Consider the following 56,789-nt stretch of genomic DNA (forward strand, 5'->3'; position numbering starts at 1 on the left):
TCAGAATGGTCAGAAGATCACGGAGTGGGTCACTTTTGATCCGCCGTTCGTGAGCCAGTTTTCAGGCGTCGCCGACACGCGGATCACGTCCACGAGGCTCGACATCTCTTCCAGCGACGCCGCCTTCGCAGAGATCGCCACCTTCCACGTACCGATCAGCATGCGCAGAATCCGGGCCCTTGAGAAGCGGTCGGCGACAGCCGCCTCGCTCACCTGCCTCAGGGCGGCTACGGCTTCCATCAGGTACGCCCGCTCACTCGTCCACTCGTACTGCGCACGGAGCGCCTGTACGTGGTTGACGAGGATGCCCAGGTATCCCGGATCGGATGGAGAAACGGAGGCGAGGCCACGACGCGACAGTTCCAAGCAATCCTCAAGAGCCCGGATGTCGTCGGTCAGAAAATAACACTCCATCAGGGCGTTGACGACGGTTGCCAGACAGTTGGGATAGCCGGGGTGACCCGGCGGCGTGACATCGAGCGCGGCGCGGGCCATGCTGACGGCGTCTTCGACAAGGGTGACGTCGCCGGTCAGTTTCAGCAGGCTGACCAGGGCAACTGAGAGGTTCTGGCAATACAGGCCAAAGTGCACGTGCTGGGACGGTGTGACGGCGACCGCATGCCGCGCCGCCTCGATCGCCCGGCCAAGGCCGGCCGCGTTGGTCGTCGACTCGAACCGCCTTCTCAACGCCTCGCCGAGCATGGAGTAGGCCATCCCCGGGTCGGGAACTTCGCCGGAACTCTGCCGGGCAGCTGCTCGCGCGTGGAGCTCGATCGCTTCGGTGATGTCGGCGGTCCGTGCGGTTACGTCAAAGCGCTGCATGAGGGCTGTTGCGAGATTACCCGCGCGAACCGACCAGTTGGCGTCCTCGGCTGAAGTCTGCTCCAAGGCATCTCGTCCGTAGCGGATGGCATTGTCGAGGTGGCGAATGTCCTGGGAGATTGTGTGGGCGACGCGCAGGGCCACCGACAGCCGTGCCAAGAACCTGGAGTGGATTTCTACGCGAGTATGGGCGATCGAGACCGCACTTAAGCTGAGGCTGATGGCCTCCTCGATGGTCTCCAGCGCACCCTGCGCCTCCGCTTTCGTGCGCAGGCAGTTCGACAGATGGTCGGCCAGTTCCGGCCAGTCCCCTTCAGGGCTCTTCGCCAGCGCATGGCGCGCAGCTTCAATGGCCTGCTCAAGCTCCTCAGACTGTCTGGAGTGCTGATACAGCCGGTAGTGGTGGAAAGACAGAACCTGATATCCGGCGACCAGTTCGTGCAGCCACAGGTCTCGGCTGGGATCCTCAGGTTCGACAGTTGATGCCGCGCCTGTGAGCAGTTTGATCGCTAAGTGGAGATCATCCACATCGCCAGACCCCTGATACTCGTCGATCTTCCTGCAGCCGTGGACGAGGGCGTGCTCAGGCGAAGCTGCGATGAAATCTGCCAAGATTTCGTCCGGGACGAGCGCGGGATCGTACTGGTAGGCCACGAACAAGGAAGCCCATGCTTCCACCCATGCGGCTTCTTTCCGCTCTTCAGGAAGCGCGCCGGACCTTAGGAGCTGTACCCACCCGAAGGCGGTGACCGCTTCGATGTCCAGTTCGTTGAGGCTGTCGGCCTGGAGATGCTCGAGCTGGTCAAGCCTCGCGGCGTCGGCCAGGGCGTTCAGCGCAAGATCGGTCTCAGGAGCGAACAGCATTCGGACGAAGTGCTCCGTCGACTCTTGCTCCGCTTTGTCGTGAAGCAGGTGGTGGCGCTCAATGAGCAGTGCTGCAAGCGCCAGCGCCTCATTCCGCCCCATTACTCGGCGCTCGCACCTGGTGGTTCTTCCCTCGTCGCGTCGATGCTCCGCGTGGGTGGGCCGTCGGTCGGCACGATCATCCAGGCGCGGCGAGCGTAGTCCTTCTTAACTAACAGCCAAGCATCGCCGTCGGTGGGAAGCTTGAGGCCGAGGATGGCCACAGCCTCGCGGTCCGTGAGGTCAGCGGGAAGTTGAAAGATGACGCGGCGTACGTCGTCCACCAGCGCTACCTGACCGTCTTCCAGCAAGTGCTCCTCGGCAGCTTGGGCTTCCTTCGACGGCAGGCTTCTGCGTACCCACGCGTAGAGGTCCTCACCCAGCTGCGTAGCCATCCCTTGGAGCATCGGAAGAAGCAAGGACCCTGACAGGAGCGCGAGAAGGGCTTCCCCTATCGAGCGGGTGGGCCCCACCGCATCTGGTGGCTGTGCAGCGGAATCCTGTGACATGTCGCTATGTTGCTCGCCTGCGTCCCCTGCAGGAAGGGGGGCGTAGAGGATACGGGCCTGCGTCCAGGCTGGCCCAAGGCGTTGTGGCCGGAGGTCCTGATCGTCGTGATGCAGGGAGGGCGGCCGGTGCGCTCCTTCCAGTTGCCGCACGGTCAGTTGCTGCCTGATCAGGATGCCGTTGCCCTCAGCGGTCTTGTCGCTCATGGCCTTACGGGTGACGGCCAGTTGGCGGCGCGCGGCGCCAGCCATCACGACAGCCCCTATACGCGGGGTCCTGGCTGTAGCTGTTTGACCAGGTGGAAGACCTCCCGAGCAGCGTAGCGTTTGAGGCAACGGACGATTTCGCGCCAGGTCTTGCCCTCTTTGATCCGGCGCTCGTGTAGTCCTGCGTACGCGGGTCGACCCGCAGGCGGGTGAACACGATCCGGTGGAGCGCGGCGTTGGCCTGCCGGTCGCCGCCGCAGTTGAGGCGACGGTACTGCCGACGTCCCGAGGAACGCTCGACGGGACTGACCCCGCACAAAGCAGCGAAGGACGCCTCACTGTCCAGGCGTTCCGGGTTGTCCTCCACCGTGATCAGCAAGGCGACGGCCGTGTCCGGGCCGACCCCCACCACGTCCAGCAGCTGCGGAGCATGACATTTCACGAGGCGGGCCAGGCGCACGTCCACCTCCCGGATCTGCTCGGAGAGCTGGCCGATCCGGTGAGCCAGCAGACCCAGCGTGACGCGAGTGGCCTGCAGCACCGACTCCTCACCGCCCTCTTCCTGGCTGCTCGCGTCGGCGAACCGCGCACAGGTCCGGAAGAGTTCGGCATTGCCCAGGTGGGCCAGCTCTTCCCGTAGGGCTGGCTCGGCAGTGATGAGGACGGCCTTGAGCTGATTGATGGCCTGGGTACGGGCTTTGACGGCCGACACCTTCGTGGGCTTGTACATTCTCGCGACCTGCACCGGCCCGTCACCCGCTTTCGCCCGGGCGCGTGCCCGCCCGCTCAACACGGCTCGCGCCGCGTTCTGCGCATCAAGCGGATCCGACTTGCCACGCCGACGACGATCTGCCCGATCCATCCAATTCACGTCCAACACGTCCACACCCTGGGCCAGCAGATAGCGCGACAGGGCCGCCCCGTAGGAACCGGTCCCCTCCACCCCGGCCCGCCTCACCACACCCGACTTCCTGGCCCACTTCAGCAGATCCCGGTACCCGGCTGCGGTGGCCGGGAACTCGTCGGTGGCCAGCACTGCCCCGGTCGCGGAGAGCACCGCAGCCACGTGGGCATCCCTGTGCGTGTCCACTCCCAGCACCACCTCTCCCGCAGGACGGCGACTACGGGACTGCGGGGCGAGTGACGTACTGGGCTCGGTCGAAGTGGACATGCCCGTTCTCCCTTCCGATCCGATGACGTGTCGCGTTGCCGGTACCGGGCCGCGTCGGGCGGTCAGAATCTCGAGGACGTCACAACAATCGACAGGCCCCTATCGGTACACACCCCGCCAGCCCGGCACCGACAACGCACCATCCCCGGCCAACAGCCGACACTGCGAGATTCAGACGCTCGGGTCAGAGATGTCATGAGTCAGACCCCAGACCTGGGACAGCACCCACTGATCCTCCCGCCCGTCACAGCATCCCCGCCCAGAAACAGGGAGCATGCACAGTCCCAGCTCTTGGGGCATCGTGGATCTGACACCGGCCGATCGTTATGCGGCACAGAGGCTGGCATCTTGGTTCAGGTTGCTTCACGAGCAGTGCGGCCTCGCACTCACCTGGGCGCCATAGGGCAGGGGCCAACACTCGGGCATTCGGGCCGATTCGCAGCAGGCGGCCGACCAGCAACGCTGCTCGCGGCGGGCATTCCAGGCGCTCGCAAACGCCGCATCGGTGTAAGCGGACCTCGCCGCTGGCGAACGCTGAGGCCCCCTGCCAGCACCTGGCCGGCGGGGGGCTTCAGTGACCCTCACGTGTCACATTGCTGTCACCAACACCGACGACGCACATGGACCACAAAGGCCACACCCGCGTAAACGGCGTCGATCTGGACCACGTGGACGCCAAAAGACGGTTCCGCCTACCTGTGCCAGGTGGTGCCCAGCGACGGACCGAGGATGAGGACCGGGGCGTCTTCCGGGCCGTCGAAGCGGTATTGCAGGGTGTTCGTCACGCTCTCACTCACGCCCTGCACGCTCTCACATCCCACCCTTTCTCACGCGCTTGGGTCGGAACCCCGTGCAACCCGTCCCATGTTGTGGCGGCTCCGCGAAGATCCTCTGCGCCAGGCTTCACGTACCACTTCCTGCCCGGCGGGATCCCCGGCGGCCCGAGCCCTGATCGGCCGAAATGCCGTCTGTTCACGGGTGGGCGGCGCCCATAGGCTCTGCGACCTTCGCGTAGTGGGGGGTCTCGTGAACGGTCTCCGAGCGGTCATCGTCTGTCTTGTGATCGCCTGCGCCTCGGTGGTGTCGCCGGCTGTTGCTGTGACGCCGAGCTGGTCGGCGCTGCCGGTGCCGGCGGCGGCTCCGCCGGTGACCGTGTCCGATCTCGCCGCGCGCGGGCCTGGAGAGGCGTGGGCGAGCGGGTACGAGCACGCCACCGACGGACTGCGGCCGATGCTGTACCGGTGGGACGGCACTGCGTGGAGCCGGGACGCGACCTTCCCCGGCGCCGGTGAGCCGGGTTGGCTCGGCAGGGTGCAGTTCGTCGGCGAGGAGATGTGGATCTTCCACAACCGCGCCGGAGCTGGGGAGATCCTGCGCCGGTCGGCCGGTGGGTGGAGCTCCGTCCCGTTGCCGCAGACCCTGTGGACCTACCAGGACTTCACCGCGGTGCCGGGTGCCGCGTGGGTGGTCGGTGAGGACGACACCGGGCTGAAGGTGTTGCGCTACGACGGTTCCGGCTGGACCACGCAGGCCACCCCGGACGGTGTGCTGTACCTGATGGGGATCACCGCCCGTACGGCCACCGACGCCTGGGCCTGGGCCGACACCAGCACCGGGACCACCGTCCTGCGCTGGGACGGCGCGGTGTGGCGGGACGCGCGGGTGCCGCTGCCGCCGGACAGCAACGTGCACACGATGATGCTCGAACCGTCCGGCAGGGTCACGATCGGCGGCAGCCAGTACACCGACGGCGTCGCCCGCACCTACCTGATGACCTTCAACGGCCGCGCCTGGCGCACCACTTACCCGCCGCTGGGTGACACCTACACCGAGGCCATGGAGCGCGGCCCGGACGGCGCGCTGTGGCTGCCGGTGCGCAGCGACCGCGCCTTCCAGTCGAAGTACGCGCAGGTGGACGGCCGCCGCACCACCTTCTCCTACGGTCCGGAGCGCAGAGACGCGATCGACGTCAAACCGCGTGCCCTGGCGAGGGCCGGGTCCTCGCTGCTGTCCTTCGGGACCGTTGAGATCTACGGCTCGAAACCGAACCTGATGAGCGAGCGGCTGGGAGGCTGACCATGGCACGCAGACTTCTCGTCGCGGCCCTCGCTGTCGCCATGACCGTCATCTCCGTCATGACCTCGGCCGCCGCGGAGACCGGGTCCTGGCAGCACGTTCCGGTCCCGGCACAGGTACGCCCCCAGGCCGGGCTGAACGAGGCCGTGGCGTTCGGCCCTGACCGGGCGTGGGCGGTGGGTGCCGACGCCGTCGGCCGCGAGGCGCCGGGCTTCCCGCTGGCGCTGCGCTGGGACGGAACCGCGTGGCAGCGCCAGGCTCTGCCCGGGGCCGGCCGGCAGGGAGAGCTGCTGTCCATCGCCGCGGCGTCACCGACCGCCCTCTGGGCCGTCGGCCGCGACTCGGCGGGCGGCGCCCGTCTGCTCCGCTCCGACGGCACCGCCTGGTCCGAGAGCCGGCCGCCGCGCGGAGTCGTACTGACCAAAGTCGTCGCCGGCGGGGGCGAGACCTGGCTGATCGGCTCGCGGGACGGCGCGCAGGCCTTGCTGCGCTGGGACGGGCGCGGCTGGCGTGATCTTCCGGTGCCGCCGGGATCCGTGTACGGCCTGCACATCCTGGCGGCCGACGACGTCTGGGCGGCGGGCGCCACCGACTCGGGTGCGGCCGTGTCGCACTGGGACGGACAGGCGTGGCAGCAGACGATCGTGTACGGGTTCCCGCGGTCGGCGGTGGGCAGTGTGCTGGCGGTCTCGCCGACGCAGGTGTGGGCGGGCGGCACGGCCGGGTTCGTCGGCGGCCCGGTGGGGCGGCCGATTCCGCCGCTGCTGGTCCGCTTCGACGGGCAGGCGTGGAACCGGGTGACCGTGCCCACCGACTTCGGCTCGATCAGCTCACTGGCGCCCGATACGTCCGGCGCGCTGGCCTGGGTCGCGGTGGCGCGCTCGCAGAAGTGGGGCCCGCCGGGCAGCTATCCGCCGTTCGTCCCCGGCCCGGACTTCCTTGCCTGGAACGGAGAGACGTTCGCCGAGTACAGCGAACCGGCGGTGGCCGGCGAGGGTGACTCCTCGGTGCTGCGGCTGGCACCGGTGCCGGGCACGGAGACGGTGTGGTCGGTGGGCCGCGCCGACGGTCCCGAGGGCACCTTCGCCCCGCGGATCCTGCGGTTCGGCTGAGGCCTCCGGCTGAGACGGAGGGTGAGGACCGGGCCGCCGTCGCGGTCGCCGCCTCATGGTTCGACGGGGCCGCCCAGACCGGTCAGCGCGCCGACCGGGTCCAGGTCCGGGGTGCCGCGGGGCCACCAGTCGTCGTGGCCCGGCTCCGACTCGTAGGCGTACCAGAGGCCGTCGCGGCCGAGGCGGAGCTGGACATGGCCGCGGGGGTGGGTGAGGCGGTTGCGCCAGGGGCGGAAGGCGGGGAGGTCGGCGGCGAGGAGGAGCGGGCGGGCGCGGTCGAAGCGGCCGGCCGGCGGGTCCCAGGCCTCTTCCAGTACGGCGAGTCCCGCCGCGCCGCCCTGGCGCCACGCGGCGACCGCCCGGGCCAGTTCGGCGGGCGTGCGCTCGGCCGCGGAGGCGAGCGAGGAGTACAGGGCACGGGTGCCCGCGGTGAGGCCGGAACCGGGGCGGGCCGCGGCGATCCTCACGGCGTCCTGCCACAGCGTCAGCTCCGCGAGCGGGTCGCGTCCGGTGCCGAGCAGCGCGTGCGCCCGGGCGGCAGCGTCGGTGGCCAGCTGGTCCAGCGCGAACGGGTCCGGGCCGCCCGGCGCCGCCGGATACACCGGGGGCTGCTCGGGGTACGGTGGCACGGGCAACGGCGAGGGGAGGGGCGGGAGTTCGCGGGGCGCGAGAGCCTTGCTCGCCCGTACGCCCGGCAGCGGCGCGGGCTCCCGGTCCTGCGCGGCACGGGCCGCCCTCGCGGCGCTGAGGCGGGACAGCGCGTCGAGCAGCTCGCGCTCACCGCGGCCACGCAGCAGGAGCAGGACGAAGGGGTCGGCGTCGAGCAGACGTGCCGTCTGATAGCAGAGCGCGGCCGCGTGCTTGCACGGGTGCCCCGAGTCCGGGCAGCTGCAACGGGGGTCCAGATCCCGCGGCCCGGGCAGCAACGGCACTCCGCACTCGGCGAGGGAGTGCGGCATCTCCTTGTCGAGCAGCGCGGCGATGTGCCCGGGCCGCTCGGCGGCGACGTCCAGGAACCGGTTCCATTCGGCGTCGTCGAGCGTCCGCAAGCGCACCTGCACGCGATACGGCCGAGGCCGGCTGCCCTTCACATACGCGAGGACCAGCCCGGGCGTGACGGTGATGGCGTCCACATGCCCCTGCTCGGCGTACCCACGCCCCCGCGCGAGCCGCTTGCCGTCGAGCGCCCCTTCTTCCAGGGCCGACACCCAGGCGTTGCCCCACCAGGTCTCGGCGAACCCGGCGTCGCCGGACGGCCGGGGCGGGAAGGCGGGGAACGTACGCCGGAGGTCGCCGTCCCGGGAGGGGGCGGCCATGGTGCGGGGGCGGCTGGGGGTTGCCTGGGTGTCCGGGCCACCGAAAGCGCCGAAGGGCGGGGCGCCGGGCGCGGACGTCGCACGATGGACGGGCGTCGCGTCGACAGCGAACGAAGGGGAATCGTCGTCGTCGGCCGGGCTGTCCGCCCTCCCCCGGCCGCTTCTTGGGACCGAGCCGCCGCCACGCGGTGCCGGCCGGCCCCCGTCCGGGACTGCCGTTCGATCCTCGCGGCTCTCTGTCAGCGGAGCGTCGTCGTCACGGTCCTGGAGGACGCCCGCGGCGGAGCGGGTCTCGGTGGGCTCCTCCTGCGGCGACTCCGCCTCGGCGGGCAGCCGGAAGGCGTCCGCGAGCAGCTCCCGCAGGGCCCGCGCCCGGGCCGCGGGCACGTCACTCCGGGTTGGGTGCGGGGGGCGGTGGGCAGTATGCGCGGGCCCTGCAACCGGGTTGGCCGGGTCCGGCTCGGTCCGGCGCCTGTCGCGGCGCGCGGCACGCAGCGCCTCCCGCGCGACGTCCGCGGGGCGCGCCGCGGGTTGGTCGGCAGGGCTCGCCCCATGGGCCGGTGCGGGTGTGCCCGCCCCGGCAGACGTATCGGTGTGCTGCGTGGCGGCACGCCGCAGTGCCGCGCGCGCCGCGTCGGCCGGGTGGGTCTCCTGCTTCTCGGCCGACGCGTCGGGCCCCCCCGCGCCCTCCGCCGGCTTCGCTCCCGTCCCCTCAGGCGCTTCGGCTCGCTGTGTCGATCGCTCCCGCGCCGCCCGCAACGCGCGTCGGGCCTCCTCCGACGGACGCGGTGTCATGACGTCCTCCGCAGGGAGACCAGGTCGGACAGTTCGCGGTCCGTCAGTTCCGTGAGGGCCGATTCGCCGGAGCCCAGGATCGCGTCGGCCAGCGCCCGCTTGGACTCCAGCATCTGCGCGATACGGTCCTCGATCGTGCCCTCCGTGATGAGGCGGTGGACCTGGACCGGCTGGGTCTGGCCGATGCGGTAGGCGCGGTCGGTGGCCTGTTCCTCCACGGCCGGGTTCCACCAGCGGTCGAAGTGGACGACATGACCGGCCCGGGTGAGGTTCAGGCCGGTGCCGGCCGCCTTCAGGGAGAGCACCAGGACCGGGGTCTCGCCCGCCTGGAAGCGGTCCACCATGCGCTCGCGCTCGGGGATGGGGGTGCCGCCGTGGAGGAGGTCCACGGGGACCGCGCGGGAGGCGAGGTGGGAGGTGATCAGACGGGCCATCCCCACGTACTGGGTGAAGACGAGCGCCGAGCCGTCCTCCGACAGCAGCGTGTCCAGGAGTTCGTCCAGCAGCGCCAGCTTGCCCGAGCGGGTCACCAGGGCTTCGGCCGCTGCGGGTTCCTTCAGGTACAGCGCAGGGTGGTCGCAGATCTGCTTGAGCGCCGAGAGCAGCTTCAGGACCAGGCCCCTGCGCGCCATGCCCTCCGCCGTCTCGATGGCGAGCATCGACTCCCGCACCACCGCCTCGTACAGCGCGGCCTGTTCGCGGGTGAGCGGCACCGGGTGGTCGGTCTCCGTCTTGGGCGGCAGTTCCGGGACGATCCCGGGGTCGGACTTCTTGCGGCGCAGAAGGAAGGGCCGCACCAGTCGCGCCAGCCGCTCGACGGCCTCCTCGTCCTCGCCGTTCTCCACGGCACGCGCGTGCCGGGCGCGGAAGGACTTCAGGGGGCCGAGCAGTCCCGGGGTCGTCCAGTCCAGCAGCGCCCACAGCTCGGAGAGGTTGTTCTCGACCGGTGTGCCGGTCAGCGCCACGCGCGCCGGCGTCCCGATCGTGCGCAGCGCCTTCGCGGTGGCCGAGTACGGGTTCTTCACGTGCTGTGCCTCGTCCGCGACGACCATGCCCCAGGCCTGCTGGGCGAGGACGGGCGCCGCCGACCGCATGGTGCCGTACGTGGTGAGGACGAAGCCCCCGGCCAGGTCGTCCAGGGTGCGGTCGGGGCCGTGGAAGCGGCGGACGGGGACGCCGGGCGCGAAGCGGGTGATCTCGCGCTGCCAGTTGCCGAGCAGGGAGGCCGGGCAGACCACGAGGGTCGGTTCGCTGCGGGCCCGCTTCAGGTGCAGGGCGATGAGGGTGATGGTCTTGCCGAGTCCCATGTCGTCGGCGAGACAGCCGCCGAGGCCGAGGGAGGTCATGAGGTCGAGCCAGGCCAGGCCCCGGAGTTGGTAGTCGCGCAGGGTGGCGTCCAGGCCCGGGGGCGGCGCGGCGGGGCGGACGCCCGCCGTCAGCCGGTCGCGCAGGGCGGCGAGGGCGCCGACGGGCACCGCCTCCACCGATTCGCCGTCGACCTCCGCCGTGCCGGTGAGGGCGGCGGACAGCGCGTCGACCGGGTCGAGCAGGCCCAGTTCCCGCTTACGGGCCTTGCGCACCAGGGCCGGGTCCACCAGCACCCAGTGGTCGCGCAGCCGGACGACCGGGCGGTGCGCCTCGGCGAGCGCGTCCATCTCGGCCTCGCTGAGCGGTTCCCCGCCGAGCGCCAACTGCCAGCGGAACTGGAGCAGTTCCTCGCTCTCGAAGAAGCCGGTGCCGTCGGTCGCCGAGCCCGGCGCGGGTCGTACCACCGCGGCGGCGGTGAGGTCCTGGGCGAGGTCCCGGGGCCAGTGCACCCCGACGCCCGCCGCCGCGAGCCGGGTCGCCGCCACGCCCAGCAGATCGCCCAACTCCTCGTCGGACAGGGCCAGTACGTCGGGCACGTCCTGCTCGGCGAGCCGGTCCAGGGGCGGCCAGACACGGGCCGCGCGGCGCACCGCGAGGGCCGCGTCGACCCGCGCGCGGGGGCCGAAGGCCGTGTCCGCCTCACCCGCCCACAGCGCGGCCGCGTCGGCGACCAGGGTGGGGTCGGCGAGGCTGTGCACCTGGACGACCGCGGCGCCCGCGCTGCGCACGCCCTCCTCGGCGTCGAACAGCTCATGCGCCGCCAGGTCAAGGCGCAGCGAGATCCTGACGCCCGCGTCCATCCCGGCGGCGACCTCGGCCGCCCAGTCGTGGGCCTCGGGCAGACGCTGCGGCCGGCGGTCCGCGAAGGGCTTCCCGGAGGCGTACGGAGCGGCCGGGGTGCGGGGCAGGGTGTCCGCGACCGCGTCCAGGAAGGACCGCATCAACGCTTCCGGCTCGGGCAGCCGGAGCGGTCCCGGGCCGGGCAGCGGGACCGCGTGGCCTTCGTACGGCAGGGCGGCGGCGATGGCCCGCAGGTGCGCGATGTCGTCCGGTTCGAGGGGTCCGGCCCGCCAGGCGTCGTGGCCCGTCGGCGTCAGTCCGGGCAGGAGCCGGCCGCGCGCGGTGAGCCGGAGCGCGTGCTGGGCGGCGGCGCCCCAGGCGGCGGTGGCGGGGTGGGCGGCGGGGTCGCGCCGGGCGCGCACGAGGACGGGCAGCGCGGTGTCGAGCGGGAGGGTGAGCGCGGGGGCGGGCCTGCGGCGGACTCCGGAGCCGTGCCGCCGTACCACCGTCAGCTCGGTGGGTTCCGGGCCCACGGGCAGGGGGCCTTCCTCGGGGTCCCAGAAGGCGATCCGGCCCTCGCGCGGGAGGGCCGCGGGCAGGAAGACGGCGGCGAGGCGCACGGGGACCGCCTCCGCCGTACGGAGACCGTCTGCTTCAGCCGTATGACTCATACTCCCTGCCACCTCCCGTCCCTTGAGTCGGACCAGTCGTCTTCGACTCTACGGGCGGGGTCTGACAACCGGCTCCGCCGACCGGCCCGGGCGGGGCCGGGCCGGCTAGGGGGTGTTTTGAAAGTCCTGTGCGGTGCCCGCGGTGTTCGGTGCGTGCCCTCGGCGTGCCGGACGAAGGCCCTCGTACTGGACGTACTTGGGTCTTTGGCCGGTGCGGCGAGGGTGCGTGCCGGGCGCCGTGGGTGCTGTGCGGGACTTTCAAAACACCCCCTAGGAGCGTGTGCCGCTCATCGGCCCCACAGGCGCTGACCGGGCGACCACGGCCGATCCCGCCGATCACGACCTCCCGGCAGTTGCCCGTTACTGAGACACGCTCCTAGGGAACCGTGCGGGAGACGATGTAGATCATGGGGTACGTCGGGTTCGCCGTGTTCACCACGATGTACTGCGTGGGCGCCGGGTTCTTCTGCTCGCGGACGAGCCCGAAGTAGGGGCCGGGCCGGGAGCCCTCGCCCGCGAACCTCCAGCCGCTGACCTTCTGGTCGCGGGCGCCGATCGTGATGTCGTCCCGCTTCAGGCCGGCCCGGCTCAGCCCGAGCTCGGCGAGGAAGGCGTCCAGACCGGCCTGCGTGGTCTGGAACTGGACGTAGAGCCGGCTGGTGCGCCAGTTGTTCGTCTCGTAGTACGCGACCTGGTTCGCCGGGTGCGGGACCGGCACCTGGTAGAGGCGGCTCTGGACCTTGGACGGCCAGCCCTCGGTGAGCCCCGTCGCCGAGTACTTGGCCTCCTTGTCCTTGCCGCTGTCCCGGCTCTGGTTGGCGGAGATCACCAGATAGCCGGCCGGGACGCCGATGAGCAGCCCGATGATGAGCAGGGTGAGCGCCCTGCGGCGGACCTTGTGGCGCCGGTCCTCGGCGGGCCGGGACGGCTCGTCCGCCGGGTCGGACTGACGGGGCAGATCAGGGGTCACGCGGGCCCCTGCGACGCGCGGCGGGACGACACATACCGCTCGTAGCGCTCATGGCGCTCCACCCGGCGCCGGTTGGCGCGCCGGAAGCGGCGGGCGACCAGGCGGGCGAGGTCGGCGGCGCCGACCATGCCGGCCTCGGGGCCGAGCTGGGCGCGCGCGATCCGGGCCTCGGGGCGGTAGCCGCGGCCGGTCAGATGACGCTTGAAGGCGTCCCGCGCGGGGCCGATCAGCAGGTCGTCGGCGGCCGAGACACCGCCGCCGATGACGAAGCAGGACGGGTCGAGGGCCGCCGCCAGGTTGGCGATGCCGACGCCGAGCCACTGGCCGATGTCCTGGAGCAGCTCGATGCACATGGCGTCGCCCTCGCGGGCCAGCTCGGTGATCATCGGGCCGGTGATGTCGGCGATGTTGCCCTTGACGTGCTCGATGATCCCGTACGCCACCGGGGAGTCGGCCGCGGCCAGTTCACGTGCCTCGCGCACCAGCGCGTTGCCGGAGCTGTACTGCTCCCAGCAGCCGCGGTTGCCGCACGGGCAGCGGTGGCCGCCGGGCACTACCTGCATATGGCCGAACTCACCGGCCACACCGAACTTGCCGCGCTTGACCTGTCCGTCCTCCAGGATCGCGCCGCCGATTCCGGTGCCCAGCGTGATCATCACGAGGTGGTCCTCGCCGCGGCCCGCGCCGAAGCGCCACTCCGCCCAGGCGGCGGTGTTGGCGTCGTTGTCGACCAGCACCGGCACGGCGAGCCGCCCGGCGAGACGGTCCCTGAGCGGCTCGTTGCGCCAGGACAGGTGCGGGGCGAACAGGACGCGGTTGCGGTCGGCGTCGACCCAGCCGGCCGCGCCGATGCCGACGGCGTGCACGTCGTGCCGGTCGGACAGGTCCAGCACCAGCTCGACGATGGTGTCCTCGACGACCCTGGGGCTCTTGGACTTGTCCGGGGTCTCCGCGCGGAGCTTCTCCAGGATGTTGCCGTCGGCGTCCACGACGCCGGCCATCACCTTGGTGCCGCCGATGTCGATGCCGACTGTCGGCACCCGGGGCGCCGTCAGATGGGAGCGGCGTTCACGGGTGCCCACCGTGCGGAGCGCGGGTGCGCGGCGGGAGCCGATGGGGGCGTTGAAGGTGCCGTAGGTGCTCATCGCGGTTGATTCTGCCTCACCGTCGGTGTGGGTGCCGTAGGGGAAACAATGGGGTGGTTCAGGTCGTACGCCGTCTCCATGGTGTATGTCGTTGCTCGCGCGGTTCCCCGCGCCCCTCAGCGGCGTTCCAGTTCATGGCGTAGATCATCGAGGTCGTTTCCGCCTGCCATCTGCCTGGTCAGCTCGTCCAGGGTGATCTCGTGCCGCTCGTGGTTGCCGACCATCGTGCCCCTCTTCAGCAGCACGAAGCGGTCGCCGACCATATACGCGTGGTGCGGGTTGTGTGTGATGAACACAACGCCCAGGCCCTCTTCCCGGGCCGTGGCCACGAGCTTCAGGACCTCGCCGGACTGCTTCACGCCGAGCGCCGCCGTCGGTTCGTCCAGGACCAGGACCCGCGCGCCGAAGTGCACGGCCCGCGCGATGGCCACGCACTGGCGTTCACCGCCGGAGAGGGTGCCGATGGGCTGGTCGACGTCCCGGAGGTCGATTCCCATGGTGCGCAGCTCCGCCCACGTGGCGCGGCGCATGTAGTCGACGTCCAGGCGCTTGAAGGGGCCCACGCCCTTGCGGGGTTCGGAGCCGAGGAAGAAGTTCCGCCAGACCGGCATCAGCGGGACGACGGCCAGGTCCTGGTAGACCGTGGCGATACCGCGGTCCAGGGCCTCGCGCGGGGAGGAGAGCTTCGTCTCCTCGCCGTCCAGGCGCAGGGTGCCGCCGTCGTGCTGGTGCAGCCCCGAGATGATCTTGATCAGGGTGGACTTGCCCGCGCCGTTGTCGCCGAGGACGCAGGTGATCTCGCCCTCGTCGACCTCCAGGGAGACGCCTTCGAGGGCGCGGATGTTGCCGTAGTGCTTGCTGACGTCCGCCAGCTCGACGAGTGTCACTCGGTGGCCTCCGCGCGCTTGCGGACCCAGGCGTTGAGCAGGGTCGCGAGGAGCAGCATCGCTCCGAGGAAGAACTTGAACCAGTCGGGGTTCCACTCGGCGTAGACGATGCCCTTGCTGGTCATGCCGAAGATGAACGCGCCGACCGCCGATCCGACCGCGCTGCCGTAGCCGCCGGTGATCAGACAGCCGCCGATGACGGCCCCGATGATGTAGATCAGCTCGTTGCCGACGCCCTCGCCGGACTGGACGACGTCGTACGAGAAGAGCAGGTGCTGGCCGGAGATCCAGGCGCCGAGGGCGACGCCCATGTAGAGGCCGATCTTGGTCTTGGCGACCGGGACACCGACCGCGCGGGCCGCGTCCTGGTTGCCGCCGACCGCGAAGATCCAGTTGCCGGCGCGGGTGCGCAGCAGGATCCAGGACGCGAGGGCGACCAGGCCCAGCCACCACAGGATCGTGATCTTGAAGTCGACGCCGCCGATGGTCAGCGTCGAGGCGAAGACGTCACGCGCGCTCTCGAAGCCCTCCATGTCGGCGATCGACTTGGTGGAGACCGTGCCGTCGATCAGCTTGGTGAAGCCGAGGTTCATGCCGGTCAGCATCAGGAAGGTGCCGAGCGTGATGATGAAGCTCGGCAGCCTGGTGCGGGTGAGCATGATGCCGTTGAAGGCGCCGATGGCCAGGGTGACCAGGAGCGAGACCCCTACGCCGACCCAGGTGTCGGCGGTCATCTGGTAGCTGAACATCGAGGACACGAGGGCCGACGAGGTCACCATGACGCCCGCCGACAGGTCGAACTCGCCGCCGATCATCAGCAGGGCGACGGGGACCGCCATGATGCCGATCGTCGAGGAGGCGTACAGGACCGTGCTCAGGCTGGCGGCGCGCAGGAAGCCGTCGGCGACGAGCGCGAAGAAGACGAAGACGGCGATCGCGCCGACGACCGAGCCGAGTTCGGGGCGGCTCAGCAGCTTGCGGAGGGGGGACGTTTCGAGGAGTCGCTCGTCCACCGTGGTCGCGCTCATCGGGTGCCCCGCTCGGTGTACTCCTCCAGCGCGGCGGCCTGGTCCTTGGTGATGATCTGCGGACCGGTGAGCACCGGCTTGCCGCCGCCGAGGACGTCGTCGTTGTACTTGTACAGCCACAGCAGGTCCACGGCCTCGTAGCCCTGGAGGTAGGGCTGCTGGTCCACGGCGAAGCCGAGCGTGCCGTCCTTGAGCGAGGCCGCCACCTTGGCGTTGAGGTCGAAGGTGTCGATCTCGGCGTCGCTGCCGGCGCCCTGCTTGGCCTTGACGGCGGTGTCGGCGTACGGGGCGCCGAGCGTGACGACCGAGTCGATGGAGCTGTCGGCCTGGAGCTTGGCCTCGATGGCGGACTGCACGTCCGGCATGCTCGTGCCGTTGACGTACAGGTCCTGGACGGTGCCGTCGAAGGTCTTCTTCACGCCGTCGCAGCGCTGTTCGTGCCCGACGTTGCCCTGCTCGTGCAGCACACACACGGTCTTCTTGCGGCCGCGCTTGTTCAGCTCCTCGCCGACGGCCTCGCCGGCGATGGTCTCGTCCTGGCCGATGTGGGTGAGCGCGCCGAAAGCCTTGGACACCTCCGAGCCGGAGTTCACGGTGATCACCGGGATGCCGGCCTTGCGGGCGCGGGCCACGGCCGCCTTCATGGCGTCCGGCTTGGCGAGGGTGACGATGATCCCGTCGACCTGCTTGTCCACGGCGGCGTCGACGAGCTGCGCCTGCTGCTGGGCCTCGTCGTCGTGGGAGTACAGGAAGTTGATGTTGTCCTTGACGGCGGCCTGCTTGGCGCCGTTCTGGACGATGTCCCAGAAGGTGTCGCCATCACCGGAGTGGGTGATCATCGCGAAGGTCCAGCGGGGGGTGTTCACCGCCGCCTTGCCCTGGGCCGCCGCGGCCTTGCGGGCGTCCTCGGCGCGTTTGCCGCCGGTGCTGCTGCAGCCGGCCGTCGACAAGGCGGTCGCACAGAGTGCCCCCGCCAACGCGATCCCTGTCCAGGTCCGAAACCGTGCCACGAGGACGTGCCCTTCTTGCTGTGTTCAGTGGTGCGCGTGGGCCCGGTGACCTCGGTGATCTCACCAGACCCAAACGCCCCAGTATCGAACACAGGCATCGTGCGCAGCGTGACCGGGGAGGCACGAGTCGGTCGCATTGTCCGGACATTGCGACGAACCTGCGCCCCGGGAGCAGGGCGGTTACGGCCTTACGAGGAGCTGGAACTCGAAGGAGTAGCGGCTCGGCCGGTAGATGTGGTCGCCGAACTCGACCGCGCGGCCGGTGTCGTCGAAGGTGGTGCGCTGCATGGTGAGCAGCGGCGCGCCCTCGTCCTCGGTGAGCCGCTCGGCCTCGGCGGCGGTGGCGGAGCGGGCGCCGATGGACTGGCGGGCGCTGTGCAGGGTGATACCGGCGGCGCGCATCAGCCGGTAGAGGCCGGTGGCCTCCAACTGGGCGGTGTCCAGGTCGAGCAGCCCGCCGGGCAGGTGGTTGCACAGATACGCCATCGGCTCGCCGTGCGCGAGGCGCAGCCGCTCCACGCGGTGGACGTCGCTGCCCTCGGTGACGCCGAGCGCGGCCGCCACTTCGGCGGAGGCCGGGACAACGGTGTTGACCAGGACCTTGGTGGCGGGGCGCTGGCCCGCGGCCTCCAGGTCGTCGTAGAGGCTGCTGAGCTCCAGGGGACGCTTGACCTGGCTGTGCACGACCTGGGTGCCGACCCCGCGGCGGCGGACCAGCAGGCCCTTGTCGACGAGCGACTGGATGGCCTGGCGGACGGTGGGCCGGGAGAGGCCGAGCCGTGCGGCGAGTTCGATCTCGTTGCCCAGCAGGCTGCCGGGGGTGAGCGCGCCGTGCTCGATCGCGGCCTCCAGCTGCTGGGACAGCTGGAAGTACAACGGCACCGGGCTGCTCCGGTCCACACTGAGGTCGAGCGACACGGTCGGGTCCACTTCTGGTTTCGGCACGGGGCGAGCGTAGCTCCGCGGCCGGTTGACGGGAAGTCGTGTAGTTCGATTGTCCGGACATACGCATTGACAGGGTGCCGGATGCGACCGCACTTTGTTCCCATGCGCATCGGAGTCATCGGTACAGGTCGGATCGGCACCATCCATGCGAACACACTGAGCCGGCACCGGGAGGTCGGTTCGCTGATCCTCACGGACGCCGATCCCGCGCGGGCCGCGGAGCTGGCTCTGCGGCTGGGCGAGACGGCGGCTCCGGGAGTGGACGAGATCTTCAAGTGGGGCGTGGACGCCGTGGTGATCACCACGGCCACATCCGCGCACGCCGAGCTGATCGGACGGGCGGCGCGCTCGGGGCTCCCGGTGTTCTGCGAGAAGCCCATCGCGCTGGATCTGCCCGGCACGCTCCAGGCGATCGGCGAGGTCGAGACCGCCGGGACGATCCTTCAGATGGGTTTCCAGCGCCGCTTCGACGCGGGGTACGCCGGGGCCCGGGAGGCGTTGCGCGCGGGGCGACTCGGACGGCTGCACACCGTACGGGCGCTGACCAGCGACCAGGCGGCGCCGCCCGCCGACTATCTGCCGCTGTCCGGCGGGCTGTACCGGGACACGCTGATCCATGACTTCGACGCGCTGCGCTGGGTGACCGGGCGCGAGGTGGCCGATGTGTACGCGGCCGGGTCCGACGCCGGTGGCGCGATGTTCCGTGCCGCGGGGGACGTGGACACGGCGGCGGTGGTTCTCACGCTGGACGACGGCACGCTGGCGACGGCCACGGCGACGCGGCTGAACGGCGCGGGCTACGACGTGCGCATGGAGCTGGCCGGGGAGCGGGACACCATCGTGGTCGGCCTCGACGACCGGACCCCGATCGCGTCCACCGAGCCGAGCGGACCACCGGCCGCGGACAAGCCCTGGCCCGGCTTCCTGGAACGCTTCGGCCCCGCCTACGAGGCCGAGCTCGCGGCGTTCGTCGAGGTGGTGCGGGGTGAGCGGGCCAACCCCTGCGACGGCCACGAGGCCCTGCAGGCGCTGCGGGTGGCCGAGGCGTGCGAACTGTCCAGGCGCGAGCGAAGACCGGTACGGCTGGCGGAGATCCCGGGCGGGCCCGAGACGGCCGTGGTCTGACACCTACCAGCGCACCGGCAGGCCGCGCATGCCCCGCATCAGCATGCCCGGGAGCCATGCGCCGGGCGGACCGTCGAGGGCGAGGCCGGGGGCTCGCTCCACGAGCGTGCGTATCACCGTACGCGCTTCCAGGCGGGCCAGCGGGGCGCCCAGGCAGAAGTGGATGCCGTGGCCGAAGGCCACATGGCCGCGGTTGTCGCGGCGGATGTCGAAGCGGCCCGGGTCGGGGTAGCGGTCCGCGTCCCGGTCCGCCGCGGTGAGGCAGATCATCACCGGCTCGCCCGCCTCGATCCGGGCGCCGCCCATCTCCAGGGGCTCGGCGGCGTAGCGGAAGGTGGCGTTCTCCACCGGGCCCTCGTAGCGCAGCATCTCCTCGACCGCGCCGTCGATCAGGGTCATGTCCGCCCGCAGCGCGGCGAGTTGCTCGGGATGGGTGAGCAGGGCATGGACACCGCTGGTGATGAGGTTGACCGTGGTCTCGTGGCCCGCGATCGTGCTCGTCGGCGTGGAAGGTGGTGAGCAGGACCACCTGCGGGGCGTCGGGGCGGCCGCGCAGGCGTTCCGTGGCGGTGAGGCCGTCCACCGAGGGCATCCGGATGTCCATCAGGACGACGTCCGGGCGGGTGCGCTCGACGAGTTCCCCGACCTCGGCGCCGTCGGAGGCCTCGCCGACGATCTCGATGTCGTCCGCGCCGCCCATCATCAGGGACAGACCGGCCCGGACCAGCGGGTCGTCGTCGACGAGGAGCAGTCTGATCGCTGTCATGGAGCTTACGTAATCATGATTGCCGGGGCGGGATGCGCACCGTGCGGCTAGATTGCCCGGCGGACCGTCCACCGAGGGGGAATTGCGTGCGTTACCGGCTTCTGGGCCGTACCGGCCTGCGGGTGTCCGAGCTGTTCCTCGGGGCCATGACCTTCGGTGAACAGGACGGGGCGGGTGTGCCCCCGGCGGAGTGCGCACGCATCCTCGACGCGTACGCCGACGCCGGCGGCAATGTGATCGACACCGCCGTCAACTACCGTGACGGACTGAGCGAGACGATCGTCGGTGAGCTGCTCAAGGGGCGCCGCGACCGTTTCGTGCTGTCCACCAAGTACACCTGCTCGCGCGACGGCGAGGACCCGAACGCCGCCGGCAACCACCGCAAGAACCTGACGCTGTCGCTGGAGACCAGCCTGCGTCGGCTCGGCACCGACTACATCGACGTGTACTGGGTGCACATCTGGGACCGCAACACGCCGGTCGAGGAGACGATGCGCGCCCTCGACGACGCCGTCAGCTCCGGCAAGGTGCTCTACCTCGGCATCTCGGACGCGCCGGCCTGGCTGGTCGCGCGCGCCAACACCCTGGCGGAGCTGCGGGGTTGGACGGAGTTCGCCGCGCTCCAGGTGCCGTACAGCCTGCTGAACCGGGACATCGAGCGGGAACTGCTGCCGATGGCCGAGGCGTTCGGGATGTCGGTGGCGGCGTGGAGCCCGTTGCAGGGCGGGATCCTGTCCGGCAAGTACACGCGTCCCGGCGGGGTCGGCGGGGACGAGCCCGCGCGGCTGGACGCGGGCTCCGTCGGCGAGCGGGAGCACACCGTGGCGCGGGCCGTGCAGTCGGCGGCGGACGAACTCGGCGTGTCCCCCTCGCAGGTCGCCCTCGCCTGGACCATGGCCCGCTCCGACGCCGTGCACCCGATCGTCGGCGCGCGGCGCGTCGAACAGCTCGTCGACAACCTCGGGGCGGCCGAACTCACCCTGCCCGCCGAGGTGGTGGCGAGGCTGGAGGAGACGACCGGCTTCCGGCTGGGCTTCCCGGCCGAGTTCATCGACGGGACCTCGCGGTGGGTCTACGGGGCGGCGGGACAGCGCGTGGTGCCCCGCCGCGTGCGCTGAGGTCTCAGGCCCGCAGGACGACGCCGTGGCGGGTGCGCAGCCGGTGCAGTTCCCAGCGGACCACCGCGGTCACCGAGGCCGGTCCGGCGAGCACGGCGAGGATCTGGACGAGGGGCGGCCCTGGCGGCAGCCCGCCCGTCACCAGGCTGATCAGGGAGAACTCCCAGACCAGGACGCCGGTGAGCAGCGCCGGGAGCGCCGCGTGCACACCCGCCGAGTTGAACCCGGTACGGACGGCGGGGCCGGTGGCGAACCCGATGAAGAACAGCAGCCAGAAGAAGGGCAGGACCAGCGTCAACTGCATCCAGGGGAAGCCCTGTTCGAGATCCGCGGAGGTGCGGTCCTCCACCCGGACGATCGCTACCAGACACAGCGGTACGGCGGTGATGGCGCCGATGTAGAACAGCGCCGACCGCCCGGCCGCGCGCAGCCGGGGCCGCATCTCGGCCTTCGTCCGGGGCGAGGCCATGCGGAACAGGAACGCGATCACCACGGGCGCGCTCAGAAGCAGCAGCGGCGGGGTGATGGCCAGCCGCATCATGTACTGCTCCTGCGCCTCGCTGACGTCCTCCGGCTTGCCGTACATGACCAGCAGCAGGACCGACATGGCGGCCGCCGTCCAGGTTCGCGCCCGCTGCACGCGCGCCACGTCCGGGTCCTCGATACGACGGTGTCCGCGCGGCGGGAACAGCCGGTGCGCCTGGCTGCGGGCGGAGCGGGCGAAGACGTAGCCGGCCATCAGCGGCACGGTCACGAACCAGGCGCAGGGCAACACGATCAACGCCCAGGCACAGCCGTGGATCCGGGGCCGCCCGGCCCGCAACAGCACCCGCAGCGGCGGCCATTCGGCGGCCCCCAGGCCCCTCAGCGCGCCCCACAGTGTCGTGGGCTGCTGCGGTTGCGGAACGTAGGGGTGCGGGCCCGGGTAGGGGTGGGGCGGCGGACAGCCGCCGTACGGGGGCGGGGGCTGCGGCGGGACGTACGGTCCCGGATGCGGGGGCGGCGGGTACGGTCCGCCGTGCGGCGGCCAGGACGGCGGCGGCGATGGTGGCGGCTGATACGGATTGTCGGGTCCCCCGAAACTCACGCTGCTGATGTCCTTCCCGTTCGCATGGGGCTGCGGGCCGCATGGTCGGCCCATCCACTCACACAAGTCAACTCGCTTCACCGCGGCAGGACATGGCCATCGGCACGACACGCCCGGACCACGCCCGGGGAACGCCCTGTCAGCGCCCCGCCGATGCTGGCAAGATCACCCCATGCGGACCGTGTACGCCCTGTTCGTGGGCATCGACGACTACCAGGGCCGCGCTCGCCTGCGCGGCTGCGTCAACGACGTGCGGGAGGCGGAGAGCTGGCTGCGCCGACAGGGTGGCGGTCCCGCTCCCGTGATCCGGACCCTGCACGACGGACAGGCCTCCAGGGCGGCCGTGCTGACGGGCATCCGCGACCATCTCGGGCACAGCGGGCCGGACGACACCGCGCTGTTCTGGTTCAGCGGACACGGCAGCGAGCACCGCACCGACGATCCCCGCGAGGCGACCGGCTGGGCGCAGGCGCTGGTGTGCCACGACAGCCTGGAGACGGGCGGCCGGCCGCTGCTCCAGGACACCGAACTCGGGGCGCTGCTCGACGACATCGCGGCGCGCGGCACCCATGTCGTCGCGGTCCTCGACTGCTGCCATGCGGGCGGGGCGACCCGGGAGTCGGTTCCTGCGCCGGCCGGTGCGCGCAGCCGGGGAGTGGACTGGCAGCCGTGGTGGCCCACGTCGGTCGCCCCGCGCGAGACCGGCGGCGCGGACGGCCCCGACCCCGCCCGGCACGTGCTGCTCGCCGCCTGCCGTCCTCGCGAGCGCGCACACGAGAACGCCATCGAGGGCCGGATCCGCGGCTACTTCAGCCACGCGCTGCTGGGCGCGCTGGACCGGCTGGGCCCCATGGCCGCGTACGGCGCTGTGCACGCGCTGACGGAGGAACGGGTGCACAGGATGACCCCGTTCCAGCATCCCGAGCTGCGCGGCCCGGAGAAGGGCCGGTTCCTGTCCGGCGACACGGTGACGACCGAGCCCTTCCTGCTCCGGCACACCGCGTCCGGCTGGGAGATCGACTGCGGTCAGGTGCACGGTCTGCGGGCCCCCGGAGCGGAATTCACGCTGGTCGGCGGAGTAGCGTCGCGCAAGGTCGTCGTACGGCACGTAGGTCCCGAATCCTGCCTGGTGGAGCCGGATGAATGGCAACCAACCCCCGAGGACCGGCACTTGGCGCACCCGGTGACACCGTCGGCGCTCGCGTTCACGCCCGCCGCCGTGACCCTCACCGGCGACCCCGACGCCGTCCTTCTGCTCTCGGCGGCCATGGCCCAGGTGCCGGTGCTCGCGCACGGCGGGGACGGGCTGCCCCTGCGCGTCGCCGTCATGGGCGGATGGGCGCGGGTGACGGGCGGGGCCGGGCATCCGGTGCCCGATCTGCCGCTGCGGTCACAGGCGGACGCGGACCGGGTCATCGACTGCCTTGCGCACCTGGCCCGTTGGCATCACATCCTGGACCTGCGCAATCCCGACACCTGGCTGTCCTCCCTGGTCCGGGTCACCGTCGAGGGGACGCCGGTGGGCCGGGTGGCGTACTCCGCGGACGGCGAGATCATCTGCTCGTACACCATGGGCGGCCGGGAGCCGCAGGTGAAGATCCGGATCGACAACCTGTCCGGCCGCCACCTCTGGTGTGTTCTGCTCGACCTGACCGATCGCCATGCCTGCTCCCCTCACCTGTACGAGGGCGACTTCATCGCGCCCGGCAGGGCGGGGTCGGCCCGGCACGGGGAGCCCGTGTGGCTGCGGCTGCCGCCGGGGCGGGACGTCGTGCGGGGCGCCTTCGCCCGGGACTGGCTGAAGGTGATCGTCGCCGAGAACGAGCTGAACCTCGCACCGTTCCGGCTGTCCGCCTGGCCGCCCGACGCCCCCGAGGAAGGGGACCGCGAGCACATGAAGCAGGCCGACAGCCCGCTGCTGCGCCTCACCTCACCCACCCACGGGCGCGACGCGGGCGGCCCGCCGCACGACGTGGGCCGCTGGGGCACGGCCCAGGTCGTGGTCCGTACGCAGGTGCCCTGACCCCGGTCACCAGCCCAGGTGGGTGAAGCCGGCCCACGCGGTCAGGTCACCGCCGCTGATCCGTCCGACGCGGGCCCGGAGGTGGGCCGGCATCCCGGGCGGAGGCTGCCGTCGGTCGTTCAGCATCCACAACTGCGCACTGCGCAGGGCCGGTCCGGGCGGCAGACGGTCGTGGCTCATGAAGTGGTGGGTCATGTACATCAGCAGGGACGTCGCCTCGTCGGGCACCGGCCACAGGGAGCCGATCACCGAGCGGGCGCCCGCCACCAGGAACGCCGTGGACAGGCTGTACGCCTCGTCGTAGCCGCGTCCCGACACATTGGTGCGGCAGGCGGCGAGGACCACCACTTCCAGCTCCGGGAAGCGGCTGACCCCCTCGGTCAGCTGCTCGGCCGCCAACTGCCCGCCGGACAGGGCGAGATAGGAGCTGTGCCGCTCACCCTGGCGCACCACCCCGTGGCAGGCCAGATGCAGCAGTCCGCCGCGCTGCCGCCGCAGCCAGTCGGTGACGGCGGCGGGCGTCGCGGTGCCGGGGCCGAGGAGGTCGCCGTGCGGGTGGAAGGCGCGGCGGATGGCCTCGGCCTCCTCACCGGCGTGGTGGAGGTCGCGGGTGGGGTTGCCGACGACCAGGGCCTGCCGGGTGCCGGCGGCGGGCCGTGCGGCGACCTCGCAGAGCAGACGGGCCGAGGGAAGGTAGGAGATGTCCGCCTCGTGGCAGGCGTGGCGGCGGCCCCGCCCGGGCAGCCGGGCCGCGTGCCAGGGCACGGCGCCGAGTTCCGCCATGGGCACCAGGACGACGGAGGGCACCCGGCCGTAGCCGCGCGGCAGGTGTTTCAGGAGCGGCTCCATCACCGCCGTACCGGCCCAGTCGCACAGCCGCTCCAGCGCGGCCCGGCTGACGTCGGCCGGGGGCGGTGGGGCGGAGCCGGGGTCGGTGGGCGGGCCGCCCGCGTCGCGGCCGGGGGTACCGGTGGCGCGGTAGGACGCCAGCTCGGGGGCCTCGACGAGGAGCCGGGGCAGGGGCAGCGCGCGGATCGGGCCCTCGGCGGGGACGATGAGCGCCTGGCCCTCGTCCGCGCGCCGGCCGAAGACCACGCGGTCCGTCATGCTCGGCTGTTCCGCGTTGCCGGGGACGAGATAGACCAGGGCCGTGGCACCGATGGCGCGCAGGGCGGCGCCGATCTCCTCGGGGGACGGCGCCCCGAGCAGTCGCTGCCGCAGCGGGGAGGCGGCCAGGGCCTCCAGGGCGCGGCGGCGCAGCCGGCTGGACGGTCCGGAGACGGGGATCTGCGGCGCGAACGTCAGGCCGGCGTCCGGTTCCGGTACGGCCATGGCGCCGGCCCGCCGCCATTCGTCCGCGAGGTCGTCCCGGCCCAGCGCGGACAGCAGGTCCGGCACCGTGGTCGCCACGGTCGCCGCGTGCAGGGCGAGTCCCCGTCCGGCGTCCAGGGCGCGGACCGCGTCGGCGTGGGCGCCGTCGGCGATGCACCAGCGGGCCACGTCGATGGCGTTCTCGCCCGCGCGCCGGGCGGTCTCGGCGGCGTGGGCGGTACCGGACTGGAGGATGCCCTGCCAGGCCGCCGCCCGCAGGGAGTCGAGCCCGAGGCGCCGGGACTCCTCGTGGTGGCGGCGCTTGGCCTGCCGGTCGCGCGGATGCAGCAGATCGCCCCGGAACCGGTACGCCATGGCGAGGGACATGCCGGTGTTCCCCCACGTCGGGTGCTCCGGCCCGCCGGACAGCCGCAGTGCGTGCCGCAGCCAGGAGATGCCCTGGTCGAGGTGGTGGGGGCAGTCGCGGCGGGGGGCGATCGACATCATGCCGAGCATGCAGTGGGCCATGCCGAGGGTTCCGGCGTTGCGCAGCCACCGTTCGTCGTCCGGCTCCAGCAGGTCCATGGCCTCCTCCAGGAGACCGAGCGCCTCGATGCTCTCGCGGTGGTTCCTGGCGAACAGCGCGCGTGCCGTCCGTGCGAGCCCCACGTCGCTGAGCCGGTCGGCGCGCGCGTTCCGCGGCAGCACCTCGACCTGCCGTCGCACCTCGTCCAGGGGGGTCGCGGCCGGGAAGTCGTCCGCGGTGAGGTCGCCGCCGGTGCGGCGCGCCCGGAGAATCGACAGATTGCTGCGGGCGGCGTCGAGGTAGGACTCCAGGTTGGGCCGGTCCATCTGGTCGGGCGACATGCGCGCCAGGGCGGACTCCATCTCCCGGACCTGTAGGGCCAGTTCCGTCTCGTCCTCCCGCCGCGTGGCCTGGTGGGCGCGGTACCCGGCCAGTTGCGCGGCCATGGCCAGGCGCTGCTGCTCGTTGAACGCGGGCGAGTCGGCGTGCCGGGCCAGGTCCTCGACGGCGGAGTCGAAGTCGTCCTCACCGCCGCCCAGTTGGGCCAGATGGAGGCGTACTCCGGCGTGGGACACCTCGACCGCGTCGCGCTCGGGGCTGCCGACGGGCAGCAGGGAGCGGGCCTCCTCCAGACGGACGAGCGCCGCCTCCAGCTCGGCGGGCTCACCGAGTTGCTGCAAGGCGTGGATCCCGCTGGCGCCCAGGATGCCGGCCTGCCAGGACTGCTCCTGCGGCCCGTACCGCCGTGCCTCGCGCAGGAGTTCCTCACGCCGTCCCTCGTCGGCGACGGGCTGGTCGAACAGCAGGTGGGGCAGCACGCTGAGGATCTGTCCCGCGCGTGTCCCGGACATCACGGTGCCCCGGGGCAGGGCCTTCCAGTCCTGGTACAGCATGTCGTAGGCCTCGCGCCCGTTCGCGCAGCCCAGGTGGTCGAGGACGAGGGTGGTGAGCCGGGCCATGTCCTGCCCGTCGTTCATCCCCTGGCGTGCGCCGAGTTGGATCTCGTAGAGGAGCACATGCAGGTCGTAGGTCTTCTGCGGCATGTCACCAGTCCCGTTCCGGCCGCCGCGGCGCGGCCTGTGTCCTGTAGGGCGCGAGTACGCCGTTGAGCCAGCGCTCGCCCTCGTCCGTCCCGAAGTCCACGGAGGGCGTGCCCGTGGTTTCGAGCACCGGTGCCCCGCCCCGGTCGTCGAAGAGGACGGCGACCCGGTCGGCGGGTTCGCGTTTCGAGGGCCAGACGAACCCCTGTGCCCAGGGTTTCGTGCGGCGGCGGATCCAGTGCCCCCAGTCGCGGGTCTGCGGATAGTCCGCGCCCTCGGTGTGCACCAGCCAGGTGTCCTGCGCGACCGCCGCGAGGTCGGCCCCGGACATCAGGGACAGGACCTCGATGTCGGCGGCCAGCCGCAGGAAGGACAGGCTGCGCCGCTCGAACGCGACGCGGGGCAGCAGCCGCGGACTTCCGTCACTGTCGAAGGGCAGCGAGCGCAGCAGCACCTCGCTCACGGCCGCGCCCACGCCGAAGCCGACGTAGAGGTAGCCGTACGGGTCGTGGGGGGTGCTGTCGAACCGGCCGCCGTAGTAGAAGGGGTGCGAGGGGCGGGTGTTGTACGCCGTCGGGGCGCGGTGCGTGGAGTGGACGCGGTAGACGGGTGTACCGGCGCGCAGGAGCGCGCGGGTGGGTTCGCCCGGCAGGGTCTCGGGGGGCGGGTACTTGCCCATCGGCTACTCCCCTCCCCCGTCGGCCACGGCCGCCAAGGCCCGTGCGGCTCCCAGCAGTTCGGCGTCCCGGCCGCGGCCCAGCAGGTCGGCCGGGGTGCCGTCCCACCATGTGGTGCGGGACAGCCACCAGTCGGCCGAGCCCCAGGGGTCGGTCTGCGCGCACAGCACGGAGTTGACCTCGGGCACGATCCTCCAGGGCAGGGTGCCGGCCTCGAACTGGAACAGCGGCAGCCGTCTGCGGCCGTCCTCGCCGGACAGCGCGATCAGCAGCGGGTCGGCGTGCGGCCACCACTCCAACGCGGGCTGTGCGAGCAGGCGTTCACGTACGGGGCCGAGGACGGGTCCCACCATCGGGTTGCCGTCGAGCACGAGCATGCACAGGTCGACGGCGGCGTAGCCCTCGTGGAGGGCAGCGGCGGGCGGGCCCGCGTACCGTCCCGGGTCGCCGTCCTGACGCAACCGGGCACCCTCCGCGGCCGGGAGCGCGTCGAGCACGGTCCGGGCCGCCCGCTCGGCAGCCGGTTCCCGGTCGAGGCCCGCGGCCCGCAACTCGGCGAGCGCCTCGCCGAGGGCCTGCCGAGCGTCGTCGCCGAGCAGCCGGGACAGTCTGCCGAAGTCGGCCGCGAACGCGGCGAGCACCATGAAGGGGTTCACCCGCATCGGGGACCTTTCTCCTCGCTGACTTGTAACTCCCCTGGCTCAGGGCGGTGTTGGGTCGCCCGGAGCACGTCCGCGATCAGTTCGGCGAGCAGGGGTCTGCGGACGACCAGGTGCAGTTCGCGGTCCCGCACCGAGTCGGCGGACAGCGCCGACCACAGGGCGCTCACGCTGCTCCCCGGGGGCAGCCCGCCGCGCCCCGCACCGAGCAGGGGGAAGCAGATCGAGCGCAACGGCGGGGCCAGGGCGTCGCGTTCCTCGTCCATCAGGGCCAGCGCCCGAGCCGCCGCGCCGGCGACGTCCTGCGGGGTGACGTCGTAGTCGTTGGTGCCGGGCCGGGGGACGGTGACGGCCGCGTGGTAGATACGGCGGACACCGCGCGCTGCGAGGGCGCCAGGACCGGTGGGCGCGACGGTGCCGGGGAGGACCGGGCGCCCCGACACGTCGTTCTCCCGGCGCCACCGGACCAGTTCCTCGTGCACCGGGTCGGCGGTCACATCGCCCCGCGCGTCACGCACGGCACCGGCCCGGCGCAGCGCGGCCGGCACGGAGGCCTTGAACATCCCGGGCAGGGCGAGGTGGGTGTTGGTGGGCGAGACGATCACATCCACGTTCCGGAGGAGTTCGACGGGGTGCACATGGAGCGTGACGGCGACGGGTCCGACGCGCAGCGTGCGGTGCTGCAAGTGCGGTGCGAGGAGGGCGGGTCCGGCACCCTGGGTGCGTCGCGCTCCGGTGCCGGCGAGCCAGCAGACCTGCTCGGCGACCTGGGCGAGGACCATCTCCTCCTGGCTCTTGCGGAACCGTTCGACGCTGACGCTGTAGGCGCGTGCCGCGAGTTTGCGCCGGTCCGCCGCCGGACGGTCACGCATTCCGGGGGCGAGGCCGAGCGTGAACTCGGCCGCCGTCCGGAGGCAGCCCCCGCCGAGCCGGGTCACGGCGGTGCGGAGCAGGTTCTCGACCTCGACGGGCCAGGCGTCGGCGACCGAGCCGGAGTGCGGGGCCGCCGCGCGCCGCAGCAGCGGGAGGTCCAGGTCACGGATCCGGACCAGGCCCTCCACCCGGACCATCTTCACCTCCCTGAGGACCGACGCGACCTCGAACTCCGCAGCACCAGGGGACATGATGCCCATGATCGTGGGCGCGCCGCACCGGCCACAAGTGCCGTACGGTGCGCGCGCCTGCCCACGCCAGCGGGCGGGGAGGCGGCCGGGGCGGGAGTTGACAGGGCGTCACTCGGTCGGGAACAGGGCGCAGTTGGGGCGGCACCGCCTCAGACGGCCCGTCTCACCCGCCCGTCTCACCCCCAGGGCAGCCGGGCCCGTACCTCGAAGCCGCCGTCCGCCGTCGGCCCGTGTTCCAGGTGGCCGCCCGCGAGGGTCGCCCGTTCCGTCAGCCCGATCAGTCCCTGCCCGGAGCCCGGCACATGCGGTACGTCGTGCTCAGGCGCCGGGTTGTGTACGCGGATGTCGAGGCCCTCGCCCGGTCCCCCGGTGACCGTGAGGGTGACCTCGGTGCCGGGGGCGTGCTTGCGGGCGTTGGTCAGGCCCTCCTGGGCGATGCGGTACGCGGTGCGGCCCACGGAGGCGGGGACGGCGGCGGGGTCGGTGACGCGGTTGTCGAGGGCGACCTTCATCCCGGCCTCGCGGGACTCGGCGACGAGCGCCTCCAGCCCGCCGAGGGTCGGCTGGGGCCGGCTGGAGTCGTCGCGCTCCCCCGCCCGCAGTACGCCGATGATCTCCCGCAGGTCCTGGAGGGCCTCGTGCGCGCTCTCCCGGATGACCCCGGCGGCCCGCGCGATCTCCTCCTGGGGTGCGTCGGGCCGGAACTCCAGAGCGCCCGCGTGCACGCTCAGCAGGGTCAGCCGGTGAGCGAGGACGTCGTGCATCTCCCGGGCGATGGCCTCGCGCGCCAGCCGCTGGGCCTGCTCGGCCCGCAACTGCGCCTCGGTCTCGGCACGTCGGGCGCGGTCGCGCAGGCTGAGCATGAGCTGGCGCTTCGAGCGGACGAACATGCCCCAGCCGACGACGGCGCCGGTCAGCACGACACCGATGAAGAGTGTCCAGCCGTACGGGATCTCGGGGTCGGGCCGGTACCAGTAGAAGAGCGGCGTCAGTGCCAGCGCGGTGCCGCTCACCCAGGCGACGTACCGGAAGGGCCGGTGCACGGCGAGGGTGAACATCGCGACGAGGGCCGCGCCGCCCGCGGTGGCGGACAGGAGGCCGACGGGGAGCATCGCCACGGCGAGCCCGAGCGGCAGGCGGCGGCGCAGCCAGACCGCCGCGCAGGCGACGGCGCCGAGCAACTGGTCGAGGGCGGCCACGGCCTCGGGGAGATCCTCCTGGTCCAGGGCGTCGGCGCTGAGCAGGCCGAAGAAGACGGCCACCAGGAAGCAGGAGAAGTCGACCGCCCAGTCACGCGTGGTACGCCGGTACCGGCGATCCGGGCGCTCGCCGTCGGGGTCCAGTTCCTTCACCACGGCCGAGGGCAGCAGCCAGCGCTGCTCGACGAAGGGCTGCGACTCGGGCCCCGGCATCTCACCACTCACGGTCGACAAATCTACGCAGACTCGCGCCGCGGCACCCCTGCCTGAGCGAGATCGCCGACCAAAGTCGCGGCACCGCAGACTTTCGGCGCGGCGGTCCCAACAGCCCGGCGACTTCCGTCGGGCCCGGTCTCGCCCCGCGGCCGATGTGCGTGGGGGGTCCGCGGGGCGAGGGTCTTGCCATGAAGGAATTGCCGGAACTCCTCGGTGTCCTGGCGCTGATCCAGGGCGGCGCCGGGCTGCTGAACGAGTTCACCGACTGGGACTGGGGCCTCGTACAGCGGCTCGGTCTTCTCGACGGCTACGAGATCTACGGAGGCGTCACCCTGCTGGTGCTGGCGCTCGCGCTGTTCGCCGTCGCCCGGACTCAGCAGTCGTAGTCGATCAGATCGAACGAGGCGTAGTGGTCGGAGGTGTAGTAGTCCTCCTGGTTCGCCTCACCGGTGACGATCCGGCGCGCTCCGCGCGTGGAGACGCCCGGGGTCTTGACCGTGTACTCGTGGTAGTAGCCGGACGAGTGGCTGGGCAGGATGCCTTCCCGGTTGTAGAAGACGGACCCGTCCTGCGTGTACGGGAAGGGACCGCCCTGCTCGATCAGTTCGAGCGTGTCGTACGCCTGGGAGGGCAGATCGCCGTAACAGATGCTGCCCACCGCGGCGGCGGCCGGGGTGGCGGTGACGGTGCCGCCGACGAGGAGGGCGGACAGGACGGCGGCCGCGGCGCCGATGCGAGTGATTCGTGGGGGGAATCTCATGCCTCCCATGATGACGCGCGTAGACAGTGGCATGTCAATGACAACTCTAGAGAATTTCCTTTCAAGTCCGAGGAGTTTTCAGGGAGTTAACCTGACGCGTCAGGCGTCCTCGGGGAGTCCGAACTCGCCGTACTCCGGCTTCCCGGCCAGGTCGTACGTCCGGATGGTGACGCCCTTCGAGGTGACGCTGCCGCCGGTGCTGCGGAAGGCGGTCGGGGCGGTGCCCTCCGGGAACAGGCGGCGGCCCGCGCCCAGGACGACCGGGAAGGTCAGCAGGTGCAGGGTGTCGAGGACGCCGAGGCCCAGCAAAGAATGGACGAGCGCGCCGCTGCCGTGGATCTGGAGTTCGCCGTCGGTGCGTTCCTTGAGAGCGGTGACCTCCTTGGCCAGGTCTGCGCTGATGACGGTGGTGCCGGCCCAGTCCGGGTCGGTGAGGGTGGCCGAGACGACGTACTTGGGCAGGGCGTTGAGCCGCGAGGCGACCGGGTCCTCGGGGTCGGTCACCCTGGGCCAGTACGAGCTGAAGATGTCGTAGGTACGGCGGCCGAGGAGGTAGGCGCCGGAGCGGTCGAAGACGTCGTTGATGAAGCGGCCGAAGTCGTCGTCGGCGTACGGGAAGCTCCAGCCGCCGTGCTCGAAGCCGTCGCGGGTGTCCTCCTGGGGGCCGCCGGGGGCCTGGTAGACGCCGTCGAGGGTGACGAAGATCGTGGAGACCAGCTTGCCCATGGCGGGTACCTGCTTCCTGGTGCGGGGTCTGTTGTCATCAGGGCAGACGCCGCGGGCCCCCGCAACTCATCGGTCCAGCCGACGTGCGTGGAGAACAGTCCGCGTCGGCGAGGCTCTCGGCGGTGAGGGACTGCAGGATCACCCGGCCGTTGCCCTCCAGGGTGGCCAGGGAGGGGCCCTCGCCGCCGAAGACGGCGTTCATCATGCCCTGGCGGTTGAGGCCGGTGAACTTCTCCAGGACGAAGCCCTCGCCGCCCTTCATGCCGGTCTTGCCGCCCTGGAAGGCGATGCCGAAGTCGACGGTGGACTCGGCGGCGACGAAGGCGTCCTTCTCGGCGAACCGCGCGCGGGTGCCGTCCGGCTCCACGGCGCGCATCTCGCCCGGGAGGACGCCGGCGAAGCCGACGGTGCCTTCGCCGCCTGGGAGGTGAAGTACTGGAATGCCGGGGATTCGCCCGCGAGGGCGCGCCGGCCCACCTGCATGGCGTTGCCCATGGCCTGGCGGAGCATGCCGCCCATGGCGCCGGCGCCCTTGATGTCCGTTCGCCGCCAGCGCGCGGGGGCCGTGGCCGCTGGGATGGAGGCATGACTACTGACAACGGAACTCTTCACGGCAAGGTCGCCCTCGTGACCGGCGGGAGCCGGGGCATCGGCGCGGCGACGGCGGTACGGCTGGCCCGGGCCGGGGCGGATGTGGCCGTCACCTACGTCAGCGGCAAGGACGCGGCCGCCGACGTCGTACGGGCCGTCGAGGCGCTCGGGCGGCGGGGGCTGGCGCTGCGTGCGGATTCGGCGGACGCCGGGGAGGCGGTGGGGGCGGTGGCTCGTACGGCCGAGGCGTTGGGCGGGCTGGACGTACTGGTCAACAACGTGGGGGTCGGCGTGCTCGGGCCGCTGTCGTCCCTGTCGCTCGACGATGTGGACCGGGTGCTGGCGGTGAATGTGCGGGGCGTGTTTCTCGCCTCCCAGGCCGCGGCCTCGCTGATGTCCGAGGGCGGGCGGATCATCACGATCGGGACGTGTATGACGCAGCGGGTGCCCGGTGCAGGGGGCACGCTGTATGCGATGAGCAAGTCCGCGCTGATCGGGTTGACGAAGGCGCTGGCTCGGGAGCTGGGGGGTCGGGGGATCACCGCGAACATCGTTCATCCCGGGCCGGTGGACACGGATATGAATCCGGCGGACGGGCCGTATGCGGAGGGTCAGGCGGCGATGACGGCGTTGGGGCGGTTCGGGACGGTGGGGGAGGTGGCCGAGGCGGTGGTGCATCTGGCGGGGGCGGCGTATGTGACGGGGGCGGAGTACGCGGTGGACGGGGGGCACGCGGCGTGAGGTGACGGCGGGGTGTTTTCGCCCCCGCCGCCCCAACCCGTCCCATTCCGGGGCTCCGCCCCGGACCCCGCTCCTCAAACGCCGGAGGGGCTGGCTTCAGCCCGTCCGGCGTTTGAGGACGAGGCCCTTCAGGGCCGAAGCGGGGGTCTGGGGGCGGCAGCCCCCAGGGGACGGTGGGGGTCCCCCCTCTGGGGGAGGGCAGGGGCGGCGGGGGCGAGAACTCCCCGCCGCCCCTCCGGCTCAGCCCCCCAGTTCCTGATGCCGCGCCGCCAACCCCGACGCCCCCTCCTCCGTCAGGGAGCCGAACAGGCGCAGGCGGGAGATTCCGCCGTCCGGGTAGATGTCCACGCGCGCGTGGGTGCCCACGGAGGGCGCCGGCAGGACGAAGCGGTGGTTCGTGTCGGGCTGGAGGCGGGTGCGCGGAAGGACCTCGCGCCAGTCACCGGCCTCGCCGTCCCGCACCGACACCGACGCCCACCCCGCGCTGTTCCCCTTCAGATACGCCGTGTCGATCTCGATCGCCCGGATCCGGGACTGGGATACCAGGCGGTACTGGATCCAGTCATTGCCCTGGTCCCGCCGCCGCCGCGTCTCCCAGCCGTCGTCCATCTTCCGCGAACGGCCCGGCTGGATCGTGTTCGTGGCCGGGGAGTAGAAGAGGTTCGACGCGTCCTCCACCTGACCGCCGTTCTCCAGCGCGACCACGTCGAAGGTGCCCAGCACCGACAGCCACGCCGGATCCGGAACCACCTCGCCGTACACCCGCAGGCGCGCGATGCCGCCGTCGGGGTGCTGGTTCACCCGCAGGTGCGTGAAGCGCTGCTCGACCGAGACCTCGAAGCCGTTCGCCGCGTGGCCTCCGACCGGCGTACGAGGCACCAGCGTCGTCCACTTCACGTCGTCGCCCCGCAGCTCCTCGGGGGACGGGGAGCCCGAGACCGAGGTCGCCTCGATCGACACCGCCTGCGGGTAGTTGCCCCGGAAGTGCGCCGTGTCCACCACGATCCCGCGGATCACACCCGGCGCCCCGAGACGCACCAGCGCCCAGTCGTGGTCCTCCGCCGTCGGCCACGGATGCGACGCCGACACACCCCGCCGGCGCCGCGTCTCCCAGCCGTCCATGATCTTGCCCTTGTGCCCGAAGTGCTCGGGGTCGAACTCCGCGCGCTCGGGGACCAGCAGATTCTCCCGCTGCGCGAAGAACTCGTCGTTGGCGGCGATGACACCGGCCCCGAGCTGCCGGTCGGCGAGGTTGGCGTACTGGGTGAAGGGGAAGTCGGCGGTGCGGTAGTCCGCGTACGGGTCACCGCCTCCGTACGGGTTCGCGTCGCCGGTGAAACTCACAATCGCCGTCACTTCATGTGCCTTTCGGGTGTCGGGGCTGGGGGGAGTGGTCAGTGGGTGCGGGTCAGCAGGTGTCCCCTCGGCTCCGTGAACTCGCCGTCCACGACCACGCGTTCGCCGCGCAGCCAGGTCGACTTCACTACTCCGTACAGGGTCTTGCCCGCGTACGCCGTCACCCGGTTGCGGTGCTGAAGGGCGGCCGGGTCCACGGTGAACGTCTCGTCGGGCGCGAGGACCGCGAAGTCGGCGTCACGGCCCGCCTCGATGGCGCCCTTCCTCCCATCGAGGCCCACGAGTTCCGCCGTACGCGAGGACATCCAGCGCACCACGTCCTCCAGGCCGTGCCCCCGCCTGCGGGCCTCGGTCCACACCGCCGCGAGGCTCAGCTGGAGGCCGGAGATACCGCCCCAGGCCGTGGCGAAGTCGTCCGTCTTGAGGTCGGCCGTGGACGGCGAGTGGTCCGTCACCACACAGTCGATGGTGCCGTCCGCCAGCGCCTGCCACAGCAGGTCCTGGTTGGCGGACTCACGGATCGGCGGGCAGCACTTGAACTCGCTGGCCCCGTCCGGCACTTCCTCGGCGGTGAGCGTCAGGTAGTGCGGGCAGGTCTCCACGGTCACGCGTACGCCCTCCGCCTTCGCCTCGGCGATCAGCGGCAGCGCGTCGGAGGAGGACAGGTGCAGGACGTGCACCCGCGCGTCCAGCCGCCTCGCCTGCGCGATCAGCTGGGCGATCGCCGTGTCCTCCGCGTCACGCGGGCGCGAGGCGAGGAAGTCCGCGTACTTCGGGCCGCCCTGCTGCGGCGCCGCCTCCAGATGGTGCGGGTCCTCCGCGTGCACGATCAGCAGGCCGCCGAAGGAGGCGATCTCGGCCAGGGACTGGGCGAGTTGCTCCTGGTCCAGGTGCGGGAACTCCTCGACGCCGGACGGTGACAGGAATGCCTTGAAGCCGAACACCCCGGCCTCGTGCAGTGGCCGCAGGTCCTTGACGTTGCCGGGCAGCGCGCCGCCCCAGAAGCCGACGTCGATGTGTGCCTTGTCCGCGGCGACCCGCTGCTTCACCCGCAGGTTCTCGACCGTGGTCGTCGGCGGGAGGGAGTTGAGCGGCATGTCGACGAGGGTGGTGATACCGCCGGCCGCCGCCGCGCGCGTCGCCGTCCAGAAGCCCTCCCACTCGGTGCGGCCGGGGTCGTTGACGTGCACGTGGGTGTCGACCAGGCCGGGCAGCAGGACGTCGTCGCCGAGGTCCTCCACACGGGCGCTCTCGACGGATGCGTCGTACGGCAGCACGGCCGTGATCTTCCCGGCGGAAACGGCGACCGTGGCGGCCCGCGTCCCCTCCGGCGTGATGACGCGCGTCGAGCGCAGCACCACTTCTACGTCGGACACCCGGGACCCCTCTCTCTGCCGCCGTCTTACTTCCAGGAAACGCGGTTGACTTCCACGTTACGGAATTCAACGTTCTGTTGAAGAAGTCTTCACCCCCACTCCCGCGTCGTCAAGGGCACACTGCCACCCGGCACCGTTGACGCATCCACTCTGGACGTTTCCATAAAGCGGAATTAGAATTCCAGCAAGCAGAATGTAGCTACGCACAAGCGGGGAGTCAACCGCCTGCCGGGTAGGCTTCTGCCCTTCCGCCAGCCCCGAAAGGAACGCGCCGTGCCGACGTCCAGCGCCAGCACCACCGACTCCGCCAAGTCCAACAGCGGTGGCGTCCAGTCCCTTGAGCGCGCCTTCGACCTGCTGGAGCGGATGGCGGACGCCGGCGGCGAGGTGGGCCTGAGCGAACTGTCCGCGAGCAGCGGACTGCCACTGCCCACCATTCACCGGCTGATGCGCACCCTCGTGGTCTGCGGCTACGTCCGTCAGCAGCCCAACCGGCGCTACGCCCTCGGCCCGCGCCTGATCCGCCTCGGCGAGTCCGCCGCCCGGCTGCTCGGCACCTGGGCGCGCCCCTATCTCGCCCGGCTGGTCGAGGAGACCGGCGAGACCGCCAACATGGCCCTGCTCGACGGGGACGAGATCGTCTACGTCGCCCAGGTGCCGTCCAAGCACTCGATGCGGATGTTCACCGAGGTCGGCCGGCGCGTCCTGCCGCACTCCACGGGCGTCGGCAAGGCCCTGCTGGCCAACACCCCGGACGCCGAGGTGCGCGCGCTGCTCTCCCGCACCGGCATGCCGGCCGCCACGGAGAAGACGATCACCACCGCGGACGGCTTCCTCGCGGCGCTGGACGACGTACGCCGCCTCGGGTACGCCGTCGACGACAACGAGCAGGAGATCGGGGTCCGTTGTCTCGCGGTCTCGGTGCCCGACTCCCCCACCGCCGCCGCCATCTCGATCTCCGGTCCGGCAGGCCGCGTCACCGAGGCGGCCACGGAGCGGATCGTGCCGGTGCTCCAGCAGATCGCCCAGGAACTCTCCGAGGCACTGGCCACCCAGAGCCCCGCGTAACCAGTGCCGCGACAGGCGACGTTCGCCCCGTCGCGACGCCCGGCACGCACTCTCGCCGCACCGGCCGAAAGCCCAGGTACGCCCAGTACGAGGGCTTCCGGCCGGCACGCCGAGAGCACGCACGCACCGGACGCCGCTCCTTGACGGGCGAACGTCGCCTGCCGCGGCACTGGGGGGTGTTTTGAAAGTCCCGCACAGCACCCACGGCGCCCGGCACGCACCCTCGCCGCACCGGCCAAAGACCCAAGTACGTCCAGTACGAGGGCCTTCGTCCGGCACGCCGAGGGCACGCACCGAACACCGCGGGCACCGCACAGGACTTTCAAAACACCCCCTAGCGCTTCTGCTCCCCGAAGAGATCAACCGCGTTCCGTACCTCCGTCAGCCCCCGCGACAGTGCGCTCACCGAGCCGATCGCGCCGGCGATCAGCAGCAACGACCGCTGCAGCCGGGGGATTTCGGGGGCACCGCTGATCGTCATCGCGGCCAGGGCCGCGAGTTCGTCCTCCGCGACCCCCCGGTCCGGGAACTGGGCCGGGAGCGCGGCGAGTTCGCGGCGCAGCCGGGACACCGCGGTCCGCAGTTCCGCCACTCTCGGATCCTCGTCGCTGCCGGTCACCGGCCTCTGCCCCAAGCTCCGCAACACAGCTCTCCCCCCGCGCACGCCGTTGTGCGCGTCCACGTAGTGATCCCGCCGAGCACCCCCGTGGCATGGGTCGGGCGCCCTGGGGACGCGGGCCAGTAAACGCCACCGCCGCGCCGGGCGCCACCGCGCGGACCGAAATTCAGCCCCCGTGAACCGTGCCGCCGTCGTGGCGTCAGGTATGCAGGACGCATGACGCAGAACGAACAGCAGGTCGCCGGTCTGGTCCTCGCCGCGGGCGGCGGGCGGCGGCTCGGCGGGCGGCCCAAGGCCCTGCTCGAACACCGCGGACGCCCGCTCGTCGAACACGCGGTCGGGGTGCTGCGCGCGGCCGGCTGCACCCGCGTCCACGTGGTGCTCGGGGCCCGCGCCGCCGCCGTACGGGAGCGCGCGGAGCTCGGTGACTGTGTGCTGGTGGACAACCCGGACTGGGAGCAGGGGATGGGGACCTCGCTGCGGGCGGGGCTCGCCTCGCTCACCGGAACGGGCGCACGGGCCGCACTGGTCTCACTCGTCGATCAGCCCGGCATCGGCGTCGAAGCGGTGGCCCGGGTACTCGCCGCCTACGACGGGGAGTCGTCGCTGGTCTCCGCCGCCTACGCGGGCGTACGCGGGCATCCCGTGCTGTTCGGCGCCGCGCACTGGGCGGGGATCACCCGGGCCGCGACCGGGGATCAGGGGGCGCGCGGCTACCTCAAGGAGCATGCGGCGGAGGTCGGGCTCGTGGAGTGCGGGGACGTGGCCCAGCCGTACGACATCGACACCGAGGCCGACCTGAGCCACCTTGAGTGAGCGAGGTGGCACTGAGCGACACCTTCTGTCGACTCAGAGAATCTCGACATCAACAAACCATTGAAGTTCCACGATGAGGAAACTACTATCCACTGTTCAGAAGCGTCCGACCGCACAGCGGGCGCTCCACACCCCATGCGTGCCGCCTGGCACCCGGTGCCACCGCTGAAGGAAGTGACAGCTCATGTCCGCACCAGCGCCGTCCCCGCTGGCCATCGTCGACGCCGAGCCCCTGCCCCGGCAGGAGGAGGTCCTCACCGACGCGGCCCTCGCCTTCGTGGCCGAGTTGCACCGCCGGTTCACGCCCCGGCGTGAAGAACTCCTCGCCCGCCGTGCGGAGCGCCGCGCCGAGATCGCCCGCACCTCCACTCTCGACTTCCTCCCGGAGACCGCCGCGATCCGCGCGGACGACTCCTGGAAGGTGGCCCCGGCCCCCGCCGCCCTGAACGACCGGCGCGTGGAGATCACCGGCCCCACCGACCGCAAGATGACCATCAACGCCCTCAACTCGGGCGCCAGGGTCTGGCTCGCCGACTTCGAGGACGCCTCGGCTCCCACCTGGGAGAACGTGATCCTCGGCCAGCTCAACCTGATCGACGCCTACACCCGGAGCATCGACTTCACCGACCCGAAGTCCGGTAAGTCGTATGCGCTCAAGGCCGAGAAGGACCTCGCCACGGTCGTCATGCGGCCGCGTGGCTGGCACCTCAACGAGCGTCACCTCCAGATCGACGGCCAGCAAGTCCCCGGCGCCTTCGTCGACTTCGGCCTGTACTTCTTCCACAACGCCCAGCGCCTCCTCGACCTCGGCAAGGGCCCGTACTTCTACCTCCCGAAGACCGAGTCGCACCTGGAGGCCCGCCTCTGGAACGACGTGTTCGTCTTCGCGCAGGACTACGTCGGCATCCCCCAGGGCACCATCCGCGCCACGGTGCTGATCGAGACGATCACGGCCGCGTACGAGATGGAGGAGATCCTCTACGAACTCCGCGACCACGCCTCGGGACTGAACGCGGGCCGCTGGGACTACCTGTTCTCCATCGTCAAGAACTTCCGTGACGGCGGCGCCAAGTTCGTCCTGCCGGACCGCAACGCGGTCACGATGACGGCCCCGTTCATGCGGGCGTACACCGAACTCCTCGTCCGCACCTGCCACAAGCGCGGCGCGCACGCCATCGGCGGTATGGCGGCCTTCATCCCGTCCCGCCGGGACGAGGAGGTCAACAAGGTCGCCTTCGAGAAGGTGAAGGCGGACAAGGACCGCGAGGCGAACGACGGTTTCGACGGCTCGTGGGTCGCCCACCCCGACCTGGTGCCGATCGCCATGGCCTCCTTCGACGCGGTCCTCGGCGACAAGCCCAACCAGAAGGACCGGCTGCGCGAGGACGTCGACGTCAAGGCGGCCGACCTGATCGCGATCGACTCGCTCAAGGCCAAGCCGACGTACGACGGCCTGGTCAACGCCGTTCAGGTGGGCATCCGTTACATCGAGGCCTGGCTGCGCGGGCTCGGCGCCGTCGCCATCTTCAACCTGATGGAGGACGCGGCCACCGCCGAGATCTCCCGCTCGCAGATCTGGCAGTGGATCAACGCGGGCGTGGAGTTCGAGAACGGCGAGAAGGCCACCCCCGAGCTGGCCCGCAAGGTCGCCGCCGAGGAGCTGGAGAACATCAGGCGCGAGCTCGGCGAGGAGGCCTTCGCGGCCGGACACTGGCAGCAGGCGCACGACCTGCTGCTCCAGGTCTCCCTCGACGCCGACTACGCGGACTTCCTGACGCTCCCGGCGTACGAGCAGCTCACGGGCTGAGCTACTCCGGCGATGCCTTGTCCGAGTGGCCCAGGGACTTTCCCGGGGCCACTCGGTCGCGTACGGCCTGCTTCACGGCCGTCGGTTCCGGGAAGCCCTGCTCACGGCGGTCCCAGACGATCTCGTCGTCGACCCGGACGACGAAGACGCCGCCGGTGCCGGGCTTGAGGGACAGCTCGTCCAGCTCCGCCTCGAAGGTGGTGAGCAGCTCCTGCGCCAGCCAGGCCGCGCGGGGCAGCCAGCGGCACTGGGTGCAGTACTCGATCTGTACGACGGGGCTCATCCGAGGTGCACCGGCCAATCCTGTTCCGCCGCCGGTTCGCCGTGCAGGTCGGGCACCCGCTTCAGCCAGTTCGGCCGGCCTTCCTGTGTCTTCGCCGCGCGCCGGGCTTCCTCGGCGGCGAGTTCCTCCCGGGTGGGGAAATCCGTGGGCAGCCACGACGCGGAGCTCCGTACGCGCGCGTGGAGATAGCCGACGTACGCCAACCGGGCCTGCTCGGCGGTGGCGAAGCCGGGCTCGTCCAGCAGCCAGGCGTCCGGCACCTCGGCCGTGATCGCGCGCAGCAGCTCCTCGGTGACCTTCGGCGCGAGCTCCGCGTCGGCGGCGCGAGTGTCCGGCGTGCAGTGGCCGAGGGCGTGATGGCGGAAGTCGTAGGCCTTCGCGGGGTCGGAGGTGTCCCAGCGGTGGTGGAAGACGAGGGCGGCGCCGTGGTCGATCAGCCACAGGCGCGGGGGCGCGATGCCGAACGTGGGCCAGACCATCAGGTTCGAGCTGTGGACCGTGCGGTCGACGTTGACGGTGAGGGCGTCCAGCCAGATGATCCGGCCCGCCTCCAGCGGATCGACCTCGAACACCTTGGCGATCTCGGGCGTGAAGTCCTTCGCACCCGGCAGATGGTCCATCCCCAGATTGACGCCCGCGCTCGCGCCGTGGAGTTCCCGTACCTCCTGGTGGGGCTCGCTGTCCGCGATCGCCGGGTCGAAGTGCACGAGGACCAGCTCGGGGAAGCGCAGCCCGAGGGCGCGCGCCAGTTCGCCGACGATCACCTCGGCGACCAGCGCCTTGCGTCCCTGCGCGGAACCGGTGAACTTCACGACGTAGGTGCCCAGGTCGTCGGCCTCGACGACCGCGGGCACGGAGCCTCCCGACCGCAGGGGGGTCACGTATCGAACAGCAGTCACGTCACGCAGCACACCGGCAAGGGTAGATCAGCGCAGTGGGCTGGGCAGGGGCCGGTAGCGGGCGGCGGCTCCGTCGGCGCCGGTCCAGCGCAGCAGGAGGTTGGTCTTGCCGGGGAGGGTGGGGGCGCTGAGCAGGACGGGGATCTCGGGGAGGTCATGGGCGGCGAGGGCACGGCGCACGGCGGGCCAGGGGTCGAGGCCGGGGTGACGCTCCGCGAGGGCCGCGGCCATCTCCCACAGGTGGTTGACCACCAGGCAGTACACCAGCCGCTCCCATCCGGCGGCCCGGTCCACGTCGGCCGGCAGCTTCACGCCCTCGGCGTCCCGGAACAGCGCCTGCACCGGGGTGCCGTCGGCGTCGACCGCGACCAGGGTGTTCTGCAGGTGCGCTTCGAGTACGACGCCGTGGTCCGCGAAGGCCGTGAGGGCGGGCGGTACGACCGCGCCCAGGTAGGCGTCCCACCAGGCCGACGGGTCCTCGGCGGTGTCGAGCGGACTGCCCGGGAAGCCCTCCACCAGGCCCGCCGCGAGCAGCGGGGTGGCTCCGGGGCGCAGGTGGGCATGGAAGCCGTCGCGGACGAGGACGGCCAGTTCCTCGAAGGCGAAGTCGCCCGTGCGGTAGCCGCGGTCGCTGAGCCAGGCGCCGGGACCGGACGCGAAGGCGGCGGTGACGGCCGCGTCCGTGCGCCGGAGTTTCAGCAGGTCGTGGCGCCAGAGCCGGCGGATGTCGTTGGTGATGCGCACATCGAGGCTGAACTTCAGGAACAGATCGCGCTCGGGTGCGTACACCGTGCGGATCGCGGCCGTGGGCCAGGTCTCGAAGCCGGTAGTGCCGAGCCGGATCAGACGGCCGTCGGCGAAGGCCCGGCCGAGGTCCACGAGGTCGAGCTGCCAGGGGTGGGCGGGCAGCAGCCGGTAGCCGGGCGGTGCCTCGCCGAGGGCGTCCAGGGCGGCGGTGTCGCCCTCCTCGACGACCGTGTCCTCACGCACCCCGAGCAGCACCAGCGGGAAGCGGGCGTACGCCTCGGGCGCGTACGGCAGCCAGCCCGCGACCGGGCCACCCCCGCGCGCCTTCGGGGCCGGGTGGTGCGGGTGGCCGGTGACGAGCGACTGCTCGGAGAGCAGATACGGGTCGGCGGGCGGGGTAGCGCGGGCCCGCGCGGTGAGCAGGGCCGCGACCGTGTCCCGGCTGTCGACCATCTCGGCCGGCAGTTCGTGGTTGTCCAGGCCGGTGTGCCGACGCAGTTCCTCGGCGACGAGTTTCACCAGTTCGGCGTGGCCGACGCGGAGCCAGCCGCCGTCCGCGTACACCTCGGGGCCGGCCGGCCGGCGCCCGCCGCTCACCCGCAGCAGCCGCCCGCTGGGCAGCCGGTACACCTGGGGTCCGGCCGGTTGTGCCACCTCCCGCAGCAGGCAGTTGAGCAGCGGCGCCGCCGCGAAGGCGTCGGCGCGGGTTTCGGCGTCGGCGTCGGCGGGCGGGGGCATGAGGTCCACGCGTTTCACTCGTTCTCTACGGTCCGTTCGGGCGGAGAAGATCAGTATGTCTGTCGTCGCCGCCCGGCCTGACCCCCAACTCGTACCCGAGGAGCCCGACCGTGCACCGTCCCCTCACCGCCGAGGCCGAGGTAGCGGCCGAGTTGGCCGATGTCCGCCCCGGTCTGGCGTCCCGGTACGCGGCCGAGCTGCCCGGCGCCCGGGCGGCCGTGCTGACCCGGCTGTGGCGGGCGCTCGCCCATGAGCCGCTGCCCTGGATCACGGCCCGGGAGAGCGGCCGGGAGGGCCTCACCCTGCGCCTGGCCGACGGTCGCCGCCTGCACGGCCCGCACGCGGACCCGTACAGCACCGCCGCCTATGTCACCGCCGTACGGCTGGACGAGACGGTGCACGACGCTCCGGCGCCGCTGATGAAGGGCCTGGGCGTCGCGGACGGTACGGCGTTCGTGGCCGAACTCGGGCACAGCGTGGCCTCGTTGGCGCTGTCCAGGGCCGGGCAGCCGGATGCCACGAAAGAGTGGCCGGTCAACGACTGGGAGTGGGAGCAGCGAGTGGTGGACGGCCATCCGTACCACCCCAACTGCCGCTCCCGGCCCGGCTTCTCGGTGGCCGAGCAGCTCGCGTACGGGCCCGAGCACCGGCCGCTGGTGGAGCTGGGCCTGTGGCCCGTACCGGCGGCCGAGTGTCTGCTGTCCGGCTCCTGGCCGGAGGAACTCACGGACGGGGAGCGGCTGTTGCTGCCGGTGCATCCCTGGCAGGCGGCGCATGTGCTCAAGCGCCCCGGTGAGCGCGGGATCTCCGGCGCGCATCCGCTGATGTCCCTGCGCACGCTGGCGCTGCCCGGCGGACCGCACGTCAAGACGGCGCTGAGCGCCCGGCTGACGTCCTCGGTGCGGGACATCTCCGTGTACTCCATCGCCCTCTCGGCGACCCTGTCCGCGTTCGCGGAGTCCCTGGCCGCGCGCACGGACGGGCTGCTGCACATCACCCGCACCCTGGGCGCGGCGACCGCGGACTCCCCCGATCTGGCGGCCGTGCTGCGCGAATCGCCGCGGGAGTACGCCGGTCCGGGTGAGCGTGTGGTTCCGGTGGCGGCGCTCACCACCACCGAACTGCCCGACTCCGCCGACTGGCTGGCCTCCTTCGCGCGGCTCGCCCTCACCGTCGGGCTGCGGCTGCTGGAGCTGGGCGTGGCCCTGGAGGCGCACGGCCAGAACCTGCTCGTCGTGCTGGACGCGGACGGCACCCCGCTGCGCCTGGTCTACCGCGACCTCGCCGACATCCGGATCAGCCCGGCCCGGCTGGCCCGGCACGGCATCCCGGTGCCCGAGCTGACCGGCCGGATCGTCACGGACGACGAGACCACGCTGCGCCGCAAGCTGTTCGGCTCGCTGGTGGCGGGCGCGCTCGCCGGCACGGCGGGTTCGGCGCCGGCCCTGCGCGGGGCGCTGGAGACGGCCGTACGGGATCTGCCGCGCTCGCCCGATCTCGCCGTACTGCGCGAGGAGCCGCTGCCCGCGAAGGCGCTGACGCTGATGCGGCTGTCGCCGCGGACACCCGGGGACCAGTGGGCGCGGCTGCCCAACCCCCTGTGCTGAGGGGCCGTTTTGGAGCGGGGCACCTCTGATCAATAAGATCCGCCGATGATCACAAGAACACGGCTGGCGGCGGGGGCCTGTGCCCTGCTCGCCGCGCTGACGGCCGGGGTGGCGTTCCCGGCCGGGGCGGCGGCCGGCGAACCCACGGGCGAGGACGCACCGAAGGTGAACCTCGTGCTCGACGTCAGCGGTTCCATGCGGGCTCGGGACATCGACGGCCAGTCCCGGATGGCCGCGGCGAAGCAGGCCTTCAACGAGGTGCTCGACGCCACACCCGAGGAGGTCCAGCTCGGCATCCGGACGCTCGGCGCCAACTACCCGGGCGACAACCAGAAGACGGGCTGCAAGGACACCGCGCAGCTCTACCCGGTCGGCCCGCTGGACCGCACCGAGGCCAAGACCGCGGTGGCGACTCTCACGCCCACCGGCTGGACCCCGATCGGTCCGGCGCTGCTGAAGGCGGCCGACGACCTCGACGGCGGCACCGGCTCCAAGCGCATCGTGCTGATCAGCGACGGCGAGGACACCTGCGCCCCGCTGGACCCGTGCGAGGTGGCGCGGGAGATCGCGGCCAAGGGCATCGGGCTGACCATCGACACCCTCGGACTGGTCCCGAACACCAGGATGCGGCAGCAGCTGAGCTGTATCGCGGAGGCGACGGGCGGCACCTACACCTCGGTGGAGCACACCGACGAACTCACCGACCGGGTCAACCAGTTGGTGGACCGGGCGGCCGACCCGGTGGTGACGCCGGTGGCGACCGAGGGCGCCGACCAGTGCGCGAAGGCGCCCACCCTGAAGTCCGGTCTGTACACCGACCGCGAGGAGTTCGGGCAGCAGCGCTGGTACCGGGTGGACGTCGAGCCGGGGCAGGAGCTGCGCGCCTCGGTGAGCGTGGGCGCGGACCGGGCGGTGAACCCGTCGTACGGGGTGCTGCTGCGGGCGGTGACCGTGCACGGCCGGGAGATCGTGCGCGGCGAGGCGGCGGGCAACGGCCGTACGGACGTGGTCTCGACGGGCGTGCGCTATCCGAAGGCGGACAACGACGAGGCTTCGACCGAGGCTGTATGCCTGCAAGTCACCCACTCCTTCTCGGCCGCCTCGGGTGTGAAGACCACACCGGGGCTGCCGCTGGAGCTGACCGTGGACGTCGTCGACGGTCCGTCGGAGTCGGGCGATGTGGCCTCCTTCGGGCTCGGGCGCGGTTGGTGGCTGCTCGGCGCGCTGATCCTGACCGGCTTCCTCGCCGGGCTGATCTGGGGCTGGGTGTCACGCTGGCGGGTCGCGGTCTGGAGAACCAACTGATGCGGATCACACGTACGTTGACCACGGCCCTGCTGATGCTGGGGCTCGCGGCGGCTCCCGCCCTCGCGGCCGGGGCACCGACCGAGGCGGGCACCTCCTTCCGTACGGCGACGGAGATCGAGCAGGGCCAGGAGGCCACCGCGAGCGGATCGGCGGGTGACTACCTGTACTGGTCCTTCCCGGCGGACGCGGGACAGCGCCCCACCGTCAAGGCGACGGTGAAGCTCCCCGAGACCCACGCCGCCGAGACCTGGCAGGTCGACGTCTACGACGGACTGCGGCGCCGTCAGGCCTGCCAGTACGGCGCCCAGACCCGCACCGCCGCCGCGGACGCCGCGTCCGTGGAGCTGACCTGCGTCATGCGCACGGTGCGCGCCTGGTCGGAGCCGTGGGCGGGCGATCCGCTGCCGGGCACGTATTACCTCCGGCTGACCGTGGTGAACCTCGCGACGGGCGACCTGGGCCTGCCGGTGGACGCCTCGGTACGGGTCGACTCCCAGGACATCGGCGGCGCGGCGGCGGTGGACGGTTCGCTGGCGGAGCCGCTGGTGCCGGGGGTCGCGATGAAGTCCGAGGCGGAGGACTCGGCGGCGGACTCGGCCGTGCTCTCCAGCATCGATCCGAACGACGGCTGGTCGTCCGGCTGGTGGTCCGACCGCTGGGTGTGGACCGCGGTGGGCGGTGTGCTGGCCGCGCTGGCGGGGATCGGCGGGTATGCGCTGACCCGCGGCCCGGGACGTCCGCCGGGGGTCTGACCCGTTCGGGCGGGGGCTCGTCGCACGTCGGTGCGGCGGGCCCTTCGCTATGCCTCCCGCAGGGACTTCGCGAGCGTCCCGTCGCCGCTCACCGTGATCCGCCCGTCCCGTACCGCGTCCAACACGCTCGACTCCCCCCGCGCCACGGCCGTACAGGTGCCGGTGTCCAGGGCAAGGCGGGCATCGGGCTCGCCGGGCGCGGGGCCGTCGCCGTACACGGGCCCCTCCTCGGCGCCGACCCGCAGATGGAACTCCCCCTCCTCCAGCCGCACTTCGACAAGACCCTCCCCCTCCAGGGCCCTGAGGAGCGGCAGCGCGAACCAGTGGGCGCGTACGGCATCCGTCGGCCTGCGCTCGCCGAGCTCGGCCTGGCCCCAGGTCCCGAGGGCCTGGAGGACGGGGAGCAACTCCCGTCCGCGCGGGGCGAGTTCGTATACGTAGGCCACTCCGGGCGGCGGCAGTCGGCGCCGGGTCGTGAGCCCGTCGCGTTCCATGTCCTTCAGCCGTGAGGCGAGTACGTCGGTGCTCACGCCCGGCAGATCCGCGTGCAGGTCGGTGTAGCGGCGCGGTCCTGCCAGCAGTTCGCGGACGATCAGCAGGGTCCAGCGGTCGCCGACGACATCGAGGGCGCGGGCGGCGGAACAGTACTGGTCGTAGCTTCGGCGTGGTGACATGGGACGCAGTCTAGACATGTCATTGGACTTTCCAAGCTTGAACTTGGTAAAACCAAGTGACACCAGATACTGGAGGGGCGCATGGAGTTCCGGCAGTCGAACAAGCTCAGCGAGGTCTGTTACGAGATCCGCGGCCCGGTGATCGAGCACGCCGACGCGCTGGAGAAGGCGGGCCACAGTGTGCTGCGCCTGAACACCGGCAACCCCGCGCTCTTCGGCTTCGAGGCGCCGGAGGAGATCCTCCAGGACATGATCCGGATGCTCCCCCAGGCGCACGGCTACACGGACTCGCGGGGCGTCCTCTCCGCCCGCCGGGCCGTCGCCGGGCGCTACCAGACCCTGGGTCTGGAGGTCGACGTCGACGACGTCTTCCTCGGCAACGGCATCTCCGAGCTGATCTCGATGGCCGTGACCGCTCTGGTCGAGGACGGCGACGAGGTCCTGATCCCGGCCCCGGACTTCCCCCTCTGGACGGCCGTCACCACCCTCGCGGGCGGCAAGGCGGTCCACTACCTCTGCGACGAACAGGCCGACTGGTACCCGGACCTGGACGACATGGCGTCGAAGATCACGGACCGCACCAAGGCCGTGGTCATCATCAACCCCAACAACCCCACGGGCGCGGTCTACCCCAAGGAGATCATCGAGGGCATCCTCGACCTCGCCCGGCGCCACGGCCTGATGGTCTTCGCGGACGAGATCTACGACCAGATCCTTTACGACGACGCGGTCCACCACTCGGCCGCGGCGCTCGCGCCCGACCTGGTGGTCCTCACCTTCTGCGGGCTGTCGAAGACGTACCGGGTGGCGGGTTTCCGCTCGGGCTGGCTGGTCGTCACCGGCCCCAAGCAGCACGCCAGGAACTACCTGGAGGGCCTGACCATGCTGGCCTCCATGCGGCTGTGCGCCAACGCGCCCGCGCAGTACGCCATCCAGGCCGCGCTGGGCGGCCGCCAGTCCATCCACGAACTGACCGCCCCCGGCGGACGCCTGCACGAACAGCGCAACGTGGCCTGGGAGAAGCTCAACGACATCCCCGGGGTGTCATGCGTGAAGCCGAAGGGCTCGCTGTACGCCTTCCCGCGCCTCGACCCCAAGGTCCACAAGATCCACGACGACGAGAGGTTCGTCCTGGACCTGCTGCTGCGGGAGAAGATCCAGGTGGTCCAGGGCACGGGCTTCAACTGGCCCACCCCCGACCACTTCCGCATCCTCACCCTGCCGCACGCCGAGGACCTGGAGGCGGCGATCGGCCGGATCGGCCGGTTCCTGAGCGGGTACCGGCAGTAGCGGGCGGGTAGGTCATCGCCCATGAGCGACCGCCCCCTGTTACTCCTCGACGTCGACGGCCCCCTCAATCCGTACCGGGCCGTCTTCACCCGGCACCGCGGCTATGTGACCCGGCGACTGCACCCCTCGGGCTGGTCGGCCCGGCAGACCCCCGGGTCGCGGCGGCTGCGCCGTGGGCTTCGGGTACGGCTGCACCCCGGGCACGGAGCGCGGCTGCTCGGCCTGCCGTACGAGCTGGCCTGGGCGACCACCTGGATGCACGAGGCGAACGAGATGATCGCGCCGGTGATCGGGCTGCCCGGGGATCTGCCGGTCATCGAGTTCACGGACCTGTTCGCCAAGGACCCCGAAGGGCTGTACTGGAAGACCCGGCAGGTCGTGGCCTGGGCGGCCGGACGGCCGTTCGTGTGGGCCGACGACATGGTCACCGACCGGGACGTGGCGCATGTCGCCGAGCACCACGACGGGCCGGCGCTGCTGCTGCGGATCGATCCGCGCCTGGGGCTCAGGCAGGCCGAGTTCGCGCGGTTGGAGCTGTGGGCCCATAGCCTGTGAGGCATGGGTGATCTTCTGCTCGTGCGCCATGGTGAGACCGCGTGGTCCAGGTCGGGGCGGCACACCGGCCTGACGGATGTTCCGCTGACCGAGCACGGGCGGGAGGAGGCGCGGCGGCTGGTGCCGTTGATCCGCTCGCATCGGATCGGGGCGGCGTTCGTCAGCCCGCTCCAGCGGGCCCGGGAGACGGCCGAGCTGATCGGGCTGACCGAGACGCGGATCGATCCGGATCTGCGGGAGTGGGACTACGGCGGGTACGAGGGCGTCACCACCCTCGCGATCCAGCGGGAGCGGCCCGGCTGGTTCCTGTTCACCGACGGGGTCGCGCCGGGGCCGCCGGAACACCCCGGGGAGAGCCCGGCGCAGGTCGGGGAGCGCGCCGACCGGATGCTCGCCAAGGTGGACGCGGCGCTCGCCAGCACCGAGGGGGTCGTGGTCCTGGTGGCGCACGGTCACTTCCTCCGGGTGCTCACGGCACGGCGGCTCGGGCTGCCCCCGGCGGACGGCGCGCTGTTCCAGCTGGCCACCGGGACCGTGTGCCGGCTCGGCACCGAGCACGGGCGGCCGGTGATCGCGGGGTGGAATGTCAGACCCGGGTCGTAGCCTTCGAAGCGGTGGCACATCTGCTGGAAAGGGGCCCGCCGTGACACGACCGCCGACCGCCGCCCAGCGGCGGGTGATCGACTCCGCCGACCCGGTGACCGGGCGCCTGCACAGTGGTACGGAGACCCAGCTCGCGGCCCTGGTGAAGCACGGACTCGCCTTCCGGCATCCCCGCCCGCCGCACGATCACTTTCTGACCCCGGCGGGGCATCGGATACGGGAGGCGGCGGGCGATACGGCCGTGGAGGCGCCCGCCGCCACGACGGCGACCGGGGTGTTCGCCGCGCGCATCGGGGGCGAGGAGGAGCCTCCGCCGGCCGGTCCGGCCCGCGTCCGCGAGGTGCGCAGCGCCTGGGAAGGGCTGGTGGAGCTGCGCCGGATGACCAACCCGGACGGCGCGACCGACCGGCCGTGCGGCTGGGAGCGTACGCATCTGGTGCAGGCCGCCGCGCTGGCGCTGGAGGCGGCCGGGCATCCGCCGGCCGGAGCGGACGGTGGCGACGGCTACCGGGTGCGCGCGACCCCCCAGCCGGAAGCGGTGGCCGTGCACCAACCCGACCCCGAGGAACTGGGCGCGTGCGCGGCGACGTTGGAGAAGGGAGGCTGGCAGGTGAGCGAGCACACCGATCCTCGCACCCGCGCACGATATCTGCTGGCTTCCCCGCGCCGGACGTGAGGAAGATGCCACGATCGCTGCACAGGGCATCGATGACGAGAAGAGGAAGTTCGTGAGCGAGCCGTTCTCCGTCCGGATCACCGTCCGTGGATACGAGACCGACGTACAGGGCCACCTCAACCAGAGCGTGTACATCAACTACGCCGAGCACGCCCGCTGGTCGCTGCTCCAGGCGGCGGGAATCAGCCAGGCGGGACTGATCTCCAAGGGGGTCGGCCCCGTCGCCCTGGAGACCACCATCCGCTACAGGCGTGAGCTCCTGGCCGGTGACGAGGTCGAGGTGTCGTGCGCCTTCGAGTGGGGCGGGGGCAAGACGTTCCGCATCGAGCAGACCATCACGAAGGCGGACGGCACCGTGGCGGCCGAACTCACCGCGGTCGGCGGGCTGCTGGATCTGACGGCACGCCGGATGGTGGCGAACCCGCAGGACTACTTCAAGGAACTGGCGACCGACCCGAGCCTGTTCGGACTCTGAGCCCCCGCGTCCCGGGGCAGCGTCACCGTCACCGTCAGGCCCCCGCCGTCCCGGGGCACCGCGGACACCTCCCCGTGGATGGACGGATTCCAGTTCATCGGGGCTCCGTACATCCAGCGGGTGCTGGGATACGGCGAGTTGCTCACCGGAACGGCGTTCCTTTCTGTACTGGTACCTCATCCGGTTCACCGGGAGCAGTCCCTTCGGGCACTCCGGGTGTCTCGACATGAAGACCCTCTACGCGACCAAGGCCGGGCTGCCCCTGCGGGCCGTCGCCAAGGGCGCGATGCCGCGCCACCTGCTGAGCAGGCGGCGCCACACGCATCACGCCCTGGACGACGCGATCGAACAGGCCGAGCTGTTCGCCAACCTCATGGCGTGGCCGGGGCCGTCCGGGCCGAGCCGGTGAGCTCCTCACCCGCTTCCATCGGGTGGGTGACATCCTCGGCGTCGCGGTCCTTGCCCAGGTGGTTGAAGACCAGGTTCAGCAGGACCGCCACCACACAGCCCGTCGAGATGCCCGAGTCCAGGACGATCCGGGCGGTCTCCGGGAAGGAGTGGTAGAACTCCGGGGCGGAGATCGGGATGATGCCCACCGCCAGGGAGACGGCCACGATCAGGACATTGTTGTCCTTCTCCAGGCCGGCGCGGACCAGGGTCTGGATGCCGCTCGCCGCCACCGAGCCGAACAGCACCACGCCCGCTCCGCCCAGCACCGGGCGCGGTACGACGGCGATCAGCGAGGCGGCCATCGGGCACAGGCCCATCAGGACGAGGAAGCCACCGCCCGCTGCCACGACGTAGCGGCTGCGGATCTTCGTCATCGCGACCAGGCCGATGTTCTGGGCGAAGGCGCTGCACATGAAGCCGTTGAAGAGCGGGCTGATCGCCGAGCCGAGGGTGTCGGCGCGCAGGCCCGCCGCGATCGTCTTCTCGTCCGCCGGACGGTCCACGATCTCGCCCAACGCCAGCATGTCCGCGGTCGATTCGGTCATCGAGACCACCATCACCACGATCATCGAGACGATCGCGGCGATCTGGAACTGCGGTGCGCCGAAGTGGAAGGGCGTCGGGAAGCCGATCACATCCGCGTCCGCCACCGGGCCGAAGTCCGTGACACCGAAGGGGATGGCGATCAGGGTGCCCCCGACCAGGCCCAGCAGCACCGCGATCTGCTTGACGAAGCCGCGCGTGAAGCGGCGCAGCAGCAGGACCAGCAGCAGCGTCACCGCCGCCAGCGTCAGATTCGTGCTCGAACCGTAGTCGCCCGCCGCCGGGTTGGGGCCCTGCGCCCAGCCGAAGGCCACCGGGAGCAGGGACACGCCGATCAGCGTGATCACCGTGCCGGTCACCACCGGTGGGAAGAAGCGGACCATCTTGCTGAAGAACGGGGCCGCTATGAAGCCCAGGACGCCCGCGACGATCACCGCCCCGAAGATGATCGGCAGCGCGTCGGACTTGTCGTCAGTGGAGGCGACGATCGCGGTCATGGGGGCGACACCGGCGAAGGTGACGCCGTTGACGAAGGGCAGCCGGGCGCCGATCTTCCAGATCCCGAGGGTCTGGAGGAAGGTGGCGAGGCCCGCGGTGAACAGGCAGGCGCCGGTGAGGAAGGTCAGTTCGGTGCCGGACAAGCCGATGGCCGCGCCAACGATCAGGGGTGGGGCGACGACGCCCGCGTACATGGCGGCCACATGTTGCAGGCCGGTCGTCGCCATTTTGGCGGCGGGGAGTTTCTCGTCGACGGGGTGGGCGGACACGGGCGGCTCCTCCGGTCGGTTAACAGCACGTCGGCTCTGACGTGGGTTTCAAGGAGGTGATGCGCGGTCGTGCGGGACCGTTGAAGCGATAAAGCGGTGAAGCGATAAAGAGGTGACGGTCAACCGTTCCGGGGCGCACACGTCCATGCACGCCCCGGAGACGGCCGCCATGGACCCCGCTCGGGTCCACGGCCACCGGTCGAGGGCCGTCCCCCCCGACCGGAGATCTTCAACTGGTCAGCCCCGCGCGGCGATCCGCGCCAGGCGCTGCGCCTGCTCCCGCGTGGAGCGGGCGATGGCGTCCTCGTCGACGGTGAGCAGCCGGTTGTCCTCCACGATCTGCTCGCCGTTGACGAAGGAGGCGGTGACCGGAGCCGCCGCGCCGAAGACCAGCGCGGTCACCGGGTCGGCGATCGAGGCGTGGGCCAGCGTGTCGAGCTTCCACAGCACCAGGTCGGCGAGCTTGCCCGGCTCCAGGGAACCGATCTGCGAGGAACGGCCCAGGACCTGGGCGCCGCCGTAGGTGCCGAGGCGCAGCGCCTGGCGGGCGTTCAACGCCGCTTCCCGGTGCGCGCCGAGGCGGTTGATGAGCAGGGCGTTGCGCAGCTCGGTGTGCAGCTCACCGGACTCGTTGGACGCCGTACCGTCGACGCCGAGGCCGACCGGGACGCCGGCCGCCAGCATGTCGGGGACGCGGGCGATACCGGCCGCGAGCCGGGCGTTGGACGAGGGACAGTGGGCGACACCGGTCTTCGTCCGGGCGAAGGCGGCGATGTCGGAGTCGTTCATGTGGACGCAGTGCGCCATCCACACGTCCTCACCGAGCCAGCCCGTGGACTCGAAGTAGTCGGTCGGGCCCATGCCGAACAGCTCGTGGCAGAACTTCTCCTCCTCGACCGTCTCCGAGCCGTGGGTGTGCAGCCGTACGCCGAGGCTGCGGGCGAGTTCGGCGCCCTGGCGCAGCAGTTCGGTGGAGACGGAGAAGGGGGAGCAGGGCGCGACGGCGACCTGGGTCATCGCGTCGAAGGAGGCGTCGTGGTGCTCCTTGACGGTGGCCTCGGTCGCGGCGAGCGCGCCGTCCAGGGTCTCGACGGCGAAGTCCGGGGGCAGACCGCCGTCCTTCTCGCTGCGGTCCATCGAGCCGCGGGCGAGGGTGAAGCGGACGCCCGTCTCACGGGCGGCGCGGATGATCGATCCTGACAGGTCGCCGGAGCCGTGCGGGAAGACGTAGTGGTGGTCCATGGCGGTGGTGACACCGCCGCGGGCCATCATGGCCAGCGAGCCCTGCGCGGCCGAGTAGGTCATCTGCTCGTCGATGCGCGCCCAGGTCGGGTACAGGGCCACCAGCCAGTTGAACAGGTTGTGGTCGGTGGCCAGGCCCCGGGTGATCCACTGGTAGAAGTGGTGGTGGGTGTTGACCAGGCCGGGGGTCACGAGGTGGCCGGTGGCGTCGATGCGTCGTACGACGTTCTCCAGGCCCTCGGGGGCCTTGCCCGCGCCGAGCGTCTCGATGCGGTTGCCGGCGATGACGAGGTGTCCGCTCGCGTACTCGGTGTCGCTCGCGTCGACGGTCGCGATCGAACAGTTCTCGATGACGATGCGCTCGGCTGCTGCCATGATTCGTCCTTTGCGCTGTGTGGAGTGGGCACGGCAGGACCCCGGGATTTGAGTGCCGCGGCCCGCCCAGGCGGGCCGCGGGTGCCGCAAATGGAGTTGATCAGAGGTTGGTGAGGTCCACGGGGATCTTCGGCTCGCAGCCGTCCCGCAGGATCGTCGCCTCGATCAGCCCGTACGGCCGGTCGGCGGCGTAGTAGACCTCGTTGTCGTTCTTGAGCCCGAACGGCTCCAGGTCCACCAGGAAGTGGTGCTTGTTCGGGAGCGAGAAGCGGACCTCGTCGATCTCGCTGCGGCTGTTGATGATGCGCGCGCCCATCTGGTACAGCGTCTGCTGCAGCGAGAGCGAGTACGTCTCGGCGAAGGCCTGGAGCATGTGCTTCTTCACCTGCTCGTAGGACTTCTCCCAGTGGGGCATCTTCTGCTCGTCGTCGGTCCAGTTGAACCGCCAGCGGCCGGAGACCTGGGTCGCGAGGATCCGGTCGTAGGCCTCCTGGAGGGTCGTGTACTTGTCCTTGACGTAGCCCCAGAACTCGGAGTTGGTCGAGTTCATCACGATCAGGTCCTTCAGACCCGAGATGACCTCCCAGTTCTCACCGTCGTAGGTGATCTGGGTGACGCGGGTCTCCTGGCCCTTGCGCACGAAGGAGTGCTTGACCTCGTCGGCGCCGATGAACCTGGAGTTGGCGTCGGAGGTCTCGATCCGCTCCCAGGCGTACTCCTCGATGCGGATCCGCGCGGTCTTGATCGGCTCCTGCGAGGTCACGAAGTGTCGGGCGAGGTGGATGCCGAACTGCTCGGCCGACTCGATGCCGTACTCCTTGGCGAACGCGTACACCGTGTTCTTGGTGGTGTCGGTCGGCAGGACGTTGGCGTTGGAGCCGGAGTAGTGGACCTCCTCCATGTCGCCGCTCAGCGCCACGGATACGTTCAGGTCCTTGATGTGATGGGTGGCGCCGTCCCGCGTGATCTTTACGACTCGGTTCTCGGCCTTGCCGTACTGGTTCTGTCCCAGGATCGTGGGCATCTTCTGCTAGCTCCCTCGGTAAACGGAGTAGCCGAACGGGTTGAGCAGCAGCGGTACGTGGTAGTGCTCGCCGGGCTTGACGGCGAAGGTGATCGCTACCTCTGGGAAAAACGCACCGCTGTCCCGATTCGCGGGGGCGTCCTGCTGCGCATCGGCTTGCTTCTTCTCGAACTGCAAGAAATACGCCTCGACGGCGAAGTCGAGCCGTACGTGTGTGGTCCCCTCCGGCAGCGCCGGGAGGTCCTTGCACCGGCCGTCGGCGTCGGTCGCCGAGCCGCCGAGCTCCCGCCACTCAGCATCCCGGCCGCTGCGAGCGGAGAGCTGGACGGCGACGGCCTCGGCGGGGCGGCCGATGCTGGTGTCCAGGATGTGCGTGGACACCGATGCGGTGGTGCTGGTGCTCATGCTGCGTCAGTCCTCTTCGACGAGTCGGGCCAGTCGGATGCGGTTGATCTTGCCCAGCTCGGTGCGGACGATCTCGCGCTCCTGCTCCGGCGAGTTGCCGATCCGTTCCTTGACCGCGTCACGCATCTGCTCGCCGGTCCGGCCGGTGGCGCAGATGAGGAAGACATGGCCGAACTTGTCCTGGTAGGCCAGGTTCAGTTCGAGCATCTCGGCCCTCAGCTCCTCGGAGGCGCCGGCCATGCCGCGCTGTTCGCGGGCCGAGGCCGGGTCGCCGGGCTTGGGGCGGCCGATCGGCGGGTGGCCGGCCATCGCCTCTTGGAGGTCCGCGGTGGTCAGCTCGGCCATGGCGGCGTCGCTGGCGGTGTAGAGGGCCTCCACGGTGGCGTACGGGCGGGCGGCGAGGAGCCGCTCGGCCCACGCCCGGGAGGCGCACGCCTCGTGGAGCGCGGCGAAGGCCGCGTGCTCCTCCAGGGCGTTGAACCGGGCCAGGCCCGGCGTGGATGTGGACGTCACGGGAGCCTCCGTGGCCTTGTGCTGAACGGGCTGCGGCTAGCTAACGCCCTCCGGGACACCACGTCAACACTTTGTTGAAAATTCCGGGTGACGAAAACCCGGACGCCCCCCGTCGAAACCCTGGCTCCCCCGTCAGGCGCCCTTCTCACGGTTCAGGTAGTTGTAGACGGTGAAGCGGCTGACGCCGAGCGCGCCGGCCACGGTCTCCACCCCGTGCCGCACGGAGAAGGCGCCGCGCGCCTCAAGTATCCGTACGATCTCCTGCTTGGACTTGCGGTCGAGGTCGGCGAGCGGCTTGCCCTTCCTGCGCTCCATGGCGGCCAGGATGTGGTCCAGGGAGTCCGCGAGCTGCGGCAGGCGTACGGCGACGACGTCGGAGCCCTCCCAGGCGAGCACGACATCGTCGGGGCCCGCCTCGTC

The 56,789-nt window shown here is 71.4% G+C and carries 51 protein-coding genes and 4 pseudogenes (1 of these 55 running past the window's edge); 19 read left to right on the top strand and 36 right to left on the bottom strand.

Annotated elements, in window-relative coordinates; translation table 11 throughout:
- Positions 1-9: 9 nt before the first annotated feature.
- From RMT89_RS20300 to RMT89_RS20315, 4 genes and pseudogenes are all read right to left on the bottom strand, one after another.
- Entirely contained in the window at positions 10-1,788 is a 1,779-nt protein-coding gene (locus RMT89_RS20300) for a hypothetical protein (RefSeq protein WP_315885157.1), read from the bottom strand.
- Entirely contained in the window at positions 1,788-2,438 is a 651-nt protein-coding gene (locus RMT89_RS20305) for a hypothetical protein (RefSeq protein WP_315885158.1), read from the bottom strand. Before RMT89_RS20305 ends, RMT89_RS20300 begins: the two co-directional genes overlap by 1 nt.
- 4 nt (positions 2,439-2,442) lie before the next feature.
- On the bottom strand, positions 2,443-3,504 hold the full coding sequence (locus tag RMT89_RS20310) for a transposase (protein WP_315885159.1): 1,062 nt from the start codon (positions 3,502-3,504) through the stop codon (positions 2,443-2,445).
- 803 nt (positions 3,505-4,307) lie between these two features.
- Positions 4,308-4,406 (bottom strand): annotated as a pseudogene (locus RMT89_RS20315) (3-oxoadipate enol-lactone hydrolase); the annotation flags it as partial.
- A gap of 229 nt (positions 4,407-4,635) precedes the next feature.
- Between RMT89_RS20315 and RMT89_RS20320 the strand changes: the two are divergent.
- Together RMT89_RS20320 and RMT89_RS20325 are read left to right on the top strand one after the other, a co-directional pair.
- Complete coding sequence (locus RMT89_RS20320) at positions 4,636-5,685, top strand: hypothetical protein (protein ID WP_315885160.1); 1,050 nt, start codon at positions 4,636-4,638, stop codon at positions 5,683-5,685.
- 2 nt (positions 5,686-5,687) lie between these two features.
- On the top strand, positions 5,688-6,797 hold the full coding sequence (locus tag RMT89_RS20325; protein ID WP_315885161.1) for a hypothetical protein: 1,110 nt from the start codon (positions 5,688-5,690) through the stop codon (positions 6,795-6,797).
- A 53-nt stretch (positions 6,798-6,850) separates the two neighbouring features.
- On the opposite strand, the gene RMT89_RS20330 is transcribed toward RMT89_RS20325, so the two are convergent.
- The 8 genes from RMT89_RS20330 to RMT89_RS20365 all read right to left on the bottom strand — a co-directional run bounded on the left by RMT89_RS20330 (position 6,851) and on the right by RMT89_RS20365 (position 17,685).
- Positions 6,851-8,908: an SWIM zinc finger family protein gene (locus RMT89_RS20330; protein WP_315885162.1), complete on the bottom strand. Its 2,058-nt coding sequence runs from the start codon at positions 8,906-8,908 to the stop codon at positions 6,851-6,853.
- Complete coding sequence (locus RMT89_RS20335; RefSeq protein ID WP_315885163.1) at positions 8,905-11,727, bottom strand: DEAD/DEAH box helicase; 2,823 nt, start codon at positions 11,725-11,727, stop codon at positions 8,905-8,907. The genes RMT89_RS20330 and RMT89_RS20335 overlap by 4 nt, the downstream gene beginning before the upstream one ends.
- Positions 11,728-12,103: 376 nt before the next feature.
- Entirely contained in the window at positions 12,104-12,697 is a 594-nt protein-coding gene (locus tag RMT89_RS20340) for a sugar kinase (protein ID WP_315885164.1), read from the bottom strand.
- A complete protein-coding gene (locus tag RMT89_RS20345) occupies positions 12,694-13,842 on the bottom strand; it encodes an ROK family glucokinase (protein ID WP_315885165.1) in 1,149 nt (382 codons plus the stop codon). Before RMT89_RS20345 ends, RMT89_RS20340 begins: the two co-directional genes overlap by 4 nt.
- Before the next feature lie 116 nt (positions 13,843-13,958).
- The gene (locus tag RMT89_RS20350) at positions 13,959-14,729 is read right to left on the bottom strand and encodes an ATP-binding cassette domain-containing protein (RefSeq protein ID WP_315885166.1); all 771 of its coding nucleotides are present in this window, start codon (positions 14,727-14,729) and stop codon (positions 13,959-13,961) included.
- A complete protein-coding gene (locus RMT89_RS20355) occupies positions 14,726-15,757 on the bottom strand; it encodes an ABC transporter permease (RefSeq protein WP_315885167.1) in 1,032 nt (343 codons plus the stop codon). The genes RMT89_RS20350 and RMT89_RS20355 overlap by 4 nt, the downstream gene beginning before the upstream one ends.
- Positions 15,754-16,767, bottom strand: coding sequence for a sugar ABC transporter substrate-binding protein (locus RMT89_RS20360; RefSeq protein ID WP_315885168.1), 1,014 nt, complete (start codon positions 16,765-16,767; stop codon positions 15,754-15,756). The genes RMT89_RS20355 and RMT89_RS20360 overlap by 4 nt, the downstream gene beginning before the upstream one ends.
- A gap of 180 nt (positions 16,768-16,947) precedes the next feature.
- A complete protein-coding gene (locus tag RMT89_RS20365; protein ID WP_315885238.1) occupies positions 16,948-17,685 on the bottom strand; it encodes a GntR family transcriptional regulator in 738 nt (245 codons plus the stop codon).
- A 129-nt stretch (positions 17,686-17,814) separates the two neighbouring features.
- Between RMT89_RS20365 and RMT89_RS20370 the strand changes: the two genes are divergently transcribed.
- Positions 17,815-18,837 carry a Gfo/Idh/MocA family oxidoreductase gene (locus RMT89_RS20370; protein WP_315885169.1) on the top strand — a complete coding sequence of 341 codons (1,023 nt, stop codon included), beginning with the start codon at positions 17,815-17,817 and terminating at the stop codon, positions 18,835-18,837.
- Positions 18,838-18,840: 3 nt separating this feature from the next.
- Here RMT89_RS20370 and RMT89_RS20375 read toward each other — a convergent pair.
- Together RMT89_RS20375 and RMT89_RS20380 are read right to left on the bottom strand one after the other, a co-directional pair.
- A pseudogene (locus tag RMT89_RS20375) lies at positions 18,841-19,329 on the bottom strand (cytochrome P450); the annotation flags it as partial.
- Positions 19,328-19,603, bottom strand: a pseudogene (locus tag RMT89_RS20380) (response regulator transcription factor); the annotation flags it as partial. The pseudogenes RMT89_RS20380 and RMT89_RS20375, both read right to left, overlap by 2 nt.
- Positions 19,604-19,689: 86 nt before the next feature.
- Between RMT89_RS20380 and RMT89_RS20385 the strand changes: the two are divergent.
- A complete protein-coding gene (locus RMT89_RS20385) occupies positions 19,690-20,721 on the top strand; it encodes an aldo/keto reductase (RefSeq protein ID WP_315885170.1) in 1,032 nt (343 codons plus the stop codon).
- 4 nt (positions 20,722-20,725) lie between these two features.
- Here the strand turns inward: RMT89_RS20385 and RMT89_RS20390 are convergent, their stop codons facing one another.
- The gene (locus tag RMT89_RS20390; RefSeq protein WP_315885171.1) at positions 20,726-21,808 is read right to left on the bottom strand and encodes a hypothetical protein; all 1,083 of its coding nucleotides are present in this window, start codon (positions 21,806-21,808) and stop codon (positions 20,726-20,728) included.
- Between the two features lie 172 nt (positions 21,809-21,980).
- Here RMT89_RS20390 and RMT89_RS20395 point away from each other — a divergent pair, with 172 nt between their 5' ends.
- Entirely contained in the window at positions 21,981-23,831 is a 1,851-nt protein-coding gene (locus RMT89_RS20395; protein ID WP_315885172.1) for a caspase family protein, read from the top strand.
- A 6-nt stretch (positions 23,832-23,837) separates the two neighbouring features.
- Here the strand turns inward: RMT89_RS20395 and RMT89_RS20400 are convergent, their stop codons facing one another.
- The 5 genes from RMT89_RS20400 to RMT89_RS20420 all read right to left on the bottom strand — a co-directional run bounded on the left by RMT89_RS20400 (position 23,838) and on the right by RMT89_RS20420 (position 30,580).
- Positions 23,838-26,711 carry a CHAT domain-containing protein gene (locus tag RMT89_RS20400; protein ID WP_315885173.1) on the bottom strand — a complete coding sequence of 958 codons (2,874 nt, stop codon included), beginning with the start codon at positions 26,709-26,711 and terminating at the stop codon, positions 23,838-23,840.
- A 1-nt stretch (position 26,712) separates the two neighbouring features.
- Positions 26,713-27,387 carry an RES family NAD+ phosphorylase gene (locus RMT89_RS20405; protein ID WP_315885174.1) on the bottom strand — a complete coding sequence of 225 codons (675 nt, stop codon included), beginning with the start codon at positions 27,385-27,387 and terminating at the stop codon, positions 26,713-26,715.
- 3 nt (positions 27,388-27,390) lie between these two features.
- The gene (locus RMT89_RS20410) at positions 27,391-28,047 is read right to left on the bottom strand and encodes a hypothetical protein (protein ID WP_315885175.1); all 657 of its coding nucleotides are present in this window, start codon (positions 28,045-28,047) and stop codon (positions 27,391-27,393) included.
- Entirely contained in the window at positions 28,038-29,168 is a 1,131-nt protein-coding gene (locus RMT89_RS20415) for a hypothetical protein (RefSeq protein ID WP_315885176.1), read from the bottom strand. Before RMT89_RS20415 ends, RMT89_RS20410 begins: the two co-directional genes overlap by 10 nt.
- Positions 29,169-29,344: 176 nt before the next feature.
- Positions 29,345-30,580, bottom strand: a complete 1,236-nt coding sequence (locus RMT89_RS20420) for a histidine kinase (RefSeq protein ID WP_315885239.1) — start codon at positions 30,578-30,580, stop codon at positions 29,345-29,347.
- A gap of 191 nt (positions 30,581-30,771) precedes the next feature.
- Here RMT89_RS20420 and RMT89_RS20425 point away from each other — a divergent pair, with 191 nt between their 5' ends.
- Positions 30,772-30,969, top strand: a complete 198-nt coding sequence (locus RMT89_RS20425) for a hypothetical protein (RefSeq protein WP_315885177.1) — start codon at positions 30,772-30,774, stop codon at positions 30,967-30,969.
- Here RMT89_RS20425 and RMT89_RS20430 read toward each other — a convergent pair.
- The 3 genes and pseudogenes from RMT89_RS20430 to RMT89_RS20440 form a co-directional block, all read right to left on the bottom strand.
- Entirely contained in the window at positions 30,957-31,343 is a 387-nt protein-coding gene (locus RMT89_RS20430) for a ribonuclease domain-containing protein (RefSeq protein ID WP_315885178.1), read from the bottom strand. The two genes, RMT89_RS20425 and RMT89_RS20430, sit on opposite strands and share 13 nt — an antisense overlap.
- Before the next feature lie 99 nt (positions 31,344-31,442).
- Positions 31,443-32,069 carry a dihydrofolate reductase family protein gene (locus RMT89_RS20435; protein WP_315885179.1) on the bottom strand — a complete coding sequence of 209 codons (627 nt, stop codon included), beginning with the start codon at positions 32,067-32,069 and terminating at the stop codon, positions 31,443-31,445.
- A 100-nt stretch (positions 32,070-32,169) separates the two neighbouring features.
- A pseudogene (locus RMT89_RS20440) lies at positions 32,170-32,600 on the bottom strand (AIM24 family protein); the annotation flags it as partial.
- Positions 32,601-32,654: 54 nt separating this feature from the next.
- On the opposite strand from RMT89_RS20440, the gene RMT89_RS20445 reads away from it, so the two are divergent.
- Positions 32,655-33,401 (top strand): SDR family oxidoreductase, encoded by a 747-nt coding sequence (locus RMT89_RS20445; RefSeq protein WP_315885180.1) that lies wholly within the window; start codon positions 32,655-32,657, stop codon positions 33,399-33,401.
- Positions 33,402-33,641: 240 nt separating this feature from the next.
- Here the strand turns inward: RMT89_RS20445 and alc are convergent, their stop codons facing one another.
- Together alc and allB are read right to left on the bottom strand one after the other, a co-directional pair.
- On the bottom strand, positions 33,642-34,757 hold the full coding sequence (gene alc, locus RMT89_RS20450) for an allantoicase (protein WP_315885181.1): 1,116 nt from the start codon (positions 34,755-34,757) through the stop codon (positions 33,642-33,644).
- Positions 34,758-34,795: 38 nt separating this feature from the next.
- Entirely contained in the window at positions 34,796-36,133 is a 1,338-nt protein-coding gene (allB, locus tag RMT89_RS20455) for an allantoinase AllB (RefSeq protein ID WP_315885182.1), read from the bottom strand.
- A gap of 273 nt (positions 36,134-36,406) precedes the next feature.
- On the opposite strand from allB, the gene RMT89_RS20460 reads away from it, so the two are divergent.
- Positions 36,407-37,201 (top strand): IclR family transcriptional regulator, encoded by a 795-nt coding sequence (locus RMT89_RS20460; RefSeq protein ID WP_315885183.1) that lies wholly within the window; start codon positions 36,407-36,409, stop codon positions 37,199-37,201.
- Between the two features lie 334 nt (positions 37,202-37,535).
- On the opposite strand, the gene RMT89_RS20465 is transcribed toward RMT89_RS20460, so the two are convergent.
- The gene (locus RMT89_RS20465) at positions 37,536-37,847 is read right to left on the bottom strand and encodes a DUF5955 family protein (protein ID WP_315885184.1); all 312 of its coding nucleotides are present in this window, start codon (positions 37,845-37,847) and stop codon (positions 37,536-37,538) included.
- 189 nt (positions 37,848-38,036) lie between these two features.
- Here RMT89_RS20465 and RMT89_RS20470 point away from each other — a divergent pair, with 189 nt between their 5' ends.
- Both RMT89_RS20470 and aceB read left to right on the top strand, forming a co-directional pair.
- Complete coding sequence (locus RMT89_RS20470) at positions 38,037-38,636, top strand: nucleotidyltransferase family protein (RefSeq protein WP_315885185.1); 600 nt, start codon at positions 38,037-38,039, stop codon at positions 38,634-38,636.
- Positions 38,637-38,820: 184 nt separating this feature from the next.
- Entirely contained in the window at positions 38,821-40,443 is a 1,623-nt protein-coding gene (aceB, locus tag RMT89_RS20475) for a malate synthase A (protein WP_315885186.1), read from the top strand.
- A 1-nt stretch (position 40,444) separates the two neighbouring features.
- Here the strand turns inward: aceB and RMT89_RS20480 are convergent, their stop codons facing one another.
- Genes RMT89_RS20480 through RMT89_RS20490 form a run of 3 tightly spaced genes read right to left on the bottom strand, consistent with a single transcriptional unit; the run spans position 40,445 to position 43,128 of the window.
- A complete protein-coding gene (locus RMT89_RS20480) occupies positions 40,445-40,726 on the bottom strand; it encodes a SelT/SelW/SelH family protein (RefSeq protein WP_315885187.1) in 282 nt (93 codons plus the stop codon).
- Positions 40,723-41,637 (bottom strand): HipA family kinase, encoded by a 915-nt coding sequence (locus RMT89_RS20485; RefSeq protein WP_315885188.1) that lies wholly within the window; start codon positions 41,635-41,637, stop codon positions 40,723-40,725. Before RMT89_RS20485 ends, RMT89_RS20480 begins: the two co-directional genes overlap by 4 nt.
- Positions 41,638-41,652: 15 nt before the next feature.
- Positions 41,653-43,128 (bottom strand): IucA/IucC family protein, encoded by a 1,476-nt coding sequence (locus RMT89_RS20490; RefSeq protein WP_399498441.1) that lies wholly within the window; start codon positions 43,126-43,128, stop codon positions 41,653-41,655.
- 92 nt (positions 43,129-43,220) lie between these two features.
- Between RMT89_RS20490 and RMT89_RS20495 the strand changes: the two genes are divergently transcribed.
- The 3 genes from RMT89_RS20495 to RMT89_RS20505 are packed head-to-tail and all read left to right on the top strand — an operon-like array spanning position 43,221 to position 46,777.
- A complete protein-coding gene (locus tag RMT89_RS20495) occupies positions 43,221-44,717 on the top strand; it encodes an IucA/IucC family protein (protein WP_315885189.1) in 1,497 nt (498 codons plus the stop codon).
- 45 nt (positions 44,718-44,762) lie between these two features.
- Complete coding sequence (locus tag RMT89_RS20500) at positions 44,763-46,022, top strand: VWA domain-containing protein (RefSeq protein ID WP_315885190.1); 1,260 nt, start codon at positions 44,763-44,765, stop codon at positions 46,020-46,022.
- Complete coding sequence (locus tag RMT89_RS20505) at positions 46,022-46,777, top strand: hypothetical protein (RefSeq protein ID WP_315885191.1); 756 nt, start codon at positions 46,022-46,024, stop codon at positions 46,775-46,777. Before RMT89_RS20500 ends, RMT89_RS20505 begins: the two co-directional genes overlap by 1 nt.
- A gap of 47 nt (positions 46,778-46,824) precedes the next feature.
- Here RMT89_RS20505 and RMT89_RS20510 read toward each other — a convergent pair whose 3' ends face one another.
- Positions 46,825-47,451 carry a helix-turn-helix domain-containing protein gene (locus RMT89_RS20510; RefSeq protein WP_315885192.1) on the bottom strand — a complete coding sequence of 209 codons (627 nt, stop codon included), beginning with the start codon at positions 47,449-47,451 and terminating at the stop codon, positions 46,825-46,827.
- A gap of 81 nt (positions 47,452-47,532) precedes the next feature.
- On the opposite strand from RMT89_RS20510, the gene RMT89_RS20515 reads away from it, so the two are divergent.
- The 6 genes from RMT89_RS20515 to RMT89_RS20540 all read left to right on the top strand — a co-directional run bounded on the left by RMT89_RS20515 (position 47,533) and on the right by RMT89_RS20540 (position 51,459).
- A complete protein-coding gene (locus tag RMT89_RS20515) occupies positions 47,533-48,741 on the top strand; it encodes a pyridoxal phosphate-dependent aminotransferase (RefSeq protein ID WP_315885193.1) in 1,209 nt (402 codons plus the stop codon).
- A gap of 21 nt (positions 48,742-48,762) precedes the next feature.
- The gene (locus tag RMT89_RS20520) at positions 48,763-49,296 is read left to right on the top strand and encodes an HAD domain-containing protein (RefSeq protein ID WP_315885194.1); all 534 of its coding nucleotides are present in this window, start codon (positions 48,763-48,765) and stop codon (positions 49,294-49,296) included.
- A 3-nt stretch (positions 49,297-49,299) separates the two neighbouring features.
- The gene (locus tag RMT89_RS20525; RefSeq protein ID WP_315885195.1) at positions 49,300-49,899 is read left to right on the top strand and encodes a histidine phosphatase family protein; all 600 of its coding nucleotides are present in this window, start codon (positions 49,300-49,302) and stop codon (positions 49,897-49,899) included.
- Positions 49,900-49,939: 40 nt separating this feature from the next.
- The gene (locus RMT89_RS20530; protein WP_315885196.1) at positions 49,940-50,575 is read left to right on the top strand and encodes a hypothetical protein; all 636 of its coding nucleotides are present in this window, start codon (positions 49,940-49,942) and stop codon (positions 50,573-50,575) included.
- A gap of 52 nt (positions 50,576-50,627) precedes the next feature.
- Entirely contained in the window at positions 50,628-51,050 is a 423-nt protein-coding gene (locus RMT89_RS20535; protein WP_315885197.1) for an acyl-CoA thioesterase, read from the top strand.
- A 226-nt stretch (positions 51,051-51,276) separates the two neighbouring features.
- Entirely contained in the window at positions 51,277-51,459 is a 183-nt protein-coding gene (locus RMT89_RS20540; protein ID WP_315885244.1) for a hypothetical protein, read from the top strand.
- Here the strand turns inward: RMT89_RS20540 and RMT89_RS20545 are convergent.
- The 6 genes from RMT89_RS20545 to RMT89_RS20570 all read right to left on the bottom strand — a co-directional run.
- A complete protein-coding gene (locus tag RMT89_RS20545) occupies positions 51,422-52,810 on the bottom strand; it encodes a nucleobase:cation symporter-2 family protein (RefSeq protein ID WP_315885198.1) in 1,389 nt (462 codons plus the stop codon). The two genes, RMT89_RS20540 and RMT89_RS20545, sit on opposite strands and share 38 nt — an antisense overlap.
- A 237-nt stretch (positions 52,811-53,047) precedes the next feature.
- Positions 53,048-54,427: an 8-oxoguanine deaminase gene (locus RMT89_RS20550; protein WP_315885199.1), complete on the bottom strand. Its 1,380-nt coding sequence runs from the start codon at positions 54,425-54,427 to the stop codon at positions 53,048-53,050.
- A 100-nt stretch (positions 54,428-54,527) separates the two neighbouring features.
- Positions 54,528-55,451, bottom strand: coding sequence for a factor-independent urate hydroxylase (gene pucL / locus RMT89_RS20555; RefSeq protein WP_315885200.1), 924 nt, complete (start codon positions 55,449-55,451; stop codon positions 54,528-54,530).
- A 6-nt stretch (positions 55,452-55,457) separates the two neighbouring features.
- Positions 55,458-55,856, bottom strand: coding sequence for a hydroxyisourate hydrolase (uraH, locus tag RMT89_RS20560; protein ID WP_315885201.1), 399 nt, complete (start codon positions 55,854-55,856; stop codon positions 55,458-55,460).
- 6 nt (positions 55,857-55,862) lie between these two features.
- Entirely contained in the window at positions 55,863-56,369 is a 507-nt protein-coding gene (gene uraD / locus RMT89_RS20565; protein WP_315885202.1) for a 2-oxo-4-hydroxy-4-carboxy-5-ureidoimidazoline decarboxylase, read from the bottom strand.
- 132 nt (positions 56,370-56,501) lie between these two features.
- A protein-coding gene (locus RMT89_RS20570; RefSeq protein ID WP_315885241.1) for a helix-turn-helix domain-containing protein crosses the window boundary here: on the bottom strand, positions 56,502-56,789 show its 3' portion. It continues 24 nt past the right edge of the window; 288 of the gene's 312 nt are visible here — the last part of the coding sequence; its start codon lies beyond the right edge, outside the window — the gene reads right to left on this strand; it ends in the stop codon at positions 56,502-56,504.

Origin of the sequence: Streptomyces sp. P17 (genome assembly GCF_032436805.1) — a bacterium.
Taxonomy (GTDB): Bacteria; Actinomycetota; Actinomycetes; order Streptomycetales; family Streptomycetaceae; genus Streptomyces.

Coding starts and splice junctions, on each gene's coding strand:
- RMT89_RS20500 (WP_315885190.1), top strand. CDS start 44,763: ATGATCACAAGAACACGGCTGGCGGCGGGGGCCTGTGCCCTGCTCGCC.
- RMT89_RS20540 (WP_315885244.1), top strand. CDS start 51,277: ATGAAGACCCTCTACGCGACCAAGGCCGGGCTGCCCCTGCGGGCCGTC.
- RMT89_RS20405 (WP_315885174.1), bottom strand. CDS start 27,387: ATGGGCAAGTACCCGCCCCCCGAGACCCTGCCGGGCGAACCCACCCGC.
- RMT89_RS20420 (WP_315885239.1), bottom strand. CDS start 30,580: ATGCCGGGGCCCGAGTCGCAGCCCTTCGTCGAGCAGCGCTGGCTGCTG.
- RMT89_RS20425 (WP_315885177.1), top strand. CDS start 30,772: ATGAAGGAATTGCCGGAACTCCTCGGTGTCCTGGCGCTGATCCAGGGC.
- RMT89_RS20550 (WP_315885199.1), bottom strand. CDS start 54,427: ATGGCAGCAGCCGAGCGCATCGTCATCGAGAACTGTTCGATCGCGACC.
- RMT89_RS20325 (WP_315885161.1), top strand. CDS start 5,688: ATGGCACGCAGACTTCTCGTCGCGGCCCTCGCTGTCGCCATGACCGTC.
- uraH (WP_315885201.1), bottom strand. CDS start 55,856: ATGAGCACCAGCACCACCGCATCGGTGTCCACGCACATCCTGGACACC.
- RMT89_RS20430 (WP_315885178.1), bottom strand. CDS start 31,343: ATGAGATTCCCCCCACGAATCACTCGCATCGGCGCCGCGGCCGCCGTC.
- RMT89_RS20520 (WP_315885194.1), top strand. CDS start 48,763: ATGAGCGACCGCCCCCTGTTACTCCTCGACGTCGACGGCCCCCTCAAT.
- RMT89_RS20510 (WP_315885192.1), bottom strand. CDS start 47,451: ATGTCACCACGCCGAAGCTACGACCAGTACTGTTCCGCCGCCCGCGCC.
- RMT89_RS20355 (WP_315885167.1), bottom strand. CDS start 15,757: ATGAGCGCGACCACGGTGGACGAGCGACTCCTCGAAACGTCCCCCCTC.
- RMT89_RS20515 (WP_315885193.1), top strand. CDS start 47,533: ATGGAGTTCCGGCAGTCGAACAAGCTCAGCGAGGTCTGTTACGAGATC.
- RMT89_RS20480 (WP_315885187.1), bottom strand. CDS start 40,726: ATGAGCCCCGTCGTACAGATCGAGTACTGCACCCAGTGCCGCTGGCTG.
- RMT89_RS20525 (WP_315885195.1), top strand. CDS start 49,300: ATGGGTGATCTTCTGCTCGTGCGCCATGGTGAGACCGCGTGGTCCAGG.
- RMT89_RS20370 (WP_315885169.1), top strand. CDS start 17,815: ATGCGCATCGGAGTCATCGGTACAGGTCGGATCGGCACCATCCATGCG.
- aceB (WP_315885186.1), top strand. CDS start 38,821: ATGTCCGCACCAGCGCCGTCCCCGCTGGCCATCGTCGACGCCGAGCCC.
- RMT89_RS20435 (WP_315885179.1), bottom strand. CDS start 32,069: ATGGGCAAGCTGGTCTCCACGATCTTCGTCACCCTCGACGGCGTCTAC.
- RMT89_RS20345 (WP_315885165.1), bottom strand. CDS start 13,842: ATGAGCACCTACGGCACCTTCAACGCCCCCATCGGCTCCCGCCGCGCA.
- RMT89_RS20300 (WP_315885157.1), bottom strand. CDS start 1,788: ATGGGGCGGAATGAGGCGCTGGCGCTTGCAGCACTGCTCATTGAGCGC.
- RMT89_RS20330 (WP_315885162.1), bottom strand. CDS start 8,908: ATGACACCGCGTCCGTCGGAGGAGGCCCGACGCGCGTTGCGGGCGGCG.
- RMT89_RS20445 (WP_315885180.1), top strand. CDS start 32,655: ATGACTACTGACAACGGAACTCTTCACGGCAAGGTCGCCCTCGTGACC.
- RMT89_RS20395 (WP_315885172.1), top strand. CDS start 21,981: ATGCGGACCGTGTACGCCCTGTTCGTGGGCATCGACGACTACCAGGGC.
- RMT89_RS20410 (WP_315885175.1), bottom strand. CDS start 28,047: ATGCGGGTGAACCCCTTCATGGTGCTCGCCGCGTTCGCGGCCGACTTC.
- RMT89_RS20305 (WP_315885158.1), bottom strand. CDS start 2,438: ATGAGCGACAAGACCGCTGAGGGCAACGGCATCCTGATCAGGCAGCAA.
- RMT89_RS20415 (WP_315885176.1), bottom strand. CDS start 29,168: ATGTCCCCTGGTGCTGCGGAGTTCGAGGTCGCGTCGGTCCTCAGGGAG.
- RMT89_RS20335 (WP_315885163.1), bottom strand. CDS start 11,727: ATGAGTCATACGGCTGAAGCAGACGGTCTCCGTACGGCGGAGGCGGTC.
- RMT89_RS20505 (WP_315885191.1), top strand. CDS start 46,022: ATGCGGATCACACGTACGTTGACCACGGCCCTGCTGATGCTGGGGCTC.
- pucL (WP_315885200.1), bottom strand. CDS start 55,451: ATGCCCACGATCCTGGGACAGAACCAGTACGGCAAGGCCGAGAACCGA.
- RMT89_RS20470 (WP_315885185.1), top strand. CDS start 38,037: ATGACGCAGAACGAACAGCAGGTCGCCGGTCTGGTCCTCGCCGCGGGC.
- RMT89_RS20400 (WP_315885173.1), bottom strand. CDS start 26,711: ATGCCGCAGAAGACCTACGACCTGCATGTGCTCCTCTACGAGATCCAA.